Source organism: Nonomuraea sp. NPDC048901 (assembly GCF_040649695.1).
In the GTDB taxonomy this organism is placed as follows: domain Bacteria; phylum Actinomycetota; class Actinomycetes; order Streptosporangiales; family Streptosporangiaceae; genus Nonomuraea.
The window spans coordinates 743,551-800,742 of sequence record NZ_JBEZFW010000004.1; the positions used below are offsets into that span (position 1 = coordinate 743,551).

55 protein-coding genes and 1 tRNA gene (1 of these 56 only partly in view) are annotated in these 57,192 nt (G+C 69.1%); 33 read left to right on the forward strand and 23 right to left on the reverse strand.

Annotated elements, in window-relative coordinates:
- The 6 genes from AB0C30_RS17320 to AB0C30_RS17345 form a co-directional block, all read left to right on the forward strand.
- A protein-coding gene (locus tag AB0C30_RS17320) for a S8 family serine peptidase (protein ID WP_357944409.1) crosses the window boundary here: on the forward strand, positions 1-168 show its 3' portion. 1,095 nt of this gene lie to the left of the window's left edge; the window shows 168 of its 1,263 coding nt (coding positions 1,096-1,263); the start codon falls outside the window, past its left edge; it ends in the stop codon at positions 166-168.
- Positions 169-323: 155 nt separating this feature from the next.
- Complete coding sequence (locus AB0C30_RS17325; RefSeq protein ID WP_357944410.1) at positions 324-1,124, forward strand: hypothetical protein; 801 nt, start codon at positions 324-326, stop codon at positions 1,122-1,124.
- Positions 1,118-2,275, forward strand: a complete 1,158-nt coding sequence (locus AB0C30_RS17330) for a S8 family serine peptidase (protein ID WP_357944413.1) — start codon at positions 1,118-1,120, stop codon at positions 2,273-2,275. The genes AB0C30_RS17325 and AB0C30_RS17330 overlap by 7 nt, the downstream gene beginning before the upstream one ends.
- A gap of 22 nt (positions 2,276-2,297) precedes the next feature.
- Complete coding sequence (locus AB0C30_RS17335; RefSeq protein ID WP_357944416.1) at positions 2,298-2,657, forward strand: hypothetical protein; 360 nt, start codon at positions 2,298-2,300, stop codon at positions 2,655-2,657.
- Positions 2,645-2,968: an MGMT family protein gene (locus tag AB0C30_RS17340; protein WP_357944419.1), complete on the forward strand. Its 324-nt coding sequence runs from the start codon at positions 2,645-2,647 to the stop codon at positions 2,966-2,968. Before AB0C30_RS17335 ends, AB0C30_RS17340 begins: the two co-directional genes overlap by 13 nt.
- 95 nt (positions 2,969-3,063) lie before the next feature.
- On the forward strand, positions 3,064-5,916 hold the full coding sequence (locus tag AB0C30_RS17345) for a CDP-glycerol glycerophosphotransferase family protein (protein WP_357944422.1): 2,853 nt from the start codon (positions 3,064-3,066) through the stop codon (positions 5,914-5,916).
- Positions 5,917-5,972: 56 nt separating this feature from the next.
- Here the strand turns inward: AB0C30_RS17345 and AB0C30_RS17350 are convergent, their stop codons facing one another.
- The 4 genes from AB0C30_RS17350 to AB0C30_RS17365 all read right to left on the reverse strand — a co-directional run bounded on the left by AB0C30_RS17350 (position 5,973) and on the right by AB0C30_RS17365 (position 8,930).
- Positions 5,973-6,419, reverse strand: coding sequence for a GNAT family N-acetyltransferase (locus tag AB0C30_RS17350; RefSeq protein WP_357944425.1), 447 nt, complete (start codon positions 6,417-6,419; stop codon positions 5,973-5,975).
- A 143-nt stretch (positions 6,420-6,562) separates the two neighbouring features.
- Positions 6,563-6,982, reverse strand: a complete 420-nt coding sequence (locus tag AB0C30_RS17355) for a hypothetical protein (RefSeq protein ID WP_357944427.1) — start codon at positions 6,980-6,982, stop codon at positions 6,563-6,565.
- Positions 6,983-7,097: 115 nt separating this feature from the next.
- Positions 7,098-8,216: an XRE family transcriptional regulator gene (locus AB0C30_RS17360; protein WP_357944430.1), complete on the reverse strand. Its 1,119-nt coding sequence runs from the start codon at positions 8,214-8,216 to the stop codon at positions 7,098-7,100.
- Positions 8,217-8,267: 51 nt separating this feature from the next.
- A complete protein-coding gene (locus AB0C30_RS17365; RefSeq protein WP_357944433.1) occupies positions 8,268-8,930 on the reverse strand; it encodes a class I SAM-dependent methyltransferase in 663 nt (220 codons plus the stop codon).
- A gap of 205 nt (positions 8,931-9,135) precedes the next feature.
- On the opposite strand from AB0C30_RS17365, the gene AB0C30_RS17370 reads away from it, so the two are divergent.
- Positions 9,136-12,375, forward strand: a complete 3,240-nt coding sequence (locus AB0C30_RS17370; protein WP_357944436.1) for an ATP-dependent DNA helicase — start codon at positions 9,136-9,138, stop codon at positions 12,373-12,375.
- Entirely contained in the window at positions 12,369-15,623 is a 3,255-nt protein-coding gene (locus AB0C30_RS17375; RefSeq protein WP_357944438.1) for an ATP-dependent DNA helicase, read from the forward strand. Before AB0C30_RS17370 ends, AB0C30_RS17375 begins: the two co-directional genes overlap by 7 nt.
- Before the next feature lie 154 nt (positions 15,624-15,777).
- On the opposite strand, the gene AB0C30_RS17380 is transcribed toward AB0C30_RS17375, so the two are convergent.
- The 4 genes from AB0C30_RS17380 to AB0C30_RS17395 are packed head-to-tail and all read right to left on the reverse strand — an operon-like array spanning position 15,778 to position 21,214.
- On the reverse strand, positions 15,778-16,869 hold the full coding sequence (locus AB0C30_RS17380) for a type III PLP-dependent enzyme (RefSeq protein WP_357944441.1): 1,092 nt from the start codon (positions 16,867-16,869) through the stop codon (positions 15,778-15,780).
- Positions 16,866-18,536, reverse strand: coding sequence for an IucA/IucC family protein (locus AB0C30_RS17385; protein WP_357944443.1), 1,671 nt, complete (start codon positions 18,534-18,536; stop codon positions 16,866-16,868). The genes AB0C30_RS17380 and AB0C30_RS17385 overlap by 4 nt, the downstream gene beginning before the upstream one ends.
- Positions 18,537-20,117, reverse strand: coding sequence for an IucA/IucC family protein (locus AB0C30_RS17390; protein ID WP_357944446.1), 1,581 nt, complete (start codon positions 20,115-20,117; stop codon positions 18,537-18,539). It abuts the gene before it with no gap.
- Positions 20,114-21,214: a siderophore biosynthesis protein gene (locus AB0C30_RS17395; RefSeq protein WP_357944449.1), complete on the reverse strand. Its 1,101-nt coding sequence runs from the start codon at positions 21,212-21,214 to the stop codon at positions 20,114-20,116. The genes AB0C30_RS17390 and AB0C30_RS17395 overlap by 4 nt, the downstream gene beginning before the upstream one ends.
- 175 nt (positions 21,215-21,389) lie before the next feature.
- On the opposite strand from AB0C30_RS17395, the gene nudC reads away from it, so the two are divergent.
- On the forward strand, positions 21,390-22,364 hold the full coding sequence (gene nudC, locus AB0C30_RS17400; protein WP_357944452.1) for an NAD(+) diphosphatase: 975 nt from the start codon (positions 21,390-21,392) through the stop codon (positions 22,362-22,364).
- 198 nt (positions 22,365-22,562) lie between these two features.
- Here the strand turns inward: nudC and AB0C30_RS17405 are convergent, their stop codons facing one another.
- Positions 22,563-22,811, reverse strand: coding sequence for a glutaredoxin domain-containing protein (locus AB0C30_RS17405; protein WP_357944454.1), 249 nt, complete (start codon positions 22,809-22,811; stop codon positions 22,563-22,565).
- 65 nt (positions 22,812-22,876) lie between these two features.
- Entirely contained in the window at positions 22,877-23,683 is an 807-nt protein-coding gene (locus AB0C30_RS17410; RefSeq protein ID WP_357944457.1) for an alpha/beta hydrolase, read from the reverse strand.
- 248 nt (positions 23,684-23,931) lie between these two features.
- Here AB0C30_RS17410 and AB0C30_RS17415 point away from each other — a divergent pair, with 248 nt between their 5' ends.
- The 5 genes from AB0C30_RS17415 to AB0C30_RS17435 all read left to right on the forward strand — a co-directional run bounded on the left by AB0C30_RS17415 (position 23,932) and on the right by AB0C30_RS17435 (position 28,159).
- Complete coding sequence (locus tag AB0C30_RS17415) at positions 23,932-25,995, forward strand: ATP-dependent DNA helicase UvrD2 (RefSeq protein WP_357944619.1); 2,064 nt, start codon at positions 23,932-23,934, stop codon at positions 25,993-25,995.
- A gap of 282 nt (positions 25,996-26,277) precedes the next feature.
- Positions 26,278-27,162, forward strand: a complete 885-nt coding sequence (locus AB0C30_RS17420) for an acyl-CoA thioesterase II (RefSeq protein ID WP_357944459.1) — start codon at positions 26,278-26,280, stop codon at positions 27,160-27,162.
- Between the two features lie 96 nt (positions 27,163-27,258).
- The gene (locus AB0C30_RS17425) at positions 27,259-27,525 is read left to right on the forward strand and encodes a hypothetical protein (protein ID WP_357944461.1); all 267 of its coding nucleotides are present in this window, start codon (positions 27,259-27,261) and stop codon (positions 27,523-27,525) included.
- A gap of 125 nt (positions 27,526-27,650) precedes the next feature.
- The gene (locus AB0C30_RS17430) at positions 27,651-27,920 is read left to right on the forward strand and encodes a WhiB family transcriptional regulator (RefSeq protein ID WP_185068409.1); all 270 of its coding nucleotides are present in this window, start codon (positions 27,651-27,653) and stop codon (positions 27,918-27,920) included.
- Positions 27,921-27,964: 44 nt separating this feature from the next.
- On the forward strand, positions 27,965-28,159 hold the full coding sequence (locus AB0C30_RS17435; protein ID WP_357944464.1) for a hypothetical protein: 195 nt from the start codon (positions 27,965-27,967) through the stop codon (positions 28,157-28,159).
- Positions 28,160-28,357: 198 nt separating this feature from the next.
- Here AB0C30_RS17435 and AB0C30_RS17440 read toward each other — a convergent pair whose 3' ends face one another.
- From AB0C30_RS17440 to AB0C30_RS17455, 4 genes are all read right to left on the reverse strand, one after another.
- Entirely contained in the window at positions 28,358-28,540 is a 183-nt protein-coding gene (locus tag AB0C30_RS17440) for a hypothetical protein (protein ID WP_357944465.1), read from the reverse strand.
- A 7-nt stretch (positions 28,541-28,547) separates the two neighbouring features.
- Positions 28,548-29,204: a response regulator transcription factor gene (locus tag AB0C30_RS17445; protein WP_357944467.1), complete on the reverse strand. Its 657-nt coding sequence runs from the start codon at positions 29,202-29,204 to the stop codon at positions 28,548-28,550.
- Positions 29,168-30,355, reverse strand: a complete 1,188-nt coding sequence (locus AB0C30_RS17450) for a histidine kinase (protein WP_357944470.1) — start codon at positions 30,353-30,355, stop codon at positions 29,168-29,170. Before AB0C30_RS17450 ends, AB0C30_RS17445 begins: the two co-directional genes overlap by 37 nt.
- A gap of 261 nt (positions 30,356-30,616) precedes the next feature.
- Positions 30,617-31,216, reverse strand: a complete 600-nt coding sequence (locus AB0C30_RS17455; RefSeq protein ID WP_357944472.1) for a hypothetical protein — start codon at positions 31,214-31,216, stop codon at positions 30,617-30,619.
- A 71-nt stretch (positions 31,217-31,287) separates the two neighbouring features.
- Here AB0C30_RS17455 and AB0C30_RS17460 point away from each other — a divergent pair, with 71 nt between their 5' ends.
- The 5 genes from AB0C30_RS17460 to AB0C30_RS17480 all read left to right on the forward strand — a co-directional run bounded on the left by AB0C30_RS17460 (position 31,288) and on the right by AB0C30_RS17480 (position 35,764).
- Positions 31,288-31,920, forward strand: a complete 633-nt coding sequence (locus AB0C30_RS17460; protein WP_357944475.1) for a TetR/AcrR family transcriptional regulator — start codon at positions 31,288-31,290, stop codon at positions 31,918-31,920.
- A gap of 474 nt (positions 31,921-32,394) precedes the next feature.
- Complete coding sequence (locus tag AB0C30_RS17465) at positions 32,395-33,738, forward strand: MFS transporter (protein ID WP_357944478.1); 1,344 nt, start codon at positions 32,395-32,397, stop codon at positions 33,736-33,738.
- Positions 33,739-33,741: 3 nt separating this feature from the next.
- Positions 33,742-34,644 (forward strand): dihydrodipicolinate synthase family protein, encoded by a 903-nt coding sequence (locus AB0C30_RS17470; RefSeq protein ID WP_357944480.1) that lies wholly within the window; start codon positions 33,742-33,744, stop codon positions 34,642-34,644.
- 80 nt (positions 34,645-34,724) lie between these two features.
- Positions 34,725-35,066, forward strand: a complete 342-nt coding sequence (locus AB0C30_RS17475) for a hypothetical protein (protein WP_357944483.1) — start codon at positions 34,725-34,727, stop codon at positions 35,064-35,066.
- Positions 35,067-35,278: 212 nt separating this feature from the next.
- On the forward strand, positions 35,279-35,764 hold the full coding sequence (locus AB0C30_RS17480) for an enolase C-terminal domain-like protein (RefSeq protein ID WP_357944486.1): 486 nt from the start codon (positions 35,279-35,281) through the stop codon (positions 35,762-35,764).
- 177 nt (positions 35,765-35,941) lie between these two features.
- On the opposite strand, the gene AB0C30_RS17485 is transcribed toward AB0C30_RS17480, so the two are convergent.
- Together AB0C30_RS17485 and AB0C30_RS17490 are read right to left on the reverse strand one after the other, a co-directional pair.
- Positions 35,942-37,276 carry an AarF/UbiB family protein gene (locus AB0C30_RS17485; RefSeq protein ID WP_357944488.1) on the reverse strand — a complete coding sequence of 445 codons (1,335 nt, stop codon included), beginning with the start codon at positions 37,274-37,276 and terminating at the stop codon, positions 35,942-35,944.
- A 61-nt stretch (positions 37,277-37,337) separates the two neighbouring features.
- On the reverse strand, positions 37,338-38,987 hold the full coding sequence (locus AB0C30_RS17490) for a hypothetical protein (protein ID WP_357944490.1): 1,650 nt from the start codon (positions 38,985-38,987) through the stop codon (positions 37,338-37,340).
- 137 nt (positions 38,988-39,124) lie between these two features.
- Here AB0C30_RS17490 and AB0C30_RS17495 point away from each other — a divergent pair, with 137 nt between their 5' ends.
- The 3 genes from AB0C30_RS17495 (at position 39,125) to AB0C30_RS17505 (ending at position 41,096) form a co-directional block, all read left to right on the forward strand.
- The gene (locus AB0C30_RS17495) at positions 39,125-39,931 is read left to right on the forward strand and encodes an enoyl-CoA hydratase-related protein (protein WP_357944492.1); all 807 of its coding nucleotides are present in this window, start codon (positions 39,125-39,127) and stop codon (positions 39,929-39,931) included.
- A 68-nt stretch (positions 39,932-39,999) separates the two neighbouring features.
- A complete protein-coding gene (locus AB0C30_RS17500) occupies positions 40,000-40,515 on the forward strand; it encodes a M48 family metallopeptidase (RefSeq protein ID WP_225300554.1) in 516 nt (171 codons plus the stop codon).
- The gene (locus tag AB0C30_RS17505; RefSeq protein ID WP_357944495.1) at positions 40,512-41,096 is read left to right on the forward strand and encodes a DUF2064 domain-containing protein; all 585 of its coding nucleotides are present in this window, start codon (positions 40,512-40,514) and stop codon (positions 41,094-41,096) included. Before AB0C30_RS17500 ends, AB0C30_RS17505 begins: the two co-directional genes overlap by 4 nt.
- A 30-nt stretch (positions 41,097-41,126) precedes the next feature.
- On the opposite strand, the gene AB0C30_RS17510 is transcribed toward AB0C30_RS17505, so the two are convergent.
- Genes AB0C30_RS17510 through AB0C30_RS17520 form a run of 3 tightly spaced genes read right to left on the reverse strand, consistent with a single transcriptional unit; the run spans position 41,127 to position 43,962 of the window.
- The gene (locus AB0C30_RS17510) at positions 41,127-42,116 is read right to left on the reverse strand and encodes an endonuclease/exonuclease/phosphatase family protein (RefSeq protein WP_357944498.1); all 990 of its coding nucleotides are present in this window, start codon (positions 42,114-42,116) and stop codon (positions 41,127-41,129) included.
- A gap of 35 nt (positions 42,117-42,151) precedes the next feature.
- Positions 42,152-42,712 carry an NUDIX domain-containing protein gene (locus AB0C30_RS17515; protein ID WP_357944500.1) on the reverse strand — a complete coding sequence of 187 codons (561 nt, stop codon included), beginning with the start codon at positions 42,710-42,712 and terminating at the stop codon, positions 42,152-42,154.
- Positions 42,709-43,962 (reverse strand): zinc-dependent metalloprotease, encoded by a 1,254-nt coding sequence (locus AB0C30_RS17520; RefSeq protein ID WP_357944503.1) that lies wholly within the window; start codon positions 43,960-43,962, stop codon positions 42,709-42,711. The genes AB0C30_RS17515 and AB0C30_RS17520 overlap by 4 nt, the downstream gene beginning before the upstream one ends.
- Positions 43,963-44,041: 79 nt before the next feature.
- Between AB0C30_RS17520 and AB0C30_RS17525 the strand changes: the two genes are divergently transcribed.
- The 9 genes from AB0C30_RS17525 (at position 44,042) to AB0C30_RS17565 (ending at position 52,951) form a co-directional block, all read left to right on the forward strand.
- Entirely contained in the window at positions 44,042-45,115 is a 1,074-nt protein-coding gene (locus AB0C30_RS17525) for an NAD-dependent epimerase/dehydratase family protein (protein WP_357944621.1), read from the forward strand.
- A 17-nt stretch (positions 45,116-45,132) separates the two neighbouring features.
- Positions 45,133-45,558 carry a molybdenum cofactor biosynthesis protein MoaE gene (locus AB0C30_RS17530; protein WP_357944505.1) on the forward strand — a complete coding sequence of 142 codons (426 nt, stop codon included), beginning with the start codon at positions 45,133-45,135 and terminating at the stop codon, positions 45,556-45,558.
- 10 nt (positions 45,559-45,568) lie between these two features.
- A complete protein-coding gene (locus AB0C30_RS17535; protein ID WP_357944507.1) occupies positions 45,569-46,615 on the forward strand; it encodes a PDZ domain-containing protein in 1,047 nt (348 codons plus the stop codon).
- 132 nt (positions 46,616-46,747) lie between these two features.
- Positions 46,748-49,711: a UPF0182 family protein gene (locus AB0C30_RS17540; protein WP_357944510.1), complete on the forward strand. Its 2,964-nt coding sequence runs from the start codon at positions 46,748-46,750 to the stop codon at positions 49,709-49,711.
- Between the two features lie 54 nt (positions 49,712-49,765).
- Positions 49,766-49,842 (forward strand) — tRNA-Met (locus tag AB0C30_RS17545).
- Between the two features lie 343 nt (positions 49,843-50,185).
- Positions 50,186-50,422: a hypothetical protein gene (locus AB0C30_RS17550; RefSeq protein ID WP_357944513.1), complete on the forward strand. Its 237-nt coding sequence runs from the start codon at positions 50,186-50,188 to the stop codon at positions 50,420-50,422.
- A gap of 300 nt (positions 50,423-50,722) precedes the next feature.
- Complete coding sequence (locus AB0C30_RS17555) at positions 50,723-51,178, forward strand: hypothetical protein (RefSeq protein WP_357944515.1); 456 nt, start codon at positions 50,723-50,725, stop codon at positions 51,176-51,178.
- Between the two features lie 150 nt (positions 51,179-51,328).
- A complete protein-coding gene (locus AB0C30_RS17560; RefSeq protein ID WP_357944518.1) occupies positions 51,329-51,874 on the forward strand; it encodes a hypothetical protein in 546 nt (181 codons plus the stop codon).
- 381 nt (positions 51,875-52,255) lie between these two features.
- Positions 52,256-52,951, forward strand: coding sequence for a hypothetical protein (locus AB0C30_RS17565; protein WP_357944521.1), 696 nt, complete (start codon positions 52,256-52,258; stop codon positions 52,949-52,951).
- Between the two features lie 11 nt (positions 52,952-52,962).
- Here AB0C30_RS17565 and AB0C30_RS17570 read toward each other — a convergent pair whose 3' ends face one another.
- The 3 genes from AB0C30_RS17570 to AB0C30_RS17580 form a co-directional block, all read right to left on the reverse strand.
- Positions 52,963-53,439, reverse strand: a complete 477-nt coding sequence (locus tag AB0C30_RS17570) for a hypothetical protein (RefSeq protein ID WP_357944523.1) — start codon at positions 53,437-53,439, stop codon at positions 52,963-52,965.
- A 138-nt stretch (positions 53,440-53,577) separates the two neighbouring features.
- A complete protein-coding gene (locus AB0C30_RS17575; protein ID WP_357944526.1) occupies positions 53,578-54,993 on the reverse strand; it encodes an FAD-binding oxidoreductase in 1,416 nt (471 codons plus the stop codon).
- Positions 54,994-55,061: 68 nt separating this feature from the next.
- Positions 55,062-55,637 (reverse strand): XRE family transcriptional regulator, encoded by a 576-nt coding sequence (locus tag AB0C30_RS17580; RefSeq protein WP_357944528.1) that lies wholly within the window; start codon positions 55,635-55,637, stop codon positions 55,062-55,064.
- Between the two features lie 254 nt (positions 55,638-55,891).
- Between AB0C30_RS17580 and AB0C30_RS17585 the strand changes: the two genes are divergently transcribed.
- On the forward strand, positions 55,892-56,092 hold the full coding sequence (locus AB0C30_RS17585) for a hypothetical protein (RefSeq protein WP_357944531.1): 201 nt from the start codon (positions 55,892-55,894) through the stop codon (positions 56,090-56,092).
- A 40-nt stretch (positions 56,093-56,132) separates the two neighbouring features.
- A complete protein-coding gene (locus AB0C30_RS17590; protein WP_357944534.1) occupies positions 56,133-56,780 on the forward strand; it encodes a class I SAM-dependent methyltransferase in 648 nt (215 codons plus the stop codon).
- Positions 56,781-56,790: 10 nt separating this feature from the next.
- On the opposite strand, the gene AB0C30_RS17595 is transcribed toward AB0C30_RS17590, so the two are convergent.
- Entirely contained in the window at positions 56,791-57,174 is a 384-nt protein-coding gene (locus tag AB0C30_RS17595; RefSeq protein ID WP_357944537.1) for a cellulose binding domain-containing protein, read from the reverse strand.
- Positions 57,175-57,192: the final 18 nt, after the last annotated feature.

The window sequence follows — 57,192 nt, forward strand, 5'->3', positions numbered from 1 at the left end:
GCCGGCGGATCGGCGGGCCGGATCGAGGTCGTCAACAGGGACCAAGCGCGCGTAAAGGTCTATGGGACGATCGCCTTGGCGGCCGCCCTCGGCGCGCTCTCCTCCATGTGGGCGATATTCGCCCTGGTCAGACGCGTGCGTCGCGCTCAGAATGGGCAAGACGCATGATCCGCCCGCTAAGGGGGACGAAATAGACACGAACCGAGCCTGGGAACGAGGCGGTGGTGAAGGCACGTAGGTCCACCTCAGGGTTGCCGCGCGCCGGGGGAGCCACATCGGGACGAAGGAACCCGCTCGGTGCTCCAGCCGGCCGCCGTTCTCGCGTGCGCTCCTGGCCGGCCGCCACCGGCCGCGACAGGCTGGCGAGTAAGGAGCGGGTGGAGCAGGCCGTGCTCCGGCAGGGTGTGCGCTTCCGCCGTCTGTTCGTGACGCTGGTCGGCACCATCGTGGTCGCCTCGGCCGTCCTCGTGCTGCTCGGCACGATCGGGCTGCTCGAAGAGACCCGGTCGCGCCCGCTGACCGCCGCCGAGCAGAACCAGTACAAACAAGAGGAGATCGCCAGGCGCTGGCAGGCGTGGCCCGCCACCGACGTCTTCCCCGAAGAGGTCAAGTACGTCGGGCTCGACAAGGCCCAGCAATACGCCCGGCGCGTCGGCATCGCCCCCGAGACCGAGTGCGGCAAGGGCGTCGACCCGTCCGTGGCGGGCGTCCTCGACGACAACGGCTGCGTGACCATGCTCCGCGCCACCTACGTGGATCAGACGGCCATGTTCGTCTTCACGGTCGGCGTGGCCGTACTCAAGGACGAGGACTCCAGGCTATCGGCGACGGAGCAGCTCACCCAGGACGACCGGGTCGGCGTGCTGCCCGTGGCCTTCCCCGGCACGGTGACCGAGCGGTTCGGGGCCGACCAGCGCCAGCGTACGGGCTGGGTGGGCGCCGGACCGTACATCGTGTTCTCGACGGCGGGCTACACCGACGGCAGGACCCGGGCGGCCATCCCGCCCGAGGAGATCCTCCACAGCGAGCTGTGGCCGGCGGGCAAGTCGATCGGCAACCAGATCGCCTACTTCCTGGCGGACCCGCCGAAGGTTCCGCCCTGCACTCAGGGGAACGTGTGCTGACCGTCGTACGCGCGCTGACCGCCGCCCTGGTCATGCTGCACGCCCCGGCGGCCGCCCCCGTCCGGGACCAGCAGCAGTGGGTGCTCGACGCGCTCAACGTCGAGCAGGCGTGGACGGTCACCAAGGGCAAAGGCGTCACCGTGGCCGTGGTCGACAGCGGGGTCGACGGCAAGCTCAAGGAGCTGCGCGGCCGCGTGACCGCCGGTCCCGACATGACCGAGGCCACCGTCCAGCGCCAGGCCAAGCCCGGCGAGCACGGCACCGCGATGGCCGCCCTCATCGCCGGGTCCGGGGCCGACGACGGGCTGATCGGCGTGGCACCGGAGTCGGGCATCCTCTCCCTGGCCCTGGCGGTCGACGAGGATCCCGGCGCCGGCACCATCGACCCCCAGCAGGAGGAGCAGAGCGCGCTGGAGAGCCCGCTGGCCCGTGCCATCCGCTACGCCGCCAACCACGGCGCCAAGGTCATCAGCATGTCGATCGGCTCCTACGGGCCGCTCAAGTCCGAACGCGAGGCCGTCTCCTACGCGCTCGGCAAGGGTGTCGTGCTGGTCGCCGCCGTCGGCAACGACGGGCAGACCAAGTACGCCAAGGACAACGGCACCTCGTTCTGGAGCTTCCCCGCGGGCTATTCGGGCGTCATCGGCGTCGCGGCCGTCGACAAGCAGGGCAAGGGCGCGACGTTCAGCAGCGACAACCTGTCCGTCCTCGTCTCCGCGCCGGGGGTGGGCGTACCCGTCGTCAAGCGCAAGGGCGGCTACGAGCTTTCGGAGGGCACCAGCTCGGCCAGCGCGCTCGTGGCCGGGGTGGCCGCGCTGGTCAAGTCGCGCTATCCCGCCATGGCGCCCGAGCAGGTCGCGCAGGCCCTGGCCGCGAGCGCCCGGGGACGGCCCGCCGCCGGTTATGACGACAAGACCGGGTTCGGGGTGGTCGACGCCGGTGCCGCGCTCAACGCGGCCGAACGGCTGGCCGGAGAGCAGCGCGAGGTCGCCGTGCCCGACGACCGGCACTTCGGCGTCGGCGAGGACTCGCCCGGGCCGTCGCGCCCGGGGCCCGATCCGTGGCGGCTGTGGCTCTATGGAGGGGGCGTGCTGCTGGCGCTGGTGATGTTCTGCGGGGCCATCATCGTGCTCAATCAGCGTAGAGAGTAAAGATCCGCTATGGTCGCGCGTCATGGGATACGAGCTGCGCGTGGTTCGTGAGGCGCCCCTGGCGTTTTCCGAGCTCGCGAAGGCGATCGCGCCGGCCGGTTTCGGGGTGCGCGGGTCGGACGAGATCGTCACCGGACACGCCGGTGACACGCACGTCGTGGGGCACTGGCGCGATCAGGTGATCGGCGAGCCGGGCTCCGACTGGCAAGTGGCGCAGCTCGTCCTGCTGGCGGCCGCCCTCGGCGCCAGGCTCGTCGGCGAAGACGGCGAGAGCTACACGCTGCGCGACGGCATCGTGGAGCTGGTGGCCGGCGGTTCGGTGGTCGAGATCGGCAAGTTTCACGAAATGATCGAGGCGGGGCCCAACGCATGGACTCCGTGAATCCGTTCGCCGAACGGGTCCTCGAGGTAGTGGAGTCCATCCCGCCGGGCATGGTCATGTCCTACGGCGACATCGCCGAATATCTCGGCGAGGGCGGACCACGTCAGGTCGGGCAGGTCATGTCGACCTGGGGCGGCGGCGTGCCGTGGTGGCGCGTGGTGCACTCCGACGGCACCGGCGCGGCCCCTGACCACGTACGACGCTGTCTGGAGCACTGGCGCGAAGAGGGCACCCCCCTGCGCGGTGAGCGCGTCGACATGCGCCAGGCGCGCTGGGACGGTCGTTCAGCCGATTCTCAGAAACGAGTTTGACCAGCGGATTCGCTCGTTGAGCGAATCCGCCGCACGTGACTCCCCTTACGATGGCTAGAACCAGTGATGGCGGTTCGAAAGGCGGTGCCTTACCGATGGCAACCGGCGTCACAGCCCTGAGTCAGGGCGGCGATCTGATCGCCGATCGCCTGAAGGCTGTCCAGGATCTCTGTGACCGAGGCGAGCCGCTCGACGCGGTCATGAAGGCCGTCGGACCGGGCGGCCGCGACTCGGCGTTCGACACCGAGGTGCTCAGCGGACCGCTGGGCGCGCGGATGGACTTGGCCGTCAAGCGTGGCGCGGCGCGCAGGCGTGAGCTCATCACGTTGCTGCGCCCCTACCTGGCGGCCGTGGACGCGGGCGTCAAGCGTGACCTGCCGGTCGCGCGGCGCCTGATCTGCCACCTCATCGAGCATCGCCCGGACGACGAGCTCGTCGACGGCGACACGCTCACCAAGGTCGTGGCGGCGGCGGCCGAGCCGTCCAAGCGGATCCGCGCGGGTCTGCGCTGGTACGCCGACCTGCCCTTCCGTGACGAGCTCCCCGCCGCCCTCTACCGGCTGCGGCGCGCCGACCTGGTGCCCGTGACCCACATCGACGACATCGTCTGGGTCAACGGCAAGCTGCGCGTCACCGGCTTCGCCTACCTGGCGGGCCTGTCCGTGCGTAGCCGCCGGTTCAACTGGGCGACCGTGGTGCTGCGCGGGCCGCGCTGGCTGCCTCCGGTGCGCCTGCGCACGCGCCGGGTGCTGGCCCCCGAGGCAACGCACGGCGCGCGCGAGCCCGGCTGCAACTACGACTGGTCCGGGTTCACCGCCGACCTCAGCCCATGGTCCCTGCGCTGGCGCGGAGCCGTGCGTGGCCTGGTGCACGCCGTACGCAGGCGGATGCGCCACCGGCCCGCCGTCCACGACACCACGACGTGGCGGGCCGAGATCGTCTTCTACAGCCGCGGCGCGCGGGCGACGGGCCTGCTGCGTGGCGCGTCCCCCGGCCGCACCGAGCGTCCCGCCGGGCTCAAGCTGCGGCCGGGCTGGTGGGCCAGGCCGGTGTGGACCTCCGACCGGGCGCTGCAGGTCGTGCTCCAGCCCAACCGCGCCGAGCTCACCGGGGTCTCCGTCGAGGGCGACCGCCTGGAGCTGAAGATCTTCCTGGCCGGCCGTACGGTGACCAAGGGCCACGCCCGGCTGGGCGGCCACCGCATGGCCGCCGAGTTCACGCCGGTGGCCAACGGCACCGAGGTGCTGGTCAGCCAGGCCGTGTCCGCCCTGCTGCAGGAGAAGGACGGGCGGCGGCTCTGGGTCGAGCCGAAGGGCGATCCCGCCGCGTCCGTCATGCTCGCCGACCTGGTGGAGACCAGGATGCCGTCCGGCGACCGCGAGATCACCGTGCTGGGCGACCGGCGCGACCGCGTGCTCGTCTCCGCCCACCGCATCCGCCCGGTGATCACCTCGGCGGTGTGGGAGGGGCTCACGCTGGTGCTGCGTGGCAACTACCCCGACGCGGCCGGGCCGCGCGTGCTGACGCTGCGCCACCGGTCGGGGCTGTCCTACCACGTGCCGATGGAGCGTACGGGCGATCAGTTCTCCGTACGCCTCGAGCCCGCGTCGATGGACCGCTTCGGCGAGGTGGTGCCGCTGTCGTCCGGCACCTGGAACATGTCGCTCCGGCACCCGTCCGGGGAGATCGTCCCCGTCCGCATGGACCACGCGGCGCTGCCCGGCCTCGACGAGGAGCCGCGCGCGTCCGAGGGGCGGTCCTTCCGGATGCTCTCGACGCGCTTCGACGTGCCGGTGGTGGCCGTGGAAGAGGAGCGGCCGGCCGACGAGAAGGGCGTCGCGGGCACTCACGTGCTGCGGCGGGTCTTCTATCCGGCACAGCGCACCGAGCCGCTGACCGACGCGACCGTCTACGTGGTCAACGACGGCCGCCTCTACGCCGACAGCGTCCGGGCGATCTACGAGGAGCGGGTGCGGCGGGGTGATGACCGCGAGCACATCTGGATCGTCAAGGACGGCGCGTTCACGCCGCCTCCGGGCACCACCTCGGTACGCGCCGGCAGCCGCGAGCACCACGCTGCGCTCGCCCGGTCCCGATTTATCGTGACAAATGCGTTCCTGCCGGTTTGGTTCCGCTCGCGCGAGGACCAGGTCGTCCTGCAGACCTGGAACGGCACGCCGGCCAAGCGCATCGGCAACGACCAGCCGCACATGACCCGCGACCCCCGCCCGCCGATCTGGCACCGGCAGGCGGCCGAGGTGCGCGGCTGGGACGTGCTGCTGTCGCAGTCGCCCTGGGCCACGCCGGTGCTGCGGCGCGCGTTCGGCTACCAGGGGGAGATCCTGGAGAGTGGGCTGCCGCGCAACGACGTGCTCACCTCGCCGGACCGCGACTCGCTGGCGGCCGCGGTGCGGGAGCGGCTGGGCCTGGTCGAGGGCAAGCGTGTGGTGCTGTACGCGCCGACCTGGCGAGACTATGACCGCAAGAACGCGATGGTGAAGCTCGACCTGGCCAAGGCCCGCGAGGCACTGGGCGCCGACCACGAACTCCTGGTCCGGGCCCACCCCATGCAAGCCATGCCCGCCGTCCCCGACATCGCCCACGACGTCACGACTTATCCCGATATGGCGGATTTGCTGCTCGTGACGGACGTGCTGGTCACGGACTACTCCTCGGTCATGTTCGACTTCGCCGCTACCGGCCGCCCGATCGTCTTCTACGGGTACGACCTGGCGAAATACTCATCGAAGCGCGGTCTCTACATCGACCTCCCGGAGCAGGCGCCGGGGCCGGTGCTGTCGACGTCGGCGGAGGTGATCGACGCACTACGCTCGATCGACTCGGTGGCCGCGGCCCACGCGGACCGCTACGACGCCTTCCGCGCCACCTTCGCTCCTAGGGACGACGGCAAGGCAACGGCCCGAGTCGTAGACCACCTGTTCTCCTAGACAGCTGGCCACCCACCCGTCTGGGTGGGTGGCCGTCGAGAACCCAGGATCGATCCCTATCGCGGCAGGTCGATCTGATACCGGATGAAGCCCCGGTTTACGGCCACCTTGTCGTAAAGGCGCCGCGCGGTGGCGTTCGACTCGTGGGTGTTCCAATAGACGCGATCGCAACCACGATCCCGGGCCCAGTCGACCACGCTCTCGATCAACGTACGACCCACACCCAGCCCACGCACATCCTCAGCCGTGAACAGGTCCTGCAAATAGCAGACGTCAGTATCCGGCGCTGAGGTGCTCGGATGGGTGAAGAAATGCGTGATCCCTACGAGCCTGCCGTCCAGTGTCGCGCCGAGGGCGTGGAGACGCGTGTCCGCCTGGAATTCATCCCACGCCCTGTCGTACATCAGGTCCGGCTCGACTCGCTGGTAGAAGTCGATGTAGGCGCGGAACAGGCTCTCCCAAGCCGCTCTGTCAGACGGGCGGAGCTTGCGGACGTCGATCACGTGACCTTCTTCATGAGAGCTTCGGGCGAGACAGGGCTGAGGTCACAACCTATGAAACGGGTGGACCGCTGTGGCACGCCCACTCTCCGGGGAAAGCAGAAGACCACTTGGCGGCGGCCCTCCTCCTGAGACGAAGGGGCGGATCAGTTCAGACGTCCTTCGGCGCGTGCCCACGCGAAGAAGCCAGCGCCATCACAGGGAAGAAAGGCTTCGTGATCGTGGAGAAGATCGACCACCGCCACCACCTCCTGTTCCTCCATTACTCCTTCGCGAACTCCCGTACATAGGACCTCAAGCGTGCCGGTTACCTTGACACCTCTGTCCAGGCCATGCCGGCGGCCGACCCGATCGTCGATCATCGCTGTGGCGTTGTGCAGCTCCGCGTATGCCAGCGTCGCCGCTTCGCCGATGTTGCGCGATCCGCGCCCGAGACGGCCGTGATATTCGGAGAAGAGGCTGAGGTAGTCCAGCGTGGTCACGTCGACCGTGGTCAGCCATGGCTGCATGGACACCTGGTAAAGCTGCGCGTGTTTTGATCCGCCGTTCAGCAGCTCTTCTTCCACTGCGCGCACTATCAGGCATGTGAGGCCGGCCAGCAGCTTTCCCAGAAGGGGCAGCTGGTTCGAGCGGGCGAAGTAGTTCAGGGGGGGGAGCTGTCGATGACCAGCTGCTCGTTGCTCAACGCAGCTCGCCTCGGAGCGCGTCCAGGGGAATCTCGTCGCGGGCCGGCAGATCATCGATTTCGATCTGACCACGCAACATCTCGATGACCCGTTCGGCCGACAGCTTGTGGCTGCGATATGCGCGAATGGCCGCTGCGGATATCCCTGTCGCGACATAGGGCGGCTCCAGCTCCGCGGTGATGCGCAGATTGCACTCCAGATAATCCGCGCGCGTGGGCGAGCGCGAATCGAGGGCCCGGTAGTCGTCCTTCGAGATCAGCTCAAAGGTCTTGAGCTGCCGTAGCGCCGCCGTCCAGCTGACTCGATAATGCGCGCTGATGATGATGGCCGCCGGCCGTAGGTCGTGATACTCCCGGAGGGAGTGCCATTGCTGGGTGACGCCCTTGCGGGGAAACAGCAGGTTGACGGCGAAGCAGTCGATTGCCTTCTCGATGGCGCTGGTGTCTGTGCCCCAGTCGGCGGAGTAGGCGTCTCCGAAGAGATGGTGGCCGAGTTCGTGGGCGAGAGTGGAGCGCCTTCTTCCGGCTTCGAGATCGCCGTTGATCACAGCGACCCCGAGGCCGTCCACTTCGGCGTAGGCGCCATCTGCGGCGGCCTTGCCCAGGGAAAGTGAATAACAGAACAGGCCGACGCCTTCTACCAGGTCGGCGAGATCGTACAAGGGTGAGCCCGCGTCCGCTCCCAGCAGCTGCCTGGCCTCGGTCGCGACCGCCTCGACAACCCAACCCTCACTACCTGGTCTGACCGCGCCCAACGCGCCTTTGGCTGGGTTCGGTCCGAGCGCTCTGGCGTCCAGGAGAACCGACAAATCGTAGGCGAGGTCTTCGATCGCGTAATCGCTGTTCGGGTCGCAGCGTTGATCGGCGGTCGCCGCGCGACGACTGATGATCGCAGCCGGTGGAGTGGCGACGAACCAGTGCAAAGGGCGGTCCAGGACCTCGGCGAGCCTTACGAGCTCAAGGGAGTTGATGTGCCTGCGACCGGTCTCGATCTTGGTTATGGCCGTACGCTCCAGGCCCAGCTGCCCGGCGAGCTCGTCTTGACTGAGCCCGCGTGTCTTGCGGGCGCCCGCTACGCGCCTGCCGACCTCGCGCCACCCTTGCTCCTCCGTCATTGTGCCATTATCGCACACGGCCGGGTTGGCGCCTTGTGTGTCTCGGGCGGGTTACTTGCGCAGTTCGACGAGAAGGGACATCGGCGTCTCCTGGATGGTGAACGTCCGGAAGCTCGTGTGGGCGATGATGGCCGCGAACTGCTTCTTGTCGTACGCCCGCCTGGGAAGGACCGAGCGGAGTACGTAGCGGATGATGACGGCGTTGACCGGGCCGATGCCCATGCGGCCGACGTCCTCGTCGACCGCCTCCTTGGAGACGTCGCGGCGCAGGTCGTTGATGTAGGCGGAGCCGCCGGGGCGTAGGACGCGGTGCATCTCGCGTAAGGCGCCGACCGGGTCGGAGAAGTTCTTGAAGGCGGCGCAGCAGGCGATGAAGTCGAAGCTCTCGTCGTCGAAGGGCATGGCCGAGGCGTTTCCTTGGCGGAAGTCGACCTGGGCGCCCGCCTCGGCGGCCTTCTGGCGGGCGATCTGGACGAATGAGGAGCTGACGTCGAGGCCGGTGACCCGGTAGTGGCCGGTTCTGGCCAGTCTGATGGCGAGGTAGCCGGGGCCGGGGGCCACCTCCAGGATGTCGCCGCTTGCCGGGGCGTGTTCCAGGACCAGTTGGGCCTGCTCCGCGAACCTCGACGGGTCCTTGCCGGTGTTTCTCGCGTACCAGCGGGCGATCGAGCCTTCCATGCCGATGCCCTTGTAGCCCTTGTCGGTTCTGGTCATGACGTGTCGTTCCTCTCTGCTGCGGTGTACAAGTCACGATATATCGCATTGTGGGCAAGTCAAGATATGTCGCGAAACTCCACGCCGGGCCCCTGCGGCGTGTCGTTGGGTGTGGTGACATTTACGCCGGTAGCGTTGGCCGATCGCGTGGTAGAGAGGTCAACTCGGCACGATCTACCCCTGTGGTCTGGTGGAATCTAGTGTTGTGAGTGCTCAGACCTGGCGGTTGGTGCGGCGTGGGAGCGGGGGACCTGTTGCGGCCCCTGTGCTCGATGAGCACCAGCGTGCCGTGGTTCAGCACCGGAGCGGGCCGCTGCTCGTGCTCGCCGGTCCCGGCACCGGGAAGACCACGACGATCGTCGAGAGCGTGGTCGACCGGATCGAGCGGCGCGGGGTGGATCCCGAACGCGTCCTCATCCTGACATACAGCCGCAAAGCGGCCGGTGAGCTGCGTGAACGGGTCACCGGGCGGTTGCGCCGCACGACCAGGACGCCGCTGGCGCTCACCTTCCACAGCTACGCCTACGCGCTGCTGCGGCGGGAGGCGGTGCTGGCGGGTGAGACGCCGCCGCGGCTGCTCACCGGGCCCGAGCAACTGCTGGAGATCCGGCGGCTGCTGCACGGCGAGCTGGAGGACGGCGCGCGCGACTGGCCGGTCGCGTTGCGCGAGCCGCTCAAGACGCGCGGGTTCGCGGAGGAGCTGCGCGACTTCCTGTCGCGCGCGGGCGAGCGCGGGCTCGGCGGCCCACGGCTGCAGGAGCTCGGCAGGCAGTACGGCAGGCCGGACTGGGTGGCGGCCGGCCGGTTCCTTGAGCGGTACGAAGTGCGGTTCGACCTCGACCCCGAACCGTCGCTCGACTACGCCGAGCTGATCAGGGCGGCGGCGGGCGTGCTCGCCGACCCGGAGGTGCGCCGGAGGGAGCGGGCGGCACACGACGTGGTCTTCGTGGACGAATACCAGGACACCGACCCGGCGCAGGAGTTCCTGCTGCGGCAGCTGGCCGGTGACGGGCGTGACCTGATCGCGGTGGGCGATCCGGACCAGTCGATCTACGGGTTCCGGGGGGCCGATGTGCGGGGGATCCTGGGGTTCCCGCAGCGGTTCCCGGCCCGTGACGGGCGGGACGCGCCGGTGGTGGCGCTGCGGATGTGCCGCCGGAGCGGGGCCGAGTTGCTGGCGGCGTCCAGGCGGGTGGCCGATCGGCTGCCCGCGGCGCCGATGCCGGATGCCATGGCCGCCGGACGTCCTCACGGGCATCGCGAGTTGCTGTCGCTGCCCGAGATGGAGGACGGCGACGTACGCGTGCTGCTGGCCGACAGCACCAGCCAGGAGGCGGCCGTCGTCGCCGACACGCTGCGGCGGGCCCACCTGATCGACGGCGTGCCGTGGCATCGGATGGCGGTGCTCGTCCGGTCGGCGGCCCGTCAGGTGCCGTTGCTGCGGCGCGCGCTGGTCAGCGCGGGCGTGCCGACGATGGTGGCCGGTGACGAGGTGCCGATCGCGCAGGAGCCCGGCGTACGCCCGCTGCTGACGATGCTCAGGATCGCCCTCGACGCGGGCGAGCTCGACGAGGGGGTGGCCGAGGAACTGCTGACCGGGCCCCTCGGCGGCACCGACATGATCGGCGTACGGCGGCTGCGTCGGGCACTGAAGATCGCCGAAAACGAGGCGCTGGCCGCCACGCCCGACAACAACGAGGCGACGGTTGGCGAGTCCGAGAGCGAGCCCGCGAAAGAGGTCACGCATGCGCGTACCTCGGGAGAGTTGCTGGTCGCGGCCGTCAAGGACGCGCGGGAGCTGACCCGGATCGAGCCCCACGTGGCACTCCCCGCCGAACGCGTCGCCAAGCTGCTCGCCGCCGCCCGCCAGGCCGTGCGCGACCACGCCGGCGCCGAGGAGGTCCTGTGGGCCGTCTGGCACGAGAGCGGCCTGGCCGAGCGGTGGACCGAGCTCAGCCTGTCGGGCGGCGCCAGAGGGGCGCAGGCCGACAGGGATCTCGACGCCGTGGTCGCGCTGTTCGACCACGCCGCCAGGTTCGTGGACAGGATGCCCAAGGCGGGCCCTGAGGTGTTCCTGGACGATCTGGCCGCGCAGGAGATCCCGGGTGACACGCTGGCCGAGCGGGCGCCCGACGGTGACGCCGTCCGGGTGCTGACCGCCCACCGGTCCAAGGGGCTGGAGTGGGACGTGGTGGTGGTCGCGGGTGTGCAGGAGGGCGTCTGGCCCGATCTGCGGCTGCGCGGCACGCTGCTGGGCGTGGAGGATCTCGTCGAGCTGGTCGAGGGCGGCAAGCCCAACGCGGCGTCGCTGGCCTCCAAGCTGCTGGCCGAGGAGCGGCGGCTGTTCTACGTGGCCGTCACCCGCGCCCGGCGCAGGCTGGTCGTCACGGCCGTGGGCGGGGAGGACACCGACGAGCGGCCGTCGAGGTTCCTCAGCGAGCTCATGCCGGGCGCCGTCGAGGCCGCCACGGTGGACGACCGGGCGCGGTGGCTGAACATGTCCGCGCTCGTGGCGGATCTCCGCAGCGCAGTAACCGATCCCACTAAATCGGGAAAAATCCGGCACAAGGCCGCCACACAGCTCGCCCGCCTGGCCGCGGCCGGAGTCCAGGGCGCACACCCCAACGACTGGTACGCCCTCACCCCCATGACCGACGACCGCCCCCTGAGCTGGCCCGACGACATCGTCAGGATCTCGCCCTCGGCGGTCGAGAGCTTCACCAAGTGCGGCCTGAGATGGCTGCTGGAGACGGCCGTCGGCGCAGCCGGCACCAGCTCGGCCCAGGGCCTCGGCACCGTCATCCACGCTCTGGCCGTGCTCGCCGCCACCGACCTGCCCAGCGAGGACCTGCTCGGCAAGCGCCTGGACGAGATCTGGAACGAGCTGGACTTCGGCGGCGTCTGGTTCAACCGCAAGCAGCGCCAGGTGGCCGAGCAGATGATCACCAAGTTCTGGCGCTGGCACCAGGAGAACCCACGCGAGCTCGTCGCCCTCGAAGAGGCGTTCACCGCCACGGTCTCCGACGGCGTACAGATCAAGGGCCGCGTGGACCGCGTCGAACGCGACTCGGAGAACCGCGCGGTGATCATCGACCTCAAGACCGGCAGCGCGAAGCCCAAGGCGGGCGAGCTCGACCGCCACCCGCAGCTCGGCGTCTACCAGCTGGCCGCGCTCCTCGGCGCGTTCGCCCGGCACGGCATGACCGAGCCGGGCGGTGCCGCGCTGGTCCAGGTCGGCAAGGCGGCGGGCAAGAACGACGCCTTGGAGCAGACGCAGGGCGCGCTGGCCGACGACAAGAACCCCGGCTGGGCCAAGGACCTGGTCGACACTGTGGCGATCGGCATGTCGGGCCCGTTCTTCCAGGCCAAGGTCAACGACGGCTGCCGCACCTGCGCGGCCAGGTCCAGCTGCCCCGTCAACGACAACGGGGGACAGGTGTGCTGAACCCGGTCGAGCTGGCCGAGAAGCTCGGCATCCTGTCCCCCACCTCCGAACAGTCCCGCGTCATCGAGGCCCCGCTCGAACCCATGGTCGTCATGGCCGGAGCGGGCTCGGGCAAGAGCGAGACCATGGCCGGGCGCGTGGTCTGGCTGGTGGCCAACGGCCTGGTCAAGCCCGAGAACGTGCTCGGCCTGACCTTCACCCGCAAGGCCGCCGCCGAGCTGGCCACCCGCGTCCGCGAACGGCTCACCGGCCTGGCCGAGGCCGGCCTGGTCGAGCCGGGCCTGCTCGACAACGAGCCGACCGTCTCCACCTACCACGCCTACGCCGCCCGTCTGGTCACCGACCACGCCCTGCGCGAGGCCCTCGAACCCACCATGCGCCTGGTCACGCCCGCCGTCTCGTGGCAGCTGGCGTCCAGGGTGGTGGCGATGTACGACGGGCCGATGGACAAGATCGAGCTCGGCCCGCCGTCCGTCACGGCCGCCGTCCTGGAGCTGGCCGGCGAGCTGTCCGAGCACCTGCGCACCGCCTCAGACGTGCGGCGGATCGGTGAGTGGCTCGATGAGAGGTACGCCGCGCTGACCGGCCGGACGACCGTGGCCCAGCGCAAGCCGATCAACGTCCAGGCCGCGCGGAGGCAGCTCCTGCCCCTGGTCGAGGCGTACGAGCGGCTCAAGCGCGGCCGTGAGGTCATCGACTACGGCGACCAGATGTCGCTGGCCGCCAGGATCGCCGCCGGCCACCGGGAGGTGGGCGAGATCGAGCGGTCCCGCTTCTCCGTGGTGCTGCTCGACGAATACCAGGACACCAGCCACGCCCAGCTCGTACTGCTCCGATCCCTGTACGGCAACGGCCACCCGGTCACCGCGGTCGGCGATCCCTGCCAGTCCATCTACGGCTGGCGCGGCGCCTCGGCGGGCAACCTGCGGCGCTTCGCCCAGGACTTCAGGACGAGCACCGGCGACCCGGCCCCGGTACGCCAGCTCAGCGTCAGCTTCCGCAACGGCGATCGTGTCCTCGACGTCGCCGCCCGCGTCCAGCTGCCGCTGCGCATGGAGGCCCGCGAGGTGCCGGTCCTCGTCCCCGGCGCCAACCGCGTCGACCGGGGGCGCGTCACCTGCGCCTTCCATGAGACCGCGGAGGACGAGGCGAAGTGGATCGCCGACGGCATCCACAAGATCCTCGGCCAGGAGTTCGCGCCCGACGGCCTGCCCTGGGGCGAGAAGGAACGCAAGAAGACGCTCGCCGTACAACCCCAGGATGTGGCGATCCTCGCGCGTAAGCGGTCGCAGTTCCCCGCGCTGCGCAGAGCTCTCGAAGAGCGCGACATCCCGGTCGAAGTGGTCGGTCTCGGTGGGCTGCTGACCGTGCCCGAGGTCAACGACATCGTCGCCACGCTCAGAGTCCTGTACGACCCGACCGCCGGCGACGCCCTGGCCCGGCTGCTGGCCGGACCGCGCTGGCGGGTCGGGCCCGCCGACATGCGGGTGCTGGGCGAGTACGCCAGAGAGCTGACCCGCGAGGCCCGTGAGACGCGCCACGAGCAGGACCCGCTGGACCAGGTGGTCGCCGACCTGGCCGAGGAGCGCGGCAGCCTGATCGACGCGCTCGACGAGCTGCCCGACAGGGAGGCGTGGCTGGAGGCGTTCTCGCCGCTGGCCAGGACCCGGCTCGTCGCGCTGGCGCAGGAGCTGCGGCAACTCAGGGCGCACACCGCCCAGCCGCTCCCCGACCTGATCACGGAGGTGGAGCGGCGGCTGGGCCTCGACATCGAGGTGGCGGCCCGGGGCGGCACGGTCAGCGCCTTCGCCGCAAGGGCCGACCTCGACGCCTTCCAGGACGCGGCCGCCAGGTTCGCCGGCGACGCGGAGGATCCGACGCTCGGCGCGTTCCTGGCCTATCTGCAGGCGGCCGAGACCGAGGAGTTCGGGCTGGAGGCCGGACGGGTCGGCGAGAGCAACAGCGTCAAGCTGATGACCGTGCACGCCTCCAAGGGCCTGGAGTGGCCGATCGTGGTCGTGCCCGGACTGTCGCAGCTGGTCAGTTCGAAGGGCACGATCGCGACCGGCAGCATGTTCCCCGCGACGCCGGTCATGAACAGCCGCTGGACCGACAACCCACGCAAACTCCCCTACCCGCTCCGCGGCGACGTCGCCGACCTGCCGCGCCTGACGGGGCTCACCAAGGAGGAGCTGGCCGCGTTCGACGAGGGCTGCCGTGACCGCGATCTGATGGAGGAACGGCGGCTGGCCTATGTGGCCGTCACCCGGGCCCACTACCACCTGATCGCCTCCGGCTACCGCTGGGGGAGCGCCTCCAAGCCGCTGGAGCCGTCGGACTTCCTGCTGGAGATCCGCGACACCAGCGACCGGGTCGCGTTCTGGGCGCCGGAGCTCGCCGCCGGTGCGACCAACCCGCTGCTGGCCGAGCCCGCCGAGGCCGTGTGGCCGGTCACGCCGGAGGGCCTGCGCTATGAGTCGGTGCTGGACGGGGCGCGGCTGGTCGAGGACGCGCTGACGGGCACGCTCGCCCCCGCCGAGGACGAGCCGCTGCGCGCCTTCGAGGAGGAACGTGTCCGCGCCTGGGAGCGCGACACCGACCTGCTGCTGCGCGAGCGCGAGCTGCACCGGCGGCGCGGCTCCACCACCGTCGAGCTGCCCTCGAAGCTGACCGTGTCGTCGCTGGTCACGCTGGCCGAGGACGCCCGCGAACTGGCCCGCAGGATCCGCCGTCCCGTCCCGGTCAAGCCCGCGCCGCTGGCTCGTCGTGGCACGTCGTTCCACAAGTGGCTGGAGACGCGCTGGGACCAGCAGCGCCTGCTCGACGACTTCGACCTGGACCTGGTGGACGAGCTGGAAGAGGCCGACGTACGGCTGGCGGAGCTGCAGGAACGCTTCGAGGAGAGCGAATGGGCCGGGCGCCGGCCGCTCGACCTGGAGGTGCCGTTCGAGACCATGATCGCCGACCGGCTGGTGCGCGGCCGGATGGACGCGGTCTTCGAGCTGCCCGACGGCCGTTATGAGGTCGTCGACTGGAAGACCGGCGCGCCACCACGCGGGAAGGCCGCCCGCGCCGCCTCGGTGCAGCTGGCCGCCTACCGGCTGGCCTGGTCACACCTGGCGGCGGTGCCGCTGGAGCAGGTGGGGGCGGCTTTCCACTATGTCCGGATGAATCAGACCGTCCGCCCGGTGAACCTGCTTGATGCCGACGGCCTGGTCGCGCTTATAGAGGCGGTTCCCATCTCCTAGGTCCCGGCATCTTCCGCCTCCCCCGGAGGGCGTTCCTTCCTAAGGACCCCGGCCACGAGGGGCCGTTTCCTTCAGCTCCCCCGGAGGGGGTATCTCCAGAAGGACCCCCGCCACCGCGGGCCGTCACAGGGACCGAGACCGTCGTGTGACGGGCCTAGTCCCGCAGGTAGTGGAAGCCCGGCTTGGGGTGCATCAGGAAGTCGTGGTGGGAGATGTTCCAGGCATAGGCCCCGGCCATCTCGAACACCACCGTGTCCCCCACCCGCAGCGAAATAACGACTTTTCTGGCGAAAACGTCTTTCGGGGTGCACAGCTGACCGACCACCGTCACCGGCTCATCCGCCAGAGCAGGACCGGAGCCTGTGGGCAGCACCGTGAAGGGCTGGTCGTGCCCCTTGGTGACCGGCGTACGCAGGTGGTGCGTGCCACCCAGCACGATCGCGTACGCCTCACCGCGTACCCGCTTCACGTCCACGACCTTGGTGACGTAGTAGCCGCAGTACGCGGTAAGCGCCCGCCCCGGTTCGATCCGCACCAGCTGCCCGGCCCGCCGCAGCGCCGCCAGTCCGGCGCCGTAGGCCGCCCAGTCGAACCGGGACTCCGGCGCGGCGTAGGAGACCGCCATGCCGCCGCCCAGGTTGACCTCGTCGTACTCGGTGTCCAGCAGCGTCTCGGCCAGCCGCAGGAGCTCCGGAGCGTCCAGGCCGCTGGCCAGGTGGCTGTGCAGGCCGCGCAGTCGTACGCGGTCGGTGAAGAGCGGCAGGCACTCGCGTACACCCGCCTCGTCCATGCCGAACGGCCCGCTCATCGTCAGCGCCGCGCCCTCGACCGGCAGGTCCGGGTTGAGCCGGAGCAGGACGTCGGTCTTGCGGCCGGTGGCGAGCAGGCGGCGCAGCTCGTTGGGCGACTCGACGTGCAGGCGGTGGCAGGGCAGGCGCAGCTCGGCGTCGGTCTTGCCGGGGCCGCCGAGGGCCAGCGGCTTGCCGGTCGTGCCGGGTTTGCCGGGGAAGAGGGCCGACACGTGGGCGTGTTCGCCGCCGGACGACACCTCGAAGCCGTCCACGTGCTCGGCCAGCGTCCTGAGCAGCTCGGTGTCGGGATTGGCCTTGACGGCGTAGTACAGCTCGACGCCGGGCAGCGCCCGCCGTACCGCCGAGGCGTGGTCGTGCAGCGCGGGCAGGTCGTAGAGGTAGGCGGGCGCGTCACGGAGCCGCAGGGCGGCTTCGCGGACTCTCGTCGTGATCACGCGAGCGGGTTCGCGATCGGGACGTATCCGGCGGTCCGGTCGGCGGCCCTGGACCAGCGGACCGTCAGGTTCGCCTTGGCCGGGAGCGGCGCGCCGGCCAGCAGATCGGACAGCGGGAGCGGCCAGCCGAGCGGCCCGGCGTGGCGGGCGAGCACGTCCCGGGCGATCCGCCACAGCTCGCGCAGCAGCTCGTCGTCGTCGCCCGCCAGCGTGGCGGCGATCTCGGTGAGATGGTTGACCAGCAGGCAGTAGACGACGCGGGCCCAGCCGCGCTCGGCGTCGTAGCTCAGGGCCTCGGCCACCTTCGCGGGTACGTCGTCGAGCGAGTGACGGCCGGTGACCAGCTTGGTGCCCTCCAGGTCGCGGAAGACTGCCTCGACGGGCAGCCCTGAGGGGTCCAGGCCGACGAGGACGTTCTGCAGGTGTGGTTCGAGGATCACCCCGTGCGTGAAGTACAGCTCCAGCACCGGCGGCGCCACCACCGAGACATAGGCCGTCCACCACGCGAGCGGATCGCCGGTCGGCGCCTCGAGCGCGAGGGCCCCGGACAGGACCGGAGTGACCCCGGGGGAGCACACGGACCACGGGCTGGCCCGGACGATCACGCCGAGCCCTTCGAGCAGGCGGGTGCCGAGCGCGGCCGAGCGGTAGCCCGGCTCGGGCAGCCACCGGGTGCCCGGATGCGTGGCCGAGACCGCCTCGAACACCGGCGTCAGGCGGGAGGTCAGCTCAACCGCTCCGGCCAGCTCGTACCAGGCGTTCTTGCGTACGCAGTTGGTGATGCGGACATCGAGACTGAACTTCAGGCACGACTCCGCCGCAGGCGCGTAGACGGTCCGCACCGACGAGGTCGGCACGGCCACGGGGCCGGGGCCCAGGTCGATCAGCTCGGCGCCGTACGCCGGGCGCAGCAGGTCCAGCTGCCACGGGTGGGCGGGCAGCAGCCGGTAGCCGGACGGCGCCTCGCCCAGCAGGTCGAGGGCCGAGGCGTCGCCTTCCTCGGCGAGCACGTCCGCGCGGACACCGAGCAGCCGTACGGGGAACTCGGCGTGCGCCTCGGGCGCGAACCGCAGCCAGTCGGCGCCACCCCGCGACTTGGGGCTCGGGTGGAACCGGTGTCCGTAGACCAGCGCCTGCTCGGAGGCCAGCCACGGATCGGCGGGCGCCACGGCCTCGGCCCTGGCCGCCAGGATCGCGGCGACCGCGTCACGGCTCGCGGCCACCTGCCCGGCGAACTCACCGTTGGCGGCCGACCCGTTGGACGCCAGCCCGTTGGCTGCCGGGCCATCGAAGTCCGGGCTGGTGAAGTCCGGGCCATCGAAATCCGGCGCCGCCTGCCCGGTCAGGTCGGCCTCCGCCAGCCGTACCAGCTCGTCGGTCGTGAGAGGCCGCCAGGCACCACGGTCCAGGCGCTCAGGCCGGCCGTCGAAGCGCAACGCCGCACCGCCGTACGTACGGACCCGCAGCAGCGTGCCCCCGACCCTCAGCAGCAGGTACGGCGGCGCGGGCCAGACCAGGCCGCGCGGCCCGGCCACCTCCCGGACACAGCACCGCAGCAGGGCGCCCAGCGTCGCCTCCTCCGCCAGCGCGGCCGGTGATGAGGCCGGTGAGGTCGGCGGAACCGCCGAGACCTGGTTGGCCGGCGAGTCGAGGACCAGACCGTGCATTCAAGCTCTCCTCAGATAGTTGGGCCCGCTGGTGCCGTAGAACTTGTTGATGTCCCGGGCCCCGGAGCGTTCCTTGGCCACGAGAGTCCCCGCGGTGATCATCGACTTGCCGGTGAGCCTGGCCGCGTCGAGCGTCCTGGCCCGCAGCAGCCGGGCCATGGGGTCGTCGCCGTACTCGTCGAGCGCCTCGGCCAGCGTGTCGCGCAACAGGGCGGCGGCCCGGTCGGGCGGCAGGGCCCCGAACACGACGGCCGCCGCCGCCAGATGCAGCGTGATGGTCACGAACACGTCGGCCAGGGCGTGCGGGTCGTCCGTGAACATCCGTTCGTCGGCGAACGCGGGCACCTCGACACCCGCCGCGGCGAGCCTCGAAGGGGACGCCAGCAGCCCGTCGTTGTCCTTGACCAGCAGCTTCATCCGCCCGTCCTGGAACACCAGCGACAGGTTCTGCTGGTGGGCCTCCAGCGCGACGCCGTAGCGTACGAACAGCCGTACGTTCCACCGCAGCAGGAGGCGCAGATAGCCGGGCAGCACGTCGCCCACCTCCTGGAGCACACCGGGGGCGTTGAACGCGGCGACGGGCACCATCCGCCCCTCCGGCAGCCGCCGAACCATCCAGGCGAGATACTCGTGCCCGGCGTGCGCGTAGGTCTGTTCGTCGGCGACCAGCACGTCAGGGTCGGCCAGGCGCCGCAGCAGCAGCTCGGCCATGGCGCCGTCGCGCAGGGTGCCGGGCTTGATCGACCGCCGGTTCCGTGCCCCCAGGGTGCTGGTGGGCAGGGGCAGCTTGAGGTGGGTGCGATCGTCGAGCTCCACGGTCCGCATCGACAGTGTGGGCCGCACGGTCAGCCACGGCTCGCCGAGCAGCCGCACCCCGTCGATCTTCCTTACCTCGTCGACGGTGAGCGGATGAACGGGAAACAGCACCTCGTCGGCCCGCAGCTCCTGGATCGCGTGCGGACGTGCCTCGTGGGTCGCGTGCGGATGGGCCGGAAACGGCGTCGGCACGGCGGTGGAGCCCGGCGTCAGCAGGCGGCGGGGCACGGCCGCCCAGCGCAGTTCGAACGACGGCGCGAACTCGGGCGCGTACGCGGGCAGCGCGGCGGCGGGCACGCCCAGCCGCGCTCGGGAGGTCGGATAGACCGGATGGTCGACGAACGCCGCCAGCGACTCGTAGGACGGCCGCCGGGCGAGCACCTCGGCCCTGTGTACGTCGTGCAGCTCCAGCGCCGCCAGCGCCTGCGCGCACTCCTCGGCGAACGCCGCCACACCCGGCGCGTCGGCCGGATCGGCCACCTCGGCCAGCGTGCCGAGCACCTCCGCCAGCCCCAGCCGCTCGTCGGGACCGACCACGAAGTCCTGGAACAGCAGCCCGGGCACCAGCCGTACCCGGCGCCCGCCGGCCAGCTCCAGCTCCACGCCGTCACGGCTCCTGGCCACCCGCGCCGACAGCCCGCCGTAGTCCTCGCGCAGCAGCGCGTCCAGCACCCGCCTGGCCAAATACGCCTCGCGCGAGCTCATCCCACGGCTCGCGGCCTCCCGCGTACGCCTCTCACGATCCGCGGCCTCGCCCGTGCTCATCCCACGGTCCACGGCTTGGCCGCACGGAAGTCCTCGATGGCCGCGTCCACCCGCGCCCGGTCCGGACCGACGGCCCGGATGACGCCGAGATAGTCGCGGTTCGTATGGGTCTGTTCGACGACATCACCCACCGCCCGAAGCGGCCGGTGCCACAGCCGTACGCCTTGGGAGACCAGCTCCTCCGCCCCCGGCGCCGCCGTGATCGTCCCCGACCGGTCGGCGACCAGGCTGACCGCGCTGCCGTACCTGGACGTATCCGGCACAGCAGGCACGGCCTCACCCAGATGCACCCGCAGGATCCACTCGAACACCGGCACCCCGAGCACGTCGGCCAGCAGGAAGTCGCAGTGGTCGCCGATCACCCGATAGTTCACCTCGACGATGCGCGGCCCGGCCGGGGTGACGATGTATTCGGTGTGGCAGGCGCCGAACCCCACCCCGAGCGCCGCCAACGCGCCCAGAACGTGCTCACGGGCTCCATCGGGCGGCGTCCAGTCCAGCCGCTCCTCGATGAAGTGCGGCAACGGCCCGAGCGTCGTACGGAATCCGCCGAGCACCCGTACCCCGTCGCCGTCCCCGAGGGTCTCCAGGGTGCGCAGCGGCCCCTCCAGGTACTCCTCCACGACCAGCGCCTCGCCGGGCCGCCGCTTCCTGACCTTCGCCACCGCTCCGGCCAGGTCCCGCTCGACCAGCAGCACGTCCTCGCTCGCGACCCCCTCGCGCGGTTTGACGACCAGCGGGTACGGCAGGTCGCCGGGCACGGGGTCACCGGGCGCCAGCCGTACGGACGAGACCCGTTCGACCCCCGCCTCGGCGAGCCGGCGGCGCATCAGGAACTTGTTCTTGGCCGCCAGGCAGGCCCGCCAGTCCTTGCCGGGCAGCCCGAAGTAGGCCGCCGCCAGCGCGGTCTCCGCCTGGAGGTGGTCGGAGTTGGAGAAGATCGCGTCCGGCCGGCCGAGCTGCTCGATCGCGTCGATCACCGCCCGCGGATCCCGTACGTCGCACCCGACGGCACCGGGATGCCGCTCCGGCTGGTCGGTGAGAATCGTCACACGACAGCCCAGGGCTTCGGCGGCGGGCAGGAACCCATCGGTCACGGAATCAGTGGGTTTGAGCGCGGTCAGGTAGAGCCGCAACGCGAGATACCCCCGGAGAATCAGGTAAGCCTAACCTAACTCGCTGATCCTAGCCGTTGGGAGATCATCCCGGATACAAGACCCCACATTCGGTGGCGGTCATAGGATGACATGGGATTTGGGAAGGGTGGGGCCCGTGCAGACGAGGGTGGAAGAGCAACTCATCGGACCGCTGCTCCTCGCGCGCGGCACCATCGACAGGTCGTCCGCGCTGCGGGCGAACGCCGGTTGGCTGGAGCGTGCCTGGGCGGATCCGGCGACCAAGGTGCTGGTGATCGACGATGGCCGGACGCTGGTCAAGCGCGCCGGCGACGAGGTGCACGCGGTCCTCTACGCGCCATCGGAGGCGCCGCCGGGCGAGCGCTACCTGCTGGGAGTCGAGGACGGGACCGCCTACTTCGCGGTCGCCGCGCCGCTGCCCGGCTCGCGGGCCGGCGACGTCAACGGCCGCGTCACGATGCCGATGAGCCTGCGCGACACGGCCGAGGGCGAGCTGGTCGTCGCGGGCCTGCGCCAGGTGGGCGGCCTGCTGGGCGACCGCGACGCGGGGATGCTGGTCTACGCGGTGGCGCTGGAGGCCTGGCACTCGACGCACGAGTTCTGCCCGCGCTGCGGCAGCCGTACGGACGTGCAGGCGGGCGGCCACATCCGGGTCTGCCCGCGTGACTCCAGCCAGCACTTCCCGCGCGTGGACCCAGCGGTGATCATGCTCGTCCGCGACGAGGACGACCGCTGCCTGCTGGCCCGCGGCCCGCAGTGGCCGGAGGGACGGCTGTCGATCCTGGCCGGGTTCGTGGAGCCGGGGGAGTCGCTGGAGCACGCCGTGATCCGCGAGGTGGCCGAGGAGGTGGGCGTCACCGTCGTCGACCCTCGCTATCTCGGCAGCCAGCCGTGGCCGTTCCCGCGCAGCCTGATGCTCGGCTTCTTCGCCCACGCCACCACGACGACCCTCACCCCCGACGCGGAGGAGATCGCCGAGGCCCGCTGGTTCTCCCGCGAGGAGCTGGTGGAGGCCCTGCAGTCGGGCGAGGTCCGCCTGCCGCCACCGGTCTCGATCGCCCGCCGCCTCATCGAGACCTGGTACGGGGGACCGCTTTCAGGGGACTGGTAAGTCACTCGGCGAGCGGCGCCATACTCAGCGCGGTGCTTCAGCTCAAGGTCGACATCAAGCTCCTGGAGCACAAGCTCGACAGTCACCTGAACTAGGAGGCCTGGGCGCACCAACCGCCCAGGCCCTCGTGGCCATGCTAGGCCACTCTTCTCGGGCTCCAGCTTCTCCGCTGGGGCCCGAGCCCATCAGACAAAGACCTCAGGCCGCCTCGAGAAGCGCCTTCACCTCGCGGGCCGACGGGTTGGTGCGGACCACCCGCCCAGCGGGGGTCTCGATCACCACAGTGGGCACCACTTGGTTGCCGTTGTTGACGCTCATCACGAACTCGGCGGCATCGGGGTTCCGCTCGATGTCGATCTCGTCGAAGCTGATCCCCTCACGGGTGAGCTGCGACTTGAGTCGCTTGCAGGGACCGCACCAGGTGGTGCTGTAGACCGTGAGCGCCATGTGGACATCCCTTCGAGGCGTAAAGCAGGCGGTCGGTGCAACAATCTGGACGCCCCGGGTAATCCCTAGCCGATGCGATCGGCGATCCACTCCTGCACCCGCTCGGCCACGCCCACCTCGCGGTAGAGAGGTGCGCTGTGCGCGACGCCGGGTGAGGTGAAGATCGTCACAGGCACGCCGACCTGGCCGAGCATCTCCTTGAGCAGCTGGCTCTGCGCCGGCGGCACGAACTCGTCCGTGGAGTGCACGGTCAGCACCGGCGCGTCGTTGTGGCTGGCGTGCCAGGCCACCTCCATGCTGGCCCAGACGCGCGAACACTTGCCCCTGGGCAGGCACCCCCCGGCCAGCTTGATCGCCGAGGCGCGCAGCTTGCGCTTGTACGGGTCCGTGGAGGTCGCGCCGTCGGCGTACGCGCGCAGCGGCGAGATGATCGGCGAGAGCCCGACCACGCCCTTGAGCCCCCGCTGCCCGTCGCCGTACGTGCCGACCGCCGCGGCGATGTGCCCGCCCGCCGAGAAGCCCACCACGACGTAGTTGTTCGGGTCGAACGACCAGCGCTCGGCGTGCTTGCGCGCCAGGGCGATCGAGGCCATAGCGTCGATCCGCTGCGCGGGCCACGACGCCTCGCCGGAGAGCCGGTAGTTGATGTTGAAGACCGTGTAGCCGAGATCAGCGTAACTACGGGCGATCTCGGTCATCTGTTTCTTGTCGCCGCTGGACCACCAGCCGCCGTGGATCAGGAAGACGCCAGGTCGCTTGGTACCGTCCGAGGTCCACCACACGTCCATGTCCTGGCGGCGGCGCGAGCCGTACGAGACGGTCTCGGTGGATAAACCACTGAGCCCGTACGGGTCGGGGGACGTGGTCGACACGGGGCTCGGTGTCGGGTCCTTCGTTGCCTGCGCCGACATCGGTGTCAACGTGACGGCAGCGAGCGCGACAACGCTCACGAGCACCGCAGTTCGCACGGCCTGCCCTTTCCCCCATGCAGTTGGTCGGGCCCCATTGTGGGGGAAGAGACCAGTTCTTTGCATCTTTGCACGATTCGGACGACGGGCGGCATGTTGCCAGAATGGAGCCCTTCACCGCCACTGGCTGGGAGGATTGACAGGTGACCAACGTGGACGATGTCCTGTCCGGCCTCGACCCGGAGCAGCGCGAGGTGGCCGAGGCCGTACGCGGTCCCGTGTGCGTTCTCGCAGGTGCGGGCACGGGTAAGACCAGGGCGATCACCCACAGGATCGCCCACGCCGTACGCAGCGGGGTCGTCGACGCCCCCAGCGTGCTGGCGGTGACGTTCACCACACGGGCGGCGGGGGAGCTCCGGCAGCGGCTGCGGGCGCTGGGGGCGCCGGGGGTGCAGGCGCGGACGTTCCATGCCGCGGCGCTGCGGCAGCTCACCTACTTCTGGCCGCGGGTCATCGGCGGCGAAGCGCCCTCGGTGATCGAATCCAAGCTGCCGATCCTGATCGAAGCCTGCCGCCAGATCCGGAAAAATCCGGACCGGTCCGAGCTGCGGGACATCGCGGCGGAGGTCGAGTGGGCCAAGGTCACCCAGGTCGGCCCCGAAGACTACGCCGCGGCCGCCGCCAAGTCCTCCAGGACGCCTCCGGTGCCCGCCGAAGAGGTGGCCCGGCTCTACGAGGCGTACGAGCGGATCAGGCGCGAGCGGCACCTGGTCGACTTCGAGACGATCCTGGAGCTGACCGCCGCGGTGATGACCGAGCACCAGGAGGTCGCCACGCAGATCCGCCAGCAATACCGCTACTTCGTCGTCGACGAGTACCAGGACGTCAACCCGCTGCAGAAGCTCCTGCTCGACACCTGGCTCGGCGGTCGCGACGACCTGTGCGTGGTCGGCGACCCCAACCAGACCATCTACTCCTTCACCGGTGCCTCGCCGCGCTACCTCACGGGCTTCGCCGTCGAACACCCGAAGGCCACCGTGATCAAGCTGGTCCGCGACTACCGCTCCACCCCCCAGGTGGTGAACCTGGCCAACCTGGTCATCGCCAAGGGCCGCTCCCCGCACCGCCTCGAACTCGTCGCCCAGCGGCCCGACGGCCCCCGGCCGGTCTTCGCCGACTACGACGACGAGCCCGCCGAGGCCGCCGGAGTCGCCAGGGCGATCAGGAAGCTGCTCGACCAGGGCGTCCAATCCCGCGAGATCGCTGTGCTGTTCCGCGTCAACTCCCAGTCGGCGGCGTACGAGGAGGCCCTGTCCAAGGCCGAGATCCCCTACGTCCTGCGCGGCGCCGAGCGCTTCTTCGAACGCCCCGAAGTGCGGCACGCCGTCGTACTGATGCGCGGTGCCGCCAGATCCGCCTCCGAGGAACCGCTGGCCACGGAGGTCCACCACATCCTGGCGGGCGTCGGCCTGACGCCCACGGCCCCGGGCGGCGGCAAGGCGCGCGAGAAGTGGGAGTCGCTCAAGGCGCTGGCCGACCTCGCCGAGGACATGGCCGCTGAGGGCGCCGACCTCGCCGCCTACGTCGCGGAGCTGGAGCGGCGCGCCTCCGAGCAGCACGCCCCGCCCGTGGAGGGCGTCACCCTGGCCTCCCTGCACGCCGCCAAGGGACTGGAGTGGGACGCGGTCTTCCTGGTCGGCGTCACGGACGGGATGCTGCCCATCGTCTACGCGGAGACGCCGGAGCAGATCGAGGAGGAGCGGCGCCTGCTCTATGTGGGGGTGACGCGGGCGCGGGAGCACCTGTCGATCTCCTGGGCCCTGGCACGTGCGCCCGGCGGCCGCAAGGGACGCCGCCCGTCCCGCTTCCTCGACGGCCTCACCGGCCGCCCCGCGCGCGCCGCCACTGTCGGGTCCGGCGTCGGCGTCGGTGTTGGCTCCGGTTCGGTTACACGTGAGCGGCGGTCGGTCGCCGTTACGGTCAGCTGCCGGGTGTGCGCCAAGACGCTGGTGGCGGCCACGGAGCAGAAGCTGGGGCGGTGCGTCACCTGTCCGGCCGATTACGACGAGGCGCTGCTGGAGCGGCTCAAGGCCTGGCGCGCCGCCACCGCCAAGGAGGCCAAGCTGCCGCCGTACGTGGTGTTCACCGACGTGACACTGCAGGCCATCGCTGAGCGCGCGCCGGTCACCGAGCAGGACCTTCTGTCTATTACGGGCATCGGCCGCGTCAAACTCGACCGCTACGGGGATGCCGTGCTCGCGCTGTGCCGCGCGTGAGCCTTTTTAATACGGCTTTTGTACGGCAGGCACGGGAAGGCGCCAACCCCCGTACATGGCTGAGGGCCCTCCAGGGATACGGTTACCAGCTTCCCCGGCGGCCCGCCGTTACGTCGCGTCCCTTGGCCGTGTCCGTGGTCCGCTGCGGCCTTTCAGCCGGTTGCTCCATTCGCGTGGCGTACCCGGTCTCTGGAAGAGATCAGCTGTAAAGGGGTGCCGGGTTGGTGGGAAGTGTGGGGGCACGCCAGACTTAGGGGCTAATAGTGGTTGGTAGGGGGATTCGTGAACGAGGCGTTGAAGGAATTGCTCGATCTGCTCGACCTGGAGCAGATCGAGCTCGACATCTTCCGTGGCCGTAGCCCGGAGGAGCGTATTCAGCGCGTCTTCGGCGGGCAGGTGGCCGCGCAGGCGCTCGTCGCCGCCGGTCGTACCGTGCCTTCCGACCGGAACGTGCACTCGCTGCACGCCTACTTCATCCGCCCCGGCGACCCGTCCATCCCGATCGTCTACAACGTCGAGCGGTTGCGTGACGGGCGGTCGTTCACCACGCGCAGGGTCCAGGCGATCCAGCATGGCAAGGCCATTTTCACCATGTCCGCGTCGTTCCACGTCTTCGAGGAGGGCGTCGAGCATCAGGCGTCCGTGATGCCGGTCGTACCCGATCCTTCGACGCTTCCGACCTTTCAGGAGCGGATGGCGGAGATCGTCGGCGACAACTCCGAATACAAGGAGTGGCTGTCTCGGCCGCGGCCGGTCGACGCGCGCTATGCCTCGCCCCTGACATGGGAGGCGCACCGCAACCCCGAGTTGCGCAGCGCCGAGACCAACGTGTGGTTCCGCTACGACGCGGATCTCCCCGACGATCCGCTGCTGCACGTGGTGCTGGCCGCCTACGCGTCCGACTTCACGCTGGTCGACACGATCCTGCTCGCGCACGGCATGGCGTGGGGCGCGTCCGATGTCATGGGGGCCTCGCTGGACCACGCGATGTGGTTCCACCGGCCGTTCAGGGCGGACGACTGGTTGCTCTACGCACATGAGTCCCCCTGGTCCGGAGGAGCGAGGGGGCTTGCGCGGGGTGAGATGTTCACTGCGCCCGGTGACCTCGTCGTCTCCGTCGTACAGGAGGCCATGATCCGCGTGACAAAGTCACAAAATCGCAGGTAGAAAATATGTTGCCGGGTCTCGGGTTCCCGGTTTAGGGTCATGGTCAAGCGAGTCGGGCGGTCCTGCCCGACGATCCCAGAGTGGAGGTGAGTCCCAGTGATCAGCATCAACATGTCGGCCACGCCGTGGCTCGCCTTCGCATGTCGTGACCTGGTGAGGCTCGCCGATGGGCCGGCCAAGCCGCGGCAGCAGAAGTCTGCCCGTCGCCAGGAGCCCGCCGTGTTCGCGCATGCCCGCTATGCAGCGGCCGCGCCGAGCGCTCCTGTGTACGTGGCAGCAGCCAGTGAATTGCCGACCCAGCAGATCACCAAGGGTGGACTGCGTGGTCCGCATCCCTGGAGGGATGTGCCGGTCATAACCTGACCGGCAACAAGCCTCCAGGCCGCGGATCCGCAGACGGATCCGCGGCCTCTTTGTTTGTCCGTGATCCCCGACCACCCACGAGGTGCCCGACCGAGATCAAAAAGATCGATCAGAAGGAGAACGTGATGGGGGCGAAGACGATCATGGACCTGATCGACGAAGCCAAAATCCCCTGTCGTACCGACCCTGACCTGTGGTTCGCAGAGTCGCCGGAGGACGTGGAGTTCGCGAAGGCGCTCTGCGGCGGCTGCCCGATCCAGAAGGCCTGCCTGGCTCGCGCGCTCGAGCGCGAGGAGCCGTGGGGCGTCTGGGGCGGCGAACTGATCCTCCGGGGAGCCGTTGTTCCCCGCAAGCGGCCCCGCGGTCGTCCGCGGAAGCACCCGGTCGCTGCCTGACCCACAATCCCCCCGTCCCCATCGAGCAGAAAGCAGACAGACAGATGAACCCGTTCTCCACGAGGAGCCTCAAGGTGCCGTATCTCTACCATGAACTGGTAAATGACCGAATACAAACCCTCCACCGCGAAGCCGAGGAGCAGCGTCTCGCCGCCCGCATCCGTCGTGTGCAGCGCGCACGCCGCGATGTCGAGCGGGCGAACGAGCGCCTCAACCGGGCTCTTGGCCAGGGGGTCTGACATGGGAGATCCTGCCGCCGGCGCAGGATCTCCCGTTGCGGGCTCTTAGTTGATCCAGCGGTTTTTCCACGCAGTCGATCTAGCTAGCCAATTGTTCCGTTGATCCACGCGGAGTGAGTGAGCGGCCGGGCGCATCCAGCGCCCGGCCGCTGTTCGCGTTCAGGGATCGACGCATCCAGCGCCTGGCTCGCGTCGCGTTCAGGGGCCGACGCATCCGCAACCACTGATCGGGGTCGCTACGGTCGTCGGGTCCTTCGCGGCCGTTTCGACGTCGGCGAGCATCTTCGCACGTTCTTCGGGCGAGATGAACCGACCGCGGGCGACAACGGCGTGGATCCGCCGGGTGCTGGCGATGTTGTCGAGCGGTTTGGCGTCCAGCACCCGGCAGCTACTGGCCGGGTTCGGCTTCGAGGTAGGCAAGGACCGCCATCACCCGGCGATTGTGGTCGTCGGACGGCGGTAGTCCCAGCTTGGCGAAGATGTTGTTGGTGTGCTTGCCGATCGCCTTGTCCGTGACGAACAGGCGGCCGGCGATCGCGGCGTTGGACATGCCCTCGGCCATCATCGCGAGCACCTCGCGCTCCTTCGGGGTCAGCTCGCCGAGCGGCTGATCCCGTTCCCGGCGGGTGAGAAGTTGGGAGATCACTTCGGAGTCCATAGCGGTGCCGCCCGCCGCCACCCGGCGCACCGAGTCGACGAACTGCTCCACATCGCCGATCCGGTCCTTCAACAGGTAGCCCACTCCGCCGGCATGGTCGGACAACAGTTCGCGGGCGTAGAGCTGCTCGACGTACTGCGAAAGGATCAGAACGGGCAACCCCGGCTGCTTCTTGCGCGCTTCAAGAGCGACGCGCAGCCCCTCGTCCGTCAGTGTCGGCGGCAGCCGTACGTCGATCACGGCCACGTCCGGCTGGTGCCGGATGAGTGCGTCGAGCAGCATCGGCGCGTTGTCGACGGCCTCGACCACCTCGAAGCCGTGCGCCGACAGCAGGCGGACCAGGCCGTCTCTCAGGAGTGCGAGATCTTCTGCGATGACAACGCGCACGGTAACTCCATGGTGAGCTGACTTGGGCCGCCGGGGGGACTGTGTACGGCGAGTGTTCCGTCGAAGGCTGACAGGCGGCGCCGGATGCCGTCGAGGCCGGTCCCGGCCGCCGGATCGGCGCCGCCGCGTCCATCATCGCCCACGGTCAGCCGCAGGATGCCGCCCTCGTGGCGCAGCCGTACCCACGCCTTGGCGGCGGTGCTGTGCTTGGTCACGTTCGTCAGGGCTTCGGCGGCTGCGAAGTAGACCGCGGACTCGACGGGCGGCGCCGGACGGGCGGGCAGGTCGATGTCGATCTCCACCGGGATCGGGCAGAGCAGTGCGGCGGCCTGGATCGCGCCCGTGAGCCCTCGGTCGGCGAGCACCGGCGGGTGGATGCCGCGCACCAGGTCGCGCAGGTCGATGAGGGCTTGCCCGACGGATTCCCACGCCTCTCCTACCAGCTCGCGGATCTGATCAGGGTCGCTTGCGCTCTTGGCCAACCCGAGGTTCATCCGTACCGCGATGAGCCTGGCCTGCGCGCCGTCGTGCAGGTCGCGCTCGATCCGGCGCACCTCGGCGGCCTGCGCGTCGATGGCCGCCGCCCTGGACTCGGTCAGCTCCCTGACCCGTCCCGCCAGGGAGGATGTGGACCGCAGCAGCCGTTCGGTCAGGCGTGCCTGGAGGGTGTGCAGCAACGGGACCGCGACGAGCGTGATCGCCGTGAAGGCCAGGATGGCCAGCAAAAGGGCGAGCGCTATCACCCCGCTGGGTAACCCGATGGACCCCGTCGGCGACGCCGTGGGCAGGCCAACGATCACGCCGGCGAAGGACAGTACCGCCCCGAAGGAGACCAGGCCGATGGTGATCAGGCAGGCCGGTCCGACGACGGCGTGGACGGCCAGCCAGGCCACGTCGCGCGTGGTGGGGTCCCGCCGACGCGCCTCCACGATCTCGTGGCCGAGCGTCCGGGCCGCTCGGGCGCGCTGGAAACCGGTCAGGGCCCGGACCAGGACGAGCACGCGGGCCAGCAGCGGCCGGCCGAGCCCGCCCACAGGGACCAGCAGTGCGCACCCCGCCAGCAGGAGGAGAAGCAGCCACGCCGCCACGCCCGTGGCGGCGTTCACCAGCAGCCCGGCGGGGGCTCGGAAGACGCGCTGAATCCTGCTCACCTCAGCAGTCTGCCCGCTTGGCACCGTGTAGGCGGTAGGCGCAGCCCCACCACGGAGGGGGAGAAATCCCCCCCTTCGTGGTGGGCGCAGGCCGAGGGAAAGAGCCGGGAGGAAGCGCTCCACCAGACCTGGCCACACGTGCTCCAGCGCCAGGACCGGCTGTCCGTCAGGTGACGGCCTTGGGGCAGATGCCTACCGTCGGTGGAGTCCGATCCCCGGCCTCCTGCCGGGGCCGGGACCGTCCCGAATGTCACTGGCGGACTAAGCGGGCATCCGTCGTCCAGCGGGCAGGAGCGCCGGGTCCTCCTGGGCCGACCACAGGCGGGCCGACATCCAGGCGATTCCCGCGGCCGCCACCGCCAGGCCGATCAGATAGACCGGGAGCGGGACCACGTTCCGCAGTGCCCCGGGGATCATGCCGGCCGCGTAGAGCACGACCGCGAGGGCCGGCAGCCTGCCCGCCCGCAGCGCCGCCATGCTGAAGGTCAGAACCCCCGCCAGCAGTACGACCGAGGTGATGAGGAATGCCTGCCCGGTGCCTCCGGCCAGCAGTTCGGCCACCTTGGCGCTGCCCAGGAGCGGGAAGACGTAGTGCAGGGTGTACTCGATGGCGTAGGCCCCGGCCAGGCCCGCGGCGTTGAGCAGGTAGCCGATCAGGCCGAGAGCGCCGGCCGTACCGCGAATGAGCAGGAAGAGGCCGGTGATCGCGAGTAAGCCGGTCAACGCCCCGAAGGGGGCGATGGCGTGGGTTAGCGTTGTCTCCGGCAGCAGGCCCGCGCGGCGGAAGACGTTGATCACCAGCAGTACGGCGCAGGCGAACCCGGCCATGGCGGTGGCGCGGTAAAGAGCCGATGAACGCATGTCAGAGCCCCTATCTCGATGGGTGATAACGCTCGTTATGATGTTCGTTATCGCCCGTTAGGGTAAGGAGGGTGCGGAGAGACGTAAGCACCTCGAAAGAAGTCGGCGAGTTGCGCGGCGACCTGCTCGCTGCGGCCATGCGCGTTCTTCGCGAGCATGGGGCGGCGCACCTGACGCTCCGGCGCGTGGCCGACGAGGCGCGGACGTCCACGATGGGCATCTACACGTGCTTCGGTGGGCGGGCGGGGCTGCTGGAAGCGGTTTATCGGTACGGGTTCGACGTTCTGCGAGAGGCGCTGCTGAGCTCGCTCGACGGCCACTCGCAGCCGTACGAGCGGATCATGGCGGTGGCCTGCGGATATCGAGAGTTCGCGCTGGCCGATCCGGCGCTCTACGCGTTGATGTTCGAGCGGCCGCTGCCTGACTTCGACCCGTCGCCGGAGCTGCGACAGGACGCGCTCGGGCGGACATTCAGCCTGCTCACCGAGGCCATGGCGGGTTTAGCAGAGCCCACCCGGATGGCCTACCTGGTGTGGACCACGATCCACGGCCTCGTCAGCATCGAGCTCACCTGCTCGCTGCGCAGTCCGCTGCCCGGTTGGTTCCTGGATTCGCGGGAGGAGGGCGCGCGCGTGCTCGCCGACGGGGTGAGCGCCCTGCTCAGAGGCCTGCGCCTATCGGCCGAGCCGCCCGGTCCCCGTTAACCCTCCTGGCCGCCGCGGAGATCAGGGCGGTCTGGTCGCGGAGGGCGTCCAGGGTGCCGGGTCGCCGCAGCCCACGTACAGGGCCCGGGCCGGGCTGGAGTGCGCCGGTCAGTATCGCGTGCTTGATCACCTCCAGGGCGACCCTGCCCCGCGAGGACCTGGACCTGGCCTACACCCGCAATGCGCTCAGGGTTTCAAAAGATATCTTACATCGCATCTCGTATATGACCGGAATCTAGGTTACAGTCGCGTGAATTAGGACTTCAGGGACTTTCCCCTGACAAGAAGGGAGATCGTGAGGGGGTCGTCCGATGTGGCCCGAGGACACGGACCACACCGGCGCAACGGCTCCGCTTCCTTGAACCACACACCGGACCGCACGGACCTCGGGAACGCCGTTGGCGCGGCGCCGCCGGGAACGCATTCCGGCCGGTCCGGCGTGGCCACTGCACTGACCTGCAGCATGGAGCTTGAATGCAGTCTAACTCCGCCATGCCCGCCCAGACCGTACCTGCGACAGCGCGGCCCGCACGGTCGCGGCTTCGCTGGACCATCATCGCGCTCTCGGGCGCCGGTCTGACGATCGCCTACCTCGACCGGTCCAGCCTCAGCGTCGCCAGCACGTACATGCAGCACGACCTGGGCTTCGACCAGACCACGAAAGGAATCCTGCTCTCCTCCTTCTTCTGGACGTACGCGATCTTCCAGCTGCCCTCCGGCTGGCTGCTCGATCGTTTCGGCCCGCGAGTCGTCTACCCGATCGCCGTCGTGTGGTGGTCGCTGTGGACCGCCGCCACCGCCCTGACCCGTGGGTTCGGCACGCTGCTGATCTGCCGGCTCGGTCTCGGCATCGGTGAGGCGCCGGTGCAGCCGGCCAACATCAAGGTGGTCTCCGCCTGGTTCCCGCGCAGGGAACGCGCCCTGGCCTCCAGCCTGTTCGACACCGGACAGCAGGTCGGCGTCGCGCTGTCCGTCCCGGTGGTCACGGGGCTCATCGCCGCTTTCGGGTGGCGTACGGCCTTCGTCGTGATCGGCCTGACCGGCCTGGTGTGGGTCATCGGCTGGCTGAAGATCTACCGTTCGCCGCAGGAACATCCGAAGATGTCCCAGGCGGAGCTCGACTACATCGAGAGCGGCGACGCGGCCGTGCCCCAGACCGGCACGCCGATGCGCTGGCTGTCCCTGCTGCGCTACCCCACGGTATGGGGGCTGGTGCTGGGTTACATCTGCCGCTCGGCCACCGGCGCGTTCTTCCTCACCTGGTATCCGAGCTACCTCGTGGAGGACCGGGGATTCACCATCCTCCAACTCGGCGTGTTCGGCTCCATCCCGGCGCTGCTCGGTGTGGCCGCCACGGTCGCGGGCGGAGCCTTCTCCGACTGGCTGGTACGGCGCGGTGTCCCCATCGCCCGGGCCCGCAAGATCCCGATCATCAGCGGGATGCTGCTCGCCTCCACGATCGCGCTGACGACGTTCGTCCCAGGGAACGTGGCTGTCATGGTTCTTCTGTCCGTCAGCAACTGTGCCCACTCCTTCGCCGGTGCGGCCATTCTCAGCTTGCCGGCCGAGGTCGCTCCGTCATCCACGGTGGTCGGCTCGGTCGCGGGCTTCCAGAACTTCGGCTCGCAGATCGGCAACATCATCAGCCCGATCCTCATCGGCGTCTTCCTGACGATCAGCGGTAACTCCTACACCGGGCCGATGCTCTTCGCGGGCGCGATGGCGATTCTTGGCACGCTGATCTACGGGTTCGTCGTGCGGATCCGGCCGCTCAACGAGGGTGCGACACCGGATACGCCCGCAGAGAGCAGGGGTTGATCGATGCTTGACCTGACCGAGAAACTGGCCGACGTCGTGGCCGTCACCGTAACGCCGTTCGACGCGGGCGGCGCCGTCGACCTGGACACGAACGCCAAACTGGTACGAAGGATCGTCGACGCGGGCGTCAACGTGATCACGCCCAACGGCAACACCGGCGAGTTCTACGCCCTTACCCCGGACGAGCGGCGCCAGGTGCTGGAGTCCACTGTGGCCGCCGTCGGAGACGACGCCACCGTGCTCGCCGGGGTCGGCCTCGACGTCCCCGGTGCCATCGAGGCCGCTCGCCACGCCCGTGATCACGGCGTACGCATGGTGATGGTGCACCAGCCTGTCCATCCGTACCTGTCGGTGGACGGCTGGGTGGACTACCACCGCGAGATCGCGGACGCGCTCCCCGACCTGGGCATCGTCCCCTACATTCGCAGCCCGCGCGTCGCCGGCGCGCAGGTGGCGCGCCTCAGTGAGGCGTGCCCGAACGTGATCGGCGTCAAGTACGCCGTCCCGGATCCGGTGCGTTTCGCCTCTGTCGCCCGTGACGCCGGACTGGACCGGTTGGTCTGGCTGTGCGGGCTTGCCGAACCGTACACACCGGCCTACTGGGCGGTCGGCGCCCGCGGCTTCACCTCCGGCCTGGTCACCGCGGCCCCGGAGCTGACGCTGCGGATGCGCGACGCGCTGCGCGCGGGCGACTATCCGGCGGTCATGGAGGTGTGGGACCTGATCCGGCGGTTCGAGGAGTTACGTGGCGCGGACGCCTCGGCCGACAACGTGTCGGTGGTCAAGGAGGCGCTGGCCCAGCTCGGCCTGTGTCGCCGCGACGTGCGTCCACCGAGCCGCCTGCTGCCGCCGGCCGTACGGGAGGAAGTGGCATCCGTGCTGGCGGTTTGGGGAGGGACGACATGAAGGTCGCCGCGCTGAAGACGTACATGCGGCGTGTCGGAGAGCGTCCGCGCCTGCTCGTGAAGATCTAGACCGACGAAGGGGTGACCGGCTGGAGCGAGGCGTACAACCACGGCCCCGACTACGCGCACCTCCCGGTGCTGGAGTACATGTTCCAGCAGATCAAGGGCGTCGATCCAAGGCGAGTCGAGTATGTGGTGCGCAGGCTGATCCAGGAGGCCCGGTTCCCGCCGGGCGCGATCAGGCTGGCCGCGATCTCGGCGATCGACCACGCGTTGTGGGACATCCCCGGGAAGGCCGCAGGGTTCCCGGTGTACCTGCTGCTCGGCGGGCAGGTACGGGACCGCGTCCCGGTCTACTGCGGCGTCTACACCGCCCCCGACCCGTCGGTGTGCCGCGACCTCACGCAATCGCTGAACGAGTAGTACGGCTTCACCGCCTTCACACTCAGCCTGTACCGCCGCGACCTGCACGCCGGGCGCTGGGGGAACGTCTGCCGGGAGGCGGTGGACTAATTCGCCGAGATCCGCTCGATCAGCCCGCCCGAGCGGGAGTACGCCTTCGACGCGCACGCCCGGATCTTCGAGCCGCGCCAGGCGATCCAACTCGGGAAAGCGCTGACCCCGCACGACCCGCTGTGGTGCGAGTAGCCCATCCGGCCGGCCTGGGGGCATTTGCGGCCCAGCTCGACGTGCCCCCGGCCACCGGCGAGTCCCTGTTCCTGCCGCAGGACCTCCTCACCCTGCTGGCGGCGGGGGGCGCCGACATCATCCAGCCGGACATCTGCGTCGGCGGCAGACTCGCGCAGATACGCAGGATCGCCGCCATCGCCGAGGCGCACTTCGTGAGCGTGGCCCCGCACAACCCGATGGGCCCGCTGGCGACAGCGGTGAACGTGCACTTCGCCGCTTCGCATCACGGGCTGAAGATGCCGGAGTACAAGCCCTGCGAGAAGACCTGGAGTCCGGTGCCGTACCTGCCCGTGGACGGTTATCTGGAGCTACGCCCGGATCGGCCCGGCCGGGTGGGGGAGATCGACGAGGCCGCGCTGAAGGCGGACGACTACGTCCACTGGGAGCGCGCCCTGCCCATCCGCCCCGACGGCTCGACCGGCTACGTGTGACGAACCGCTCGCCGTCATGTACGGCGAGGGGCCGCAGCTGGGCTCGGCTGACCGGTTACGGGGTGGCTGACTGCTCGCTGTCATGTACGGCGAGCGGCCGCAGCTGGACTCGGCTGACCGGCTACGTGTGGCTAATCGCTCACCGTCATGAACGGCGAGCGATGGTCACATTTGGGCTCAGCTGACTGGCAGCGCCTCGTCGTCGGGGTCGTCGGCGAAACCCGGGACCCAGCGGATCACCTCGTCTCGAAAGCGGGCCGTGGTGCCCAGTTGACAGAGGACGCCGACGCCCGCCGCGTGCACCCGGTGGATGAGCACGTAGGAGACCGGCAGGTTGAGCTGGCGGACCACGTTGGTGGGGCGGAGGTCGGTGACGCTGGCCGCCTGGGCCTGGAACCATTCGCGGCTGAAGGTGAACTCCTCGACCGCCGTCGGCTCGACGTAGGGGGAGAGGAAGGAGCGCAGGGCGTCGCCGTCCACCTCGATCTCTGGGCGGATGAAGCCCTCGGCGCGCAGGCCCGCGACCACGCTGTCCATGTCGCCCTGGTTGAAGATGCGGGTCAGCTGCCCGAAGGATCTGGGATAGCCGTCGGGCAGGCGGTTGACGGCTCCGAAGTCGAGGACGCCCAGCTTGCCGTTGTCGAGTATGCGGAAATTACCGGGGTGCGGGTCGGCGTGCAGCATGCCGACGCGGGCCGGTGAGCAGAACAGGAAGCGGACGAAGAGCAGCCCCGCGTGGTCACGCTGCTCCTTGGTGCCGTCGGCGATGACCTGGGACAGGGGAGTGCCGTCCATCCACTCGGTGACCAGCACCATCTCGTTGGCGGCGACGACGTCGGGAACGTGGAAGTCGGGGTCGTCCATGAAACCGAGGGCGAACGCGTGCTGGGCCTCGGCCTCGCGCAGGTAGTCGAGCTCCTCGGCGATGCGCTCGCGCAACTCGGCCAGCACCGCCTTGATGTCGAGGCCGGGCATCAGCACGCCGAAGAGCTTGCCGAGCCGCGACAGCTGGGCGAAGTCGCCGAGCAGGGCCTTGCCCGCACCCGGATACTGAATCTTCACCGCCACGTCGCGGCCGTCATGCCAGACCGCCCGGTGCACCTGGCCGATCGAGGCGGCGGCGGTCGGCCGGTCGTCGAACGACTCGAAGTAGTCGCGCCAATCGTCACCGAGCTGCTCGGCGAGCACCTTGTGGACCGTGGCCACGGGCAACGGCGGGGCCGATTCCTGCAGCTTGGTGAGCGTGGCGCGATAGGGCCCGACGATCTCCTGAGGCAAGGCAGCCTCGAAGATGGACAATGCCTGCCCGACCTTCATCGCTCCGCCCTTGAGCTCGCCGAGGACCTTGAAGATCTGTTCGGCGGTGCGCTGCTGGATCTCCTGGGCGACGATCTCGGCCGGTTTGCCGCCAATCCGTTTGCCGAGCCCCAGGGCGGCGCGGCCGGCGTAGCCGAGTGGAAGAGTGGCCAGCTTGGCGGAACGCGTTACGGCGCGGCGCGGCAGATCGCTCACACTGAAGCGCGGCATCGTGGCTGAGACACCGCTTCCCCCCTTCGAGGTTCCCCGTACTGCGTCAGCCCATCGCTTGCGACTGACATGACCATTCTGGGCGATACGGATCGTTTCGCATACAACGACATTGCGGATGCTGGGTCCATGACCTGGTTTTCCACTGCCAATCAGGCATGACGTCCAGTGTGCCGTTGGTCACAACAGGGTCGCGACCGTCGATGTAAGCGAGGGCGTGGCCCGTCGCGGCGGCCGCCACCAGCGTGGCCAGGGTCGCGTCGCAGGCGATCTCGCCGGGTGGGTAGCCGCCCAGTCGCGCGGTGACGATGGGCCACGCGGGGTCGGTGTCACGGCGCGCCAGGTCGAGGCAGTGCAGGCAGGCGGTCTCGCCGGGGAGGACGAGCGGTCCCACGGAGCCGTGGCCCTCGAAGGCGGACACGAGCAGGTGGGGGATGGACAGGACGGTCAAGTCGTTGACCAGTACGCCGTCCAGCGGGGTGACCGGGGCCAGGATCACCAGATCGGGACGGTCGGAGCCGTCACCCAGGTGAGGGCCACCGGCCCGCGCGTCGGTCGACGGCATCGAGGGCGTGCCGGGAAGCGCGGCGCCGTCCGCCAGCTGGGCCGCCGCACGGGAACGCGACGAATTCCCACTTCGCCTACCTGCCCCATCCGTCCCATCGGTCCCAACCGCCGGTCCACCCGGCCTATTGGTCCCACCCGGCCCGCCTGGCCCACCGGGCCGTCCCTCGGCCACGTCGCCCAGAGCCGCCGTGCCTCGGGACACCGGGCCTGGAGTCGCGGGGCCTCGGGCGGTGTCGTTTCGGGCGGCCGGGCCCGGAGCCGCAGAGCCTTGAGACGTCGCCCCCGCCCCCGTGCCTCGGGTGGCCGGGCTTGGAGCTGCTGTGCCTTGAGACACCGGGCTTGGAACTGCGGGTCCTCGGGCGGTGGCGCTTCGGGCGGTCGGGCTTGGAGCCGCAGGGCTTTGGGGCGTAGGTCCTGGAGCGGCCGTGCCTCGGACCGTCGGGGCAGGCGCCGCGGAGCCTCGAGTCACCCGACCTCGGGCAGCCGGACCTGGAGCCATCGGGCCTGGAGCCGTCGGGCCTGGAGCCGTCGGGCCTGGAGCCGTCGGGCCCGGAAGCGCCGGGGCCGGCGGCGGTGGGCTGCCGGAGGTGAGGCGGCGGGCGAGCGCCACCGCCCCGTCCTGGCGGCTCATGCCCAGCTCCGACCACGTCAGCCCACCCGGCGTGAGGTCGCACGGCCGGGTCGGCCCTTCGTCGAAGACACGGATCGCCCCTACCCCGCACGCTGCCAGCAGCCCCACCACCTGCGCCCCCACCCGCCCGGCCCCGTAGACCCGTACCCGCGCCCGCCGCCGCCGCGCGAACGAGCCGCCGCCCAGATCGAGGGCATCGAGGTCGGGAGCCAGGCGATCACGTTCCCCGAGAGACAGGCGAATGGGTGGGAGCGCCGCGTCCTCCAGCACCCCCTGCTCGGCGAGTCGATCCAGCATCGCCCGGCAGTCCGCCTCGGCAAGACCGGCGGCGGCGCCGTCACGCAGCACCTGGCCCAGGTCGCGGGTGCCGTCGAGCCCGGACACCCACCGGTGGACCGAACCCGTCACCAGGACGGCCCGCAGGGGATGCGCCCCCAGTTGCAGGGTCTGCTCGTCGCGGACGATCCGCCGGAGGGCGGGCTTCACACGTGGCCTCATGGCGGGCAAGACTGCCACCCCGAACCAAGATCCCGAGCGCCTTACGAGCCGCCTGTGGATAACTCTCCGCCACCAAGGCCCCGAGCGCCGAACAATCGCACCTCCTGTGGACAACTCCCCGCCGTTACGCTCAGCCCATGAACGCCACGAACCCCACAACCCCCACGAACGAACTCCTGGTGGACCGCAGAGACGACGGAACCGTACTGATCACCCTCAACCGCCCCGACAGACGCAACGCCATGACCGACGGCATGACCGACGAGTGGCGCGAGACCATGGCCGCCCTGGCCGTCGACCCGGGCGTCCGCTGCGTGATCGTCACGGGGGCCGGCACCGCGTTCTCCTCCGGCGGCGACCTGTCCTGGCTGGGGGAACGCGGGGTGGAGACGGTGCCGAAGCTGCGTGACCGGATGCTCGCCTTCTACCGCACGTGGCTGGCCATCACCGAGCTGGAGGTGCCGACCATCGCCGCCGTCAACGGCCCGGCGGTGGGGGCGGGTCTGTGCGTCGCGCTGGCCTGCGATCTCGTGTACGCCGCCGACGACGCAAAGCTGCTGGCCCCGTTCACGAAGCTCGGTCTGCATCCCGGGATGGCGGCCACGTACCTGCTGCCGAGGAGGGCGGAGGCCCTCGGCAGGGAGATGCTGCTGACCGGCCGCACGGTCATGGGACCGGAAGCCGCCGCTAAAGGTCTTATAAATCAATCTTTCCCGAAAAATGACCTTATGTCGGAAGTAGAGGCCATCGCCCAGACCATCGCGCAGAACGCCCCGATTGCCACAAGACTCACCAAGGTCGCCCTGAACCAGGACCATCAACACCTGGACGCCGCTCTGCGCTGGGAGTCTCTCGCGCAGCCGGTGACCATGGCATCTGCCGACATGATCGAGGGACTGACCGCGCATCGGGAAAGGCGCATGCCCAAATTCACCGGGTCTTAATCATCTGACCAGCAGAAACAACCTCTTCCCCTCTGTGGAATTTCGCCAGTCTCGGCTAACGTGCATATGTGCCCCCCGAGACAGTCGAGGTCCGTCGCAGTTCTCGTCGCCGGCGTACGGTCTCCGCCTACCGCGACGGCGACAAGACGATCGTGCTCCTGCCCGCCTGGCTGAGCGGCGAAGACGCTGATGAATGGGTGAGCCGGATGCTCGATCGGCTTGCGGCCAAGGAGAACCGGCGAAGACCGACCGACGAGGCCCTCCTGGAGCGGGCCAAAGAGCTGTCGGCGAAGTATCTCCACGGCAGGGCCATGCCCGCCAGTGTGCGCTGGGTGGACAATCAGCAGCATCGATGGGGATCATGCACCCCGGAGAACGGCACGATCCGGATCTCGACCCGCCTCAAGGGTCTACCTGAGTGGGTCATCAACTACGTGATCATCCACGAGCTCGTACATCTGCTCGTCCCCAGCCACGGCGCCAGGTTCTGGGCGCTGGTCGAACAATATCCCAAGGCGGAGCGGGCGCGTGGGTTCCTCGAAGGATTCTCCGCCGCCGCCCACACGGCACCGGAGGAGTGTTGACGCGCATAGCCGCGGTCCTCGTACGGCAGAGCATGGCGCAGGCCGCTCCGGAGGGCATGGATCCGGACGAGTTCCTGGAGGCCATGGCCGAGGACACCTACGAGATGGTCGCCGGACTCCAACTCGTCACCCCCGTCCTGGTCACCAGCGTCCCGGGGCTCGACGCGATCGTCTGGCCCGGCACCGAAGTGCTCACGATCGACGAGGACGAGCCGCTCAAGGCCATCATGAGCCGGTTCGACGGTGATCAGGCGGTGGTGATCGGCGCCGACGCGCCCGACCTGCCGCCCCTGCTGGTCGGCAAGCTCTTCCGCGAGCTCGGCCGCGCCCAGATCACGCTCTGTCCGGCCGAGGACGGCGGAGCCGTGGCGCTGGCCTGCGGCCTGCCCATGCCCGAATGGGCCGACCCCGACCTCGACGACCCCGACCCGGTGACGACCCTGCGCGCCCAGGCGCCCGGCCGCCGCATGGTGGCCACCGGCCCCGGCTGGCACCGCCTGCGCACCCCCGAAGACCTCACCCGGCTCGACCCCGGCCTGGAGGGCTGGGACAACCTCAGGGCACTGCTCAAGGCGCACTGAGCTCCACGAACCCAAAGCGAACCCAAGAACTCAAGGCACGCTGAGCTCCGCGAACACCGCCCGATGGTCCGTGCGCGGCACGGTGTGCACGCTGACCTCCTTCACGCCCACCCGCTGGTCCACCAGCACATGGTCGATCGTGATGATCGGCGGCACCCGCTTGTTGGCCGGCCAGGTGGGGATCAGCCCCGCCCCGACCTGGGCGGCGGCGTCCTTGTAGCCGCGGGACAGCAGCCGGCGCATGGGTGTGTGGTCGAGCGTGGCATTGAAGTCGCCCGCCAGGACGCGCACGGTGTCACCCGAAGCCGCGGGGAGCCCGTCCAGCGCCTCGATCCACTGCGTCACCTGGGGGCCGAGCGGCGGAAAGGGATGTACGTCCACGAACTCCACCGGCTTGCCGCCGGGCAGCGAGACCATCGCCGCGGGCATGTTGTGCCCGACCGGCGGCACCAGGTTGTAGATCGGCTTGAGCGGATGCTTGGAGTAGAGCCCACTGCCGCTCGCGGACCATTCCTCCTGCAGCACCCGGTAGGGCATCAACCCGGACAGCCCGGCCGCGTCGAGCGCCTCGACGCCGTCGGGCGTGAGCTCCTGGGTGCTCAGCACGTCAGGCTCGTAGCGGCGCACCAGGTCGAGGATCGTCTGCGGGTCGGCCCTGCCGAACAGCATGTTGATGGTGAGCACCCGGAACGGCCGGCCCGCCGTGGTGTCGGCCGTACCCAGGGCCCTGGGCAGGACGGCGAAGCCGAAAGCGGCCGTGGTGAGCAGCGCCACCGCGGTCGCGGCGCGCTTGCGGCTGAGCGCGGCGATCAGCAGCGGGACGAGCGAGCCCGCGGCGGCGTACGGCGTGGCGGTCATGAGCTGGGTGGCCAGCGAGCCGCGTTCGAGCCCCGTCACCCTGGTAAGTGCCCAGGCCGCGAACGGCGTCAGGGCCAGCCAGGTCAGCGTGGTGCCGGGGAACTTACGCCGTTTGCGGGCGGGTGTAACGATCGTGCCGCCGACTGAGCTCTCGGTGTGCACATAACCCCCTCGGAACGGTACGGCCCACGCGGACTCTAACCAAGCGCGCGTGAGTCCGCCGTCAGCGCCACGCGGCCACGTGCGGCCAACCGCCGGGTCGCCTCGTCGGAGAGCTCCGGGATCTCGTCGATCGGAAACCAGCGCAGGTCGAGAGACTCCTCGCTGATCACCGCCTCGGCGCCCGCCGGGGCCACGGCCGCGTACTCCACGTCGAGATGCCAGCTGTGCGGGGGATGGCACCAGACCTGGTGTTTGTCGAGGGCCAGCGGCCCGGGCAACAGCTCCAGATCGGGAATGCCCGACTCCTCCACCGCCTCGCGCAACGCGACGCCCGCGAGGGAGGTGTCGGAGATCTCACAATGTCCGCCCATCGGCAGCCACATGCCCGCCTTCGGGTGCAGCGTCAGCAGCACCCGCGCGCCGTCGTGCGACAGCACCGCGGTCGTCGCCGTGAGATGGCCCGGCACGCACTCGCGCAGCATCGCGTCGTCGTGCGTGCGCAGGTGATCGAGGAACTCGGCGCGCAGCGACTCCTCGCCGGGCGACGGCGCGGTCCAGTCGGAGAGCGTGGCCACCGCGTCCTGGCGCAGGCTCAACTCTGGTCGTCCTCGTCGGGCTTGGCCTCCAGCTTGGAGATGTCCCAGGCGGCCTCGCCGCGGACGAACGCCTCGGGGTCGTCGAGGTCCTCGGCGTGCGGTAGCAGGTCGGGGTGACCCCACAGCGCGTCGCGTCCGTCGACGCCGCGCGCCTCCTTCAGCGCCCGCCACAGCGCCGCCGCCTCGCGCAACCGCCTGGGCCGCAGCTCCAGCCCGACGAGCGTGCCGAAGGTCAGCTCGGCCGGACCGCCAGTCGCGCGGCGCCGGCGTACGGTCTCGGCCAGGGCGACGGCCGAGGGCAGCTTGCCCTCAGCGGCGTCGTCGACCACGGTCGCCACCCAGCCCTCGACCAGGGCGAGCATCGTCTCCAGGCGGGCCAGCGCGGCCTTCTGCCGCTCGGTCTCCTCGGGCTTGAGCAGCGCGCCGCCGCTCAACGCCTCCTGGATGGCCTCGGGGTTGTTGATGTCGAGCCCGCGGATCTGCTCTTCGAGCGCCGAGGTGTCGACCGTTATGCCCCTGGCGTATTCCTCGACGGCGCCGAGCAGGTTGGCCCGCAGCCACGGCACATGCTGGAACAACCGGTGGTGCGCGGCCTCACGCAGCGCCAGATAAAGCCGGATCTCGTCGGCGGGATTGTCGAGGCCCTGGCTGAACGACGCGATGCCGCCGGGCAGCAGCGCGGCCGTGTCGGACAGCGGCAGGCCGATGTCGGTGGTGCCGATCACCTCGCGGGCGAGCGAGCCGAGGGCCTGGCCGATCTGCTGGCCGACCATCATGCCGCCCATCTGCTTGAGCATGCCCATCAGCGGCCCGGCCATCTGCTGGGCCTCCGGAGGCAGGCCCGCGCCGCCGAGCGCACCGCCCATGGTCTCGACCATGCGCGCGGCGATCGGCTCGCAGAGCGTGCGCCAGACGGGGACGGTGTTCTCGATCCACTCGGACCGGCTCCACGCCTGCGGGTTGGACACGCCGCTGGGCAGCGCCGTCGCCTCGTTGAGCCACAGATCGGCCAGGCGCAGCGCCTCCACGATCTGGCGGCGCTCGCCTTCCATGACGCTCGGATCGCTCTCGGCGACCACGGCGTGGCGGGCGATGTTCTTGGCCATGTCCCAGTTGACAGGGCCGGAGCCCTGGGGCGCCGACAGCATGTCGGCGAACTGGCGCATCGCCTGAGCCATCTGCTCAGGGTTGCCGAACATGGCGAACGGGTTCTCGTTGGGGTCGTTTTCGCGACCTGGCAGGTCAGTCACCGCTCTACCTCGTGCAGGATGGAGGAGTCCACATCCGCCACGTTAGTCGTCCTACGGCGGATCAGTGCAAAGTGAGGACCTGGTGCCTACCTCGAAACGCCCGCGCCACCCCGTCGTCGCCGTCACCGGTGCCGCCTCGGGCATCGGCCGCGAGCTGCTCGCAAAGCTCGTATCCTCCGCGGATTTCCGCAGGGTGGTGGCCATTGACGAGGAACGCGGTGACGTCCAGGAAGCCACGTGGAGAGTGATCGACGTACGAGATCCGCTCTTGGCGAACCGCATCTCCGACATCGATGTCCTGGTCCACCTGGCCGGTGACTACGCCGTCGACTCCGATCCCGCCGAGCGGCGCGCGTACAATCTGCGAGCTGCGCAAACGGTGCTCACCGCCAGCGCCGCCGCGCGCGTCCGGCGCGTCGTGCTGGTCACGAGCGCGATGGTGTACGGCGCCGCGCCCGAGAACGACGTGCCCCTGCCCGAGGAGTCCCCGGTCGCGGCCGAACCCGACACGGGGGTCGTGGGCGACTATCTGGAGATCGAGGCGCTCGTACGCAGATCGTCGCGCAGCCACCCCGGCCTGGAGGTGACGGTGCTGAGGCCCGCGGCCGTGGTCGGCCCCGGCATCGACACGGTCATCACCCGCCACTTCGAGTCGCCGAGGCTGCTCACCGTCAAGGGTTGCTCGCCGCGCTGGCAGTTCTGCCACGTCGACGACCTGATCACGGCGCTGGAGCTGGCCGCGCGCGGGGTGGTGACGGGCGTGGCCGCCGTCGGCTCTGACGGCTGGCTGGAGCAGGAGCAGGTCGAGGAGCTGTCCGGATTGCGGCGCTTCGAGCTGCCGGCCGGCCTCACCTTCGGAACGGCGCAGCGCCTGCACCGGCTGGGCATCACCCCGGCCCCCGCGACGGACCTGCACTACGTCGTCTATCCGTGGGTCGTCGACTGCACGGCGCTGCGTGAGGCCGGCTGGAAGCCCGCCTGGACCAACGAGACCGTGTTCGAGCAGCTCCTGGAGCTGCGCGAGAACAGGACGACCGTGGTCGGCAGGCGTCTGCCGGTCAAGGAGGCCACGCTCACCGCCGCGGGCGCCACGGTGGCGGTCATCGGCACCGCCGCCATCGTCCGTCAGGTGCGCAAGAAGCGCCGCCTGTGACTATGTAGGCTCTGTTCGTGGACGTCATCCGGTTGCTCGGGATTCGCGAGACCTCGCTCTCGGTGGACGAGGTGCTGGCCGCTGTGGGGGACCACGCGGCAGGGGGCACCACACTCTTCGTCGGCACCGTACGCGAGCAGGACCATGGCAAGCCCGTGACCGGGCTCTCCTACTCGGCGCACCCCTCGGCCCTCGACTCGCTGCGGCAGGTGGCGGAGAAGGTGGCCGCCGACTTCCCGGTCACCGCCCTGGCGGCCGTGCACCGGGTCGGCGATCTGAAGCTCGGCGACGTCGCCGTGATCGTCGCGGTCGCCTGCCCCCACCGGGGCGAGGCTTTCGAGGCGTCACGCAGGCTGATCGACGACCTCAAGTCCCAGGTTCCGATCTGGAAACACCAAATCTTCGCCGACGGGTCGGCCGAGTGGGTCGGCGCCTGCCAATAAGCTCGTCTTCATGTCGCGACGCGCCTTGACCCTGCTGGTTGCGGGTTTCCTCGTGCTAGCGCTCGGTGTCGCAGGGGCTTTCCTGCCCGTGCCGTACGTCGTACTGAGTCCTGGGCCGACCGAGAACACCATCGGGGAGGTCGACAAGAAGCCCGTGATCACGATCAGCGGGCATCAGACCTTTCCCACGAAGGGCGCGCTACGCCTGGTCACGGTGGCTTACCAGGGTGGGCCGAGCAGCAGGATCGATCTGCTGACCGCGTTGCGCGGCTGGGTGGATCCGACGGTCGCGGTCGTCCCCGAGGAGACCATCTTCCCCAAGTCCCGCTCGCCCAAGGAGGTCGAGGAGGAGAACACGGTCGAGATGACCAACTCCCAGGACTTCGCCACCGCGGCCGCGCTGACCGAGCTCAAGATCCCCTTCGGCATGAAGGTCTCGGTCGCGTCCACGCAGAAGGGCAAGCCGGCCGACGGCAAGCTGAAGCAGGGCGACGAGATCAGCGAGGTCGACGGCAAGCCGGTGGTGAACGTCAAGACCGTCAGCGACGCCGTGAAGGCGCACAAGCCCGGCGACGCCGTGGCTTTCACCGTCACGAGGGGCAAGGACAAGAGCCAGGTCAGCGTGCCTACCGTGGCGGACAATGATGGCCAGGCCGTCGTGGGCGTGATCATGCAGGAGAGTTACAAGTTTCCGTTCAAGGTCGACATCAACGTGGGTGATGTCGGCGGGCCGAGCGCTGGGCTGATGTTCTCGCTCGGCATCCTCGACAAGCTGACCCCCGGCGAGATCACCGGCGGTAAGGACATCGCCGGCACCGGCACCATCCAGGCGTCAGGCGAGGTCGGACCCATCGGCGGCATCGCCCAGAAGATGGTCGGCGCCCGCAAGTCCGGCGCGACCGTGTTCCTCACCCCGCCGGACAACTGCGCCGAGGCCATGAAGGCCGTCCCCGACGGGCTCCGCCTGGTGAAGGCCGAGACGCTGCACGCCGCGGTGGGCGCGCTTGAGGCACTGCGCACCGGCAAGGGCGATGTGCCCGCTTGCGCTGCTGGATGAAACTTCTGGCGAATGCCATCCGTTAGCCGTACGGCTGGCACAGCGGTGTAGGTTGCCAGACACGGACCGTTTGTTCATCACGACGAGGGGTTGGCCTTGAGCTTCCGGACCCCAGGAGCCGGCGGCAGGGCAATGCGTTTGCCCCGCCGACCGCGACTGCTTCTTCCAGTTGCGATCGCGCTCGTGGCGATTGTGGCGCTATTTTTCCTATTTTCCGGTATTTATACCGATTATTTGTGGTTCGACACGGTCGACCCTGGAGTCGACTACACCTCTGTCTTCTCCGGCGTGCTCCTGACGGAGATCGTGCTGTTCCTGGTCGGAGCGGTGCTCATGGTCGGCATCGCCGGCGGCAACATGCTGCTGGCCTTCCGGATGCGGCCGATGTTCGGCCCGGCCATGTTCGGTGGCGGCAGCGGCGCCGACCGCTATCGGATGGCGCTCGACCCCCACCGCAAGCTGATCTTCATCGTCGGCATGGGCCTGCTCGCGCTCTTCGCGGGCTCGTCGTTCGCCGGGGAGTGGACGACCTGGCTGCAGTTCATCAACGGGGTGCCCTTCGGCACGAAGGATCCCCTGTTCGGGATGGACGTGTCGTTCTTCATGTTCGACTATCCGTTCATCCGGATGATCCTCAACTTCCTGTTCACCGCCGTGATCATCTCGATCATCCTGGCGGGGATCACGCACTACCTCTACGGCGGCTTCCGGCTGCAGTCACCCGGCGTGCACGCCTCCCGCGCGGCGCGTGCCCACCTGTCGGTGCTGCTCGGTGTGTTCGTGCTGCTCAAGGCCGTCGCCTACTGGATCGACCGCTTCGGGCTCGTCTTCTCCGACCGCGGCTTCGTCCACGGCGCCTCCTACACCGACGTCAACGCGGTGCTCCCGGCCAAGACCATCCTGGCCATCATCGCGCTGATCTGCGCCGCTCTGTTCTTCGCTGGAGTCATACGCCCCGGTGGCATGCTGCCCGGTGTCTCCTTCGGCCTGCTCGTGCTCTCGGCCATCCTGATCGGCGGCGTCTACCCGGCGCTGGTCGAGCAGTTCCAGGTCAAGCCCAACCAGCAGCTCAAGGAGTCGGCTTACATCCAGCGCAACATCGACGCCACGCGGGCGTCGTACAACGTCGACAAGACGGAGATCCTGCCCTACACGGCGGAGGCCGACCCGACCAAGGTCCAGACCGGCGGCGACGCCTCTGTGTCCGGCGTCCGGCTGCTCGACCCCGCGCTGGTCTCCGCGACCTATGAGCAGACCCAGCGCATCCGCGGTTTCTACGGCTTCTCCGCCCAGCTCGACGTCGACCGCTATCCCGATGCCAGCGGCAAGCAGGTCGACCACGTCGTCGGCGTACGCGAGCTGCTCGGAGCACCCGAGGGCCAGAACAACTGGATCAACAACGCCCTCGTCTACACCCACGGTTACGGCATCGTGGCGGCGCCCGGCAACGAGGTCACCGACCCCGGTGGCCTGCCCGACTACGACGCCAAGGACATGCCGGTCGTCGGCCCGCTGGTCAACTCGACCAAGCTGAAGGAGCCGCGGGTCTACTTCGGTGAGAGCCCGGCGTCCGGCGAATACGTCATCGCGGGCGGCAACCCGAACAACCCGCAGGAGCTCGACTACCCGGAAACGGGCGGCACCGAGCAGAAGAACACCACCTACACCGGCAAGAGCGGTGTCCCGGTCGGCTCGTTCCTCAACCGGCTGGTCTACGCGGCCAAGTACGGCGAGAAGAACATCCTGCTCTCGGGTGACGTCAACGACAACTCCAAGATCCTTTACGTGCGCAACCCGCGCGAACGAGTCCAGAAGGTCGCGCCGTTCCTGACCCTCGACGGCAACCCCTACCCGTCGATCGTCGACGGGCGGATCACCTGGATCATCGACGGTTACACGACCTCCAACGAATACCCCTACGCGCAGAGCGAGAGCCTGGGCGACATGACCCGCGACCGCAACACCGACCGCCGCGTGGTCGCCCAGCAGCCGCAGGACAAGGTCAACTACATCCGCAACTCGGTCAAGGCCACGGTCGACGCCTACGACGGCACGGTCACGCTGTACGCCTGGGACGACAAGGACCCGGTGCTCAAGACCTGGAGCAAGGCCTTCCCCGGCATCATCCAGCCGGAAGCGAAGATGAGCGCCGACCTCAAGGCCCACGTCCGCTACCCGGAAGACCTCTTCAAGGTGCAGCGCTACATCCTGTCGCGCTATCACATCACCACCCCCGCCGCCTTCTACAGCGGCCAGGACTTCTGGAACGTCCCGAGCGACCCGTCACAGGGCGACACCAACACCAAGCAGCCGCCCTACTACGTGACCACCACGATGCCCGACCAGAACCCGGCGCCGACGTTCTCGCTGACGACGACGTTCGTCCCGAAATCGGGGCCCAACCTGGCGGCCTTCATGGCGGTCGACTCGGTGGCCGGCCCTGACTACGGCAAGCTGCGCATCCTGCGCATGCCATCCAATACCCCCATTCCGGGCCCCGGACAGGCACAGAACGCCTTCCAGAGCCGATTCGCCGGCGAACTCAACCTGCTGGGCGTGGGTGCCTCGTCGGTCAGATACGGAAATCTGCTGACTCTGCCCTATGCCGGGGGGTTGGTGTACATCGAGCCGGTGTACATTCAGGTTGCCGCGGGTGGGGGTCAGGAGCCGTATCCGATCCTGCAGCGCGTACTGGTGTCGTTCGGCAGCAAGATCGGTGTCGCCCGCACCCTCGATGACGCGCTGAAACAGGTCTTCGGCGGAGAGCAGCAGCAGACGACGCCCAACAACGAGCAGGCCAAACCCAACCAGAACACCACTGCTCTGAAGTCGGCGATCGACAGCGCGCAGAGCGCCTACAACGACGCCCAGAAGGCCCTGCAGTCAAGCCCGCCCAACTGGGACGAGTACGGCAAGGCCCAGAAGCGACTGCAAGACGCGCTGAAGGCGTTGGAGGGGCTGGGCGCTCTGCCGTCCACCGCCACCACCCCGACGCCGTCACCTACGGCTTCTCCGTCGGCGTCACCCACGGTGTCACCGTCGACCTCCGCCACCCCGACGCCCACCGCAACCCCCACGCCGACAGGCGGTACGTAGCCTCTTCGATTTGCGTCCACCCCGTGCCGCCTATAGTCTTTAGACACACACCGACGCGGGGTGGAGCAGTTCGGTAGCTCGCTGGGCTCATAACCCAGAGGTCGCAGGTTCAAATCCTGCCCCCGCTACCAAGTCGAAAAGGCCCTCCGGGATAATCCTGGAGGGCCTTTTCGCATCGAGTCACAATGGGCCTCGCTTCGCTCGGGCTGTGTTACTTGGGGCGGTGCACAAGGGCTTCGTCTGGTGCGCTTGGTGCTCTCGGAGCTCAGGCGCTGCTTCCAGTCGCGCCGGAGCCGCGACCCCTGAAGAGCCTCCGCTTCGCTCCGGACGCCTTCCACAGGCACGCCTGAAGCGCGCAAAACCCCGCGAACACCGCTTCGGTGGTGCAGGGCGACGTTGTCCACCGCCACCACCCACACCGCACCGACCGGCGGCTCGGGATGCGATCGGACCAGTCGCAACAGGGTGCCCTTGGTGACCGGCACCTCCAGTCAGCCGCCAACCGGGAGCCCGGCCGAGGCCATGCTCACCGCCACAGACGTCAACACCCTGCGTTGCAGCGGCGTGAATCGGACGTACGGACTGGTCAGGCCCTCGACCTGCTCGGCGAACGTCGCCGCCGCACACCCGGTGTTCATGCACTTGAAACGCCGTATCATCACCGCCGGCACGGCCTTGATCCCGCTCGGCGCGGCGTCGGCCAGCCGCTGAACGTACCGGTCATGCACCCGGCCCGACGCCACACCGCAATGCGGGCACACTCCCTCATCGGCTCAGCATCGGGCATGCACGCTCGCCAACCCCGCGACCTGCTCCACGACCTCGACCACAATCCCCGCCCAATGCGGGAGCAACTCCTCAACGCATCCCGGAACAGACCCCGCACACGATCAACTACCGGATCGTTCCACGTCCCAAGATCAGTGACAGACCCCGTTCGGGCTCTGCACTGAACCCCCGCACGCCGACACGAGCTCTCACGAACTGCTCCTGTCAGCGGCGAAATGCCCTATGAATGTCCTGCTGGTTACCTGGCGCCAAGCCTTCTTGAACATTAGCGTGAATGACGCAACATGGGTGCCGAAATTGTCGGCACCTCCAGAAATACGTCTGGCTTCAATCGCGTGGAACCGAATGGGCGGTCGCTTCTCTGCTGGGCAAATAGTGGTCGCCTATACCGGTTCCGCGCTTGACGTAGCCGGCCGTATGACGATGAAACGACTGGAAGGAAGCGGAGAAATGAAGCGAAACGTGACCGGAAGAATTGCCATTGCCGCGATCGGCGGCCTCTCGGCTCTGCTGATCTCCGTCAGTCCCGCACAGGCCAAGGAAACGGCGGGTCACTGGTACGGCCCCTATTCCACTCAGGGAATTTGCGAATACTGGAGGAACGGTGTGCAGGCAGGCGGGACACAGACCCATCCCTGCTTCGATGACCAGGGCTGGTACTTCTGGGCAGCGTCCTGAGTGGTCAGCACTCCCAACCGCACGCCCATCGCCAGGCAGGCGGATTCCAGGAAGGTCCGTCCAGGGCACTGAGCCATCACCGTTGTTCCTCGTGTGTCACGGTGGCCAACCCTTCTTCCACCGGCAGGCCAAGGGGCGCACACTCGAGGCATGATGATCCGGCGCATCAGTGCGGGCCTCGCGGTGCTGCTGACGATCGCCTACCTGGCCTATCTCGCGGCGATCCCGTTCGGCCTGATGGCGCAGCGGCTCGAAGTGCACGAGCTGGTGCTGGCAGCCGGGCTGCTGGTCGGGGTCTGCCTCACGGCCTCGTCGTACTCCATCACCGATCTCTCGATCGGAGCGGGCGGCGTCAGCGCCAGGCTGGACAGGGCCGAGGCCAAGCAGCGCGTGCTGGAGTCCGAGCTGCGGGCGCTGCAGGTGGCGTTGAGTGGGCTGGTGACCAAGTATGAGTGGGGTCATCTGCGGCGGCTCGCGGCGGAGGGGCCCGTGCCCGCGCAATTCCGGCAGGACAGAAAGCTGCAGATGGAGCTCGAACGGCTCGACGCCATGGGGTTCGTCGAGCCGGTCGACCCGCGAGGGCTGAACGCGATTCCGCAGGACTACGGGCACACCTACGAGGAGTTCGACCTCAAGCGGTACGTCGCGATCACCGAGGCCGGCCGTGAGTACGTGCGGCTGCGTGAGCGACTCTGACCATGTCAGGCCGCCGGTTCAATTCCTGCCCCCGCTACCAGGCAAGAGGCCCTTCTGGATCTGATCCTGAAGGGCCTTTTCGCTTTCCCGTACTAGCGCGACTTCCGGATAACCGGGCTCGGACAACCTCCATACAGGATCGTCTGCGCCCGCTGGCGGATCGTGTGGCGACATCGCACTTCCTGCCCATCGCGACGCGGTGCCCCTTGACGGCAGAGGCCATGGACGGGGCAGGATAGGATCACTCTCCGCTGTGCTGCCATTACGAAGGGATATGAACGCGAAGACGCGAGCCTCCCGCGGAAACCACTCCTCGCGAGTTCGCATGATGTGCACCGCTTTGGAGTGCTCTGTCGCCAATCCCCCGAAGACAGGCGCATTGTGACCGATATAGCCGATGATGATCGCATACCCCCCAACGGCAACGTCCCTCGGTGGTGGCGCTTCCTGGCAACACTGGGCGTCGTCGGCCTGCTCGGAATCGTCGCCGACACCATGCAGATCATCAGCTTCGATGTCGGCGACGTATGGTTTCTCACCGAAGATCCGGAGCATCCTCATCCCAGTGGGATAGGCGAGTGGGTTGGGGCCGTCTGGAACATACTGCTTCAGATAAGAGCACAAGCGCCTTGGTGGTTCATCGCCCTCGTATCCGCTATAGGCATCGCGACGATGCTCGGCCCCGTGAAGGTCATCACGTGGTTGATTCGGATTCTTCGCACTCTTGCGCCGTTCATCGTCGTGGCGTGCGTCATATGGCTTCTGTGGCCGTGGATATCAGGGCCGGCGTGGAACTCCATTTCCGGTCTGGGTGATGGCATCGCCTGGGGCGCCATCGCCACCGTGCTCGCTGTCGTCCTGACGATTGCCGCTGTGCTCATCGGTGGTGTTGGCGTTCTTCTGCTCGATGAATTCGCGGACTCCACGGGGGCGATGTTGGTGATCGGCCCTTCGGCGGTATTGCTGGTCATGGCGATCAGGTGGGACTCGCTGCCGCAATGGCTGACGATCGTGCAAATAGTCGCCCTTGTTCTGCTGATCATCTCAAGCGTCGTCGCGTATATGCATGGCCGCTAGCGTGCGGAGGGTTAATCGCCTGCCTCGCGCGTCTTACGGGCAAGGAATGCACAGTGTCCGAGACCTGCCAGACCGCAAAACGTCGAACCGACCGAAACCCCGATCAAGAGCCACTGAGGCCAGGTCTGGACGGGGCCGCCGCCGTGGGGCACCCAGAGCATGAAGCTCAAGGTGGCGAGTCCGCAGAGTAGGAGTCCGGTGCTCAGGCGGCTGTATGCACGGCGGGGGATCGACCGCCCTAATCGCCACAGGAGCACGGGTAGGGAGAACTGCGTGAAAGTGCTCATCGCGCCACCCACGAAGGTGGCCACGAGATGACCGAGCGGTGCTTGGAAGCCGCCGTGGTCGGCCCAGTCGTACTTCTTGGCCAGCCATGAGCCGGTCGCCCACATCAGCGTGAGAATCACGTAAAGGGCGAGGAACGCACCGATGGAATCGGGGAACGAATCGCTCCGTTTGCGATCATCGGTGGAAGGCGTGTCGCTCATGACGGGCCCTTCGGGAAGGTGCTCGGCGCCTGCCACTGTGGCCCCGCGGAGCGCGACGAGACAACCGGCGGCGGGCAGGGAGACCGACGGGGCGTACGCCAGGTGGGAGAGCCGGGGCAAGAGTCGTTCTGACGTAGGTCAGCGGCCTGAGATGAGGTTGGCGATGCGGGCGTAGGCCGAGGTCGTGGTGCCGCGGTCGTTCTCGTGCCGGTCCGCCGCCCTGAAGAGCGCGTAGATGAGCTGCACGCCCGTCCATCGCAGCGGCTCCGGCTCCCACTGCCTGACCTGGCGGCCCACCCAGGGCAGTGCCGTCAGCTCGGTGTCGCGGCGCAGCACCAGGTCGCGCAGCGTACGGCCGGCCAGGTTCGTGGTGGTGACGCCGCTGCCCACGTAACCGCCCGCCCAGCCGAGGCCGGTCGTGTGGTCGAGGTGCACCGTGGAGCACCAGTCGCGCGGCACGCCGAGCACGCCGCACCACGAGTGCTGGACGCGGGCGTCGGCCGCGGCGGGGAACAGCTTGACCAGCATCCGCCACAGCAGCGCCACGGTCTGCGCCTGCGTGGCGCCTCGGGAATCGGTGCGCGATCCGTACCGGTACGGCACGCCGCGCCCGCCGATCGCGATCCGGTCGTCCGCGGTGCGTTGGGCGTAGATGTAGGCGTGCGCCTCGTCGCCGAGCAACTCGTTGCCCGACCAGCCGATGTGCTTCCACACCTCGGCGGGCAGCGGCTCGGTGACGATCATGGAGCTGTTCATCGGCAGCCACTGCCGGTGCTGCCCGGCGAGGCTGGCGGTGAACCCCTCGGTGGCGCGGATGACGTACTCGGCCGAGACGACGCCGCGCGAGGTCACCGCCGACGCCACACCGCCCTGGCGAGGGCGGATCTCGGTCACCGTGGTGTTCTCGAAGATGTCCACGCCCAGCGCGGCGACCGTCGAGGCGAGTCCGACGGCCAGCTTGGCGGGCTGGATGCGGGCGCAGTGCGGCGAGTACGTGGCCTCCAGAGTCCCCGCCACCTGCAGGCGTTCCTGCTGCTCGTCCCGGGACATCACCCTGAGGTCGTCTTCGCCGTACCCCCAGGTACGCAGCGAGGACAGCTCCTCGCGCAGGCGGCGGCGCTGGGCGGGGTTGGTCGCGACGTGCACCAGGCCGCCCTTGTGGATGTCGGCCTCGATGCCCTCCTGGCGGGTCACCTCGATGACCTCGTCGACCGACCGGAACATGGCGTGCTGCAGGTCGATCATCGCCTGGCGGCCCCGGGCCTTGGCGTACCGCTTGCGCGAGCCGGCGAACTCCGCCGACAGCCAGCCGCCGTTGCGCCCGGACGCGCCGAATCCGGCGAACTCCCGTTCCAGGATCGCGATCCGCAGGTCGGGCTGGGCCTTCTTGAGGTAGTACGCGGTCCACAGGCCCGTGTAGCCACCGCCGACGATCACCACGTCGTACGAGCGGGACCCGGGCAGCGCCGCCCGGCGGTCCGGCACGCCGATCTGCCGGTACCAGAAGGAGACGCCGCCGTTGGCGAAGTCCTCGGTCAGCGGGATGCCTTTCACGTGAGCACTGCCTCCACATCACTTTCGTCGGCCAGGTGAGCGTGACCTCGTCACCGCGACAGGGTTGGTCACGCGGGTGTGGGCGGACTGATCGTCCAGAGGACCTCGGCTGTCTCGTCGCCGTCATTGACCACGCGGTGAGGCACCGACGTGCGGTACTCCACGCTGTCGCCGGCCGCCAGGACGTGCGGGGTGGCCGCGTCGGTGGGGCCGAGCCAGAGAGTCACCTGGCCGCGCACGATGAGGAAGATCTCCTGGGAGTCGCCGTGGGTGTACGGCTCGTCCCCGGTGGAGGAGCCCGGGTCGAGTTCTCCGGCGTACACCTCCAGGTTCTGCAGGGGGCGCTGGGAGATCAGGTACTTGCGGGTGCCGGGTTTGGTGGGGAGTTCCGGGCGTTCGGCGCGGCGTAGCACCCGGTGTCCGACCTCGTCCTGCTCGTTGAACAGGTCGGCCACCGTGATCCCGAGAGCCCCGGCGATCCGCCGCAGCATCCCGATGCTCGCGCTGGTCTGCCCCCGCTCCAACTGGCTGATGAAGCTGGCGCTCGCCTTGGCCTCGGCGGCGAGTCCACGAACGGTCATCTGACGCATGTTCCGGTAGGCCCGGATACGTACACCTAAGTATTCGGTCTCCGACTCCGTCATCGAACCTCTTGATCGACTTGACTGAACAAGTTGTTAAGTGGCAATGAAGGGACCGTACATAGCATGCGAAGACCCAACAAGGGGGCGTTAGATAACGAATCGGTCACTGGCCCGGTCGGGCGAGAGATCAACACGGGGGGTCTGTACGACCTTGCCGAGGCCGCTCGCGGCGAGGATCTTCGCGCAGCATAATGACCGGTATAAAGCCGACAGTTTCGCTGCCTTCCCCCTCCACGACAGAAACGAGAAATGCCGTGAAAGCCTGGATCTTCCTAGTCCTCGGCGTTCTCCTGGTCCTGATGGGCGCCCTGTGGACGCTTCAAGGGCTGGGCGTCGTCGGCGGCAGCGTGATGAGCGGCGTTACTCTCTGGGCCATCATCGGCCCCATCGTCCTCATCGTCGGCGCTGTTGTCGCCTTCCTCGGAATACGCGGGCTGCGGCAGCCGCGCGGCTAATAGCCCGCCGTTCAGGCATATTTCGAGGTATCAATGGATCATGACGGCACGCTATGACGGCCTGGCCGAGTGGTACGACGACCTCATCGTCCCGAACCTCGCGGACGTGACCGAACTCCTGGGCCCAGGCGACGGGACGTGCCTGGACCTGGGCTGTGGCACCGGGCGCTACCTCGACGCGATCCGATCCACCGGCAGGACCGTCGTGGGGCTCGACCGATCACGCGACCAGTTGCGCCTTGCCCGCCGCCGGGACCTCGCGCCGCTGCTCCAGGGTGACGGGACGGGCCTGCCGTTCGCCTCAGGGGTGTTCGGCACCGTCACCATGCTCTGGGTGTCCACGGACATCGGCGACTTCCCCGGACTGCTCGTGGAGGCGGCCCGGGTGCTCCGCCCCGGCGGATTGCTGCTGTTCTACGGGGTGCACCCGTGCTTCAACGGCCCGCACATCGAGAACCGCGAGGACGGCGCGCTGATCATCCATCCCACGTATCACCTCAAAGGCTGGCATCAGCGCGGGTCCTGGTGGCGCCAGGGCGGGATCAGGGAGCGGGTCGGGATGAGTCAGGTGCCGCTGCCGGATCTGATCAACGCCTTCATCGACGCCGGGCTCGCCATCGAGCGGGTGTACGAACCGGGCGAGCAGCCCATCCCTAGCATCCTGGCCATCAGGGCCTCCGCTCGCTGAAGGCGCGTGCTCAGGTGGGAGAGCACGTGGGGACGGGCGCGGTGTTGGTGCCGTTCCAGGAGGCCAGGAAGCCGAAGGTGGCCGAGGCTCCGGCGGCCGGGGTGCCGTTCCAGGCCACGTTCCGCACGCTCACGGCGGCCCCGCTCGCGCTGAGAGTGCCGCCCCAGATCTGGGTGATCTGCTGACCGTTGGCGAACGTCCAGCGGACCGTCCAGGCGTTCGTCGTCGCGGCCCCGGTGTTCTTGACCGTGACCTCACCCTGGAAGCCGCCCGTCCACTGCCCGACGTTCTTGAACGTCGCCGTGCAACCACCTACCGGGGTCGGGGTCGGGGTGGGGGTGCTTCCCCCTGGGGTCAGGAAGTTCGCCAGCGCCGGGTACCAGCGGTCGGACATCTTCTGGTCGCGGGATTG

Excerpts from the sequence above, each read along its gene's own strand:
- AB0C30_RS17535 (WP_357944507.1), top strand. The coding sequence starts at position 45,569 with ATGTCGCGACGCGCCTTGACCCTGCTGGTTGCGGGTTTCCTCGTGCTA.
- AB0C30_RS17465 (WP_357944478.1), top strand. The coding sequence starts at position 32,395 with ATGCAGTCTAACTCCGCCATGCCCGCCCAGACCGTACCTGCGACAGCG.
- AB0C30_RS17430 (WP_185068409.1), top strand. The coding sequence starts at position 27,651 with ATGGGGGCGAAGACGATCATGGACCTGATCGACGAAGCCAAAATCCCC.
- AB0C30_RS17555 (WP_357944515.1), top strand. The coding sequence starts at position 50,723 with ATGAATGTCCTGCTGGTTACCTGGCGCCAAGCCTTCTTGAACATTAGC.
- AB0C30_RS17570 (WP_357944523.1), bottom strand. The coding sequence starts at position 53,439 with ATGAGCGACACGCCTTCCACCGATGATCGCAAACGGAGCGATTCGTTC.
- AB0C30_RS17340 (WP_357944419.1), top strand. The coding sequence starts at position 2,645 with ATGGACTCCGTGAATCCGTTCGCCGAACGGGTCCTCGAGGTAGTGGAG.
- AB0C30_RS17495 (WP_357944492.1), top strand. The coding sequence starts at position 39,125 with ATGAACGCCACGAACCCCACAACCCCCACGAACGAACTCCTGGTGGAC.
- AB0C30_RS17560 (WP_357944518.1), top strand. The coding sequence starts at position 51,329 with ATGATGATCCGGCGCATCAGTGCGGGCCTCGCGGTGCTGCTGACGATC.
- AB0C30_RS17345 (WP_357944422.1), top strand. The coding sequence starts at position 3,064 with ATGGCAACCGGCGTCACAGCCCTGAGTCAGGGCGGCGATCTGATCGCC.
- AB0C30_RS17335 (WP_357944416.1), top strand. The coding sequence starts at position 2,298 with ATGGGATACGAGCTGCGCGTGGTTCGTGAGGCGCCCCTGGCGTTTTCC.
- AB0C30_RS17540 (WP_357944510.1), top strand. The coding sequence starts at position 46,748 with ATGCGTTTGCCCCGCCGACCGCGACTGCTTCTTCCAGTTGCGATCGCG.
- AB0C30_RS17360 (WP_357944430.1), bottom strand. The coding sequence starts at position 8,216 with ATGACGGAGGAGCAAGGGTGGCGCGAGGTCGGCAGGCGCGTAGCGGGC.
- AB0C30_RS17580 (WP_357944528.1), bottom strand. The coding sequence starts at position 55,637 with ATGACGGAGTCGGAGACCGAATACTTAGGTGTACGTATCCGGGCCTAC.
- AB0C30_RS17490 (WP_357944490.1), bottom strand. The coding sequence starts at position 38,987 with ATGAGGCCACGTGTGAAGCCCGCCCTCCGGCGGATCGTCCGCGACGAG.
- AB0C30_RS17385 (WP_357944443.1), bottom strand. The coding sequence starts at position 18,536 with ATGCACGGTCTGGTCCTCGACTCGCCGGCCAACCAGGTCTCGGCGGTT.
- AB0C30_RS17365 (WP_357944433.1), bottom strand. The coding sequence starts at position 8,930 with ATGACCAGAACCGACAAGGGCTACAAGGGCATCGGCATGGAAGGCTCG.
- AB0C30_RS17590 (WP_357944534.1), top strand. The coding sequence starts at position 56,133 with ATGACGGCACGCTATGACGGCCTGGCCGAGTGGTACGACGACCTCATC.
- AB0C30_RS17390 (WP_357944446.1), bottom strand. The coding sequence starts at position 20,117 with ATGAGCACGGGCGAGGCCGCGGATCGTGAGAGGCGTACGCGGGAGGCC.
- AB0C30_RS17595 (WP_357944537.1), bottom strand. The coding sequence starts at position 57,174 with ATGTCCGACCGCTGGTACCCGGCGCTGGCGAACTTCCTGACCCCAGGG.
- AB0C30_RS17470 (WP_357944480.1), top strand. The coding sequence starts at position 33,742 with ATGCTTGACCTGACCGAGAAACTGGCCGACGTCGTGGCCGTCACCGTA.
- AB0C30_RS17435 (WP_357944464.1), top strand. The coding sequence starts at position 27,965 with ATGAACCCGTTCTCCACGAGGAGCCTCAAGGTGCCGTATCTCTACCAT.
- AB0C30_RS17405 (WP_357944454.1), bottom strand. The coding sequence starts at position 22,811 with ATGGCGCTCACGGTCTACAGCACCACCTGGTGCGGTCCCTGCAAGCGA.
- AB0C30_RS17455 (WP_357944472.1), bottom strand. The coding sequence starts at position 31,216 with ATGCGTTCATCGGCTCTTTACCGCGCCACCGCCATGGCCGGGTTCGCC.